The sequence below is a fragment of the Rhizobium sp. UFLA01-1127 genome (genome assembly GCF_059803845.1).
Window position 1 is genome coordinate 1 of the sequence record NZ_JAUQTZ010000012.1, and the last position, 56944, is coordinate 56944.

The following is a 56944-nucleotide window of genomic DNA, read 5'->3' on the forward strand; positions in this document are numbered from 1 at the left end:
GTGATGACCTCCTGCCGCGTGACCATCACGCTGTCGGCGCCATCGATGCGCCCCTTGACCTCGATGAAGCGCAGGTGTCCTGACTTCGGGTCATGCGAGGCGATGTCGTAGCCGATCTTCTGAGCAGAGACGTCGGCCGGCTCGTTGCCCAACGCCCGCTCTGCCGCCATGACGGCTTCCATCGCCGCAAGCTCGATCTCTCGGCGCGCAGCGGGATCTTCCGCGAAATGGTTCCGAATGCTTGGCGCCTGACGTGCTTCCAGCAGCCCCCGCGGGATGACGACCATGCCGCCCCGCACGCGCGGCGACTGCGATGAGATGAACCGCTCCCGCTCAAGCTGGTCCATGCGGCGCTTCTGCCGTTCCGCAAGGTCTTCGGCCCGGCGCTGGGCATTCTGCCAGTTCACCCGCGTCTTCTTGCCGGCCCGCTCCTCTTCCTTCAGCTCGAAGGCGCGCGAGTCCCAGTAATTGATCTCCTTCTTGAGGCGCGCGCGAACTTCCTGCTCGACCTTTTCGATCTCGGGCAGGCGCCGCGCCTTGACCTCAGCGACATGACCCTGGGCCAATTCGACCGTCGCAAACCGGATCGCGGCCTTCTCCAGATCGGTAGTCAGCCAACTCTCATCCAGAAGATCGCGCACGCTGGCGACCTCCTCCGCCTTGGCGGGGCGCAGATTCAAATGCGGTGCGATGCCCGCGTTGACAGTGTTCCCTGCCTTGTCGATGGCGGCGAATTGGAGCCGCTGCGAAATCACATGCGGCTTGCCCACGCTGGTGACGCGGCCGTCCTGGACGATGTGCTCCAGCAGGAAGATCGCCGACAGCGCGTCGCCAGCGTCGGTATCGTCCACCAGGATCGCGCCCTGCCGCATAATCTGCTCATACTGCTCGCGGATCAGGCTGATCACAGCTTCGAGCAGCGGATGGCCGGGGACGACGAAAGCCGCGACCGGCTGCTGATTGATCTTGTCCTTCTCGAAGCAGATCCGCTCATATTGCGTCTGGAGCGGCGCGCCGGTTCCGGTCTGGCGATCTCGTTCGCGGATACGCACCGGCACATGGGCGATCTCCCATCGCCCTTCCTCGCGGCGCTTGATCCGGCCACCCAGATGCTGGAATGCCTCGACGAAGAAGCTCTGGATGTGATGCGGCTGAAGGCGCAGCGCCTCGGCACGCTCCATTTCAAGGCGCAGTTCCTCGACCCTCGCCTCCGGCATGGTGTCGTTGGTCAACGCCCGGCGGCGCAGCAGTTCGAGCAAGTTAGCCTGGTCGACGGCACCATCGACCTGTTGAAACAGACGCGCCTTGACCTCTTCCTTCTCGCCATACTGGATCGCCTCGAACAGCAGATCCTTGAGCGCCACACCGTCGAACAATTCGCCAAGTACATCATAGACGCGGCCGCCCAGTGCCTCGCGCGCCGCTTCCAACTTTTCGAGCAGCCGCGCATAAACCTCGCCCTCGCGCGTATCGGCCGCGACAAGATTCCAGAGGTGGCAAACCTCCGTCTGGCCGATGCGGTGGATGCGGCCGAACCGCTGCTCGATCTTGTTCGGATTCCACGGCAGGTCGTAGTTGACCATGAGATGACCACGCTGAAGGTTAACGCCTTCGCCAGCCGCGTCGTTAGCGATCAGGACAAGCATGTCTTTGTCCTGCATGAAGCGCTCGACGACCTTGCGCCGTTCTTCGCGTGACACGCCGCCGTGGATCACTTCCACGGCCTCGGGATTGCCGAGCCGCGCCCGCACCTTGTCGAGCAGGTAGTGGAGCGTGTCCTTGGGCTCGGTGAAGATGATCAGCTTGCGGCGATTGCCGGCGGCATCGACCATGAGATCGTCGTCGAGGATACGATTAAGCTGGCTCCACTTCGTATCCACGCCGGAGCGCAGCACGCCTAGCGCCATGGATTCCAGGCCCTTCAGCGTCTCCACCTCGAGGGCGAGCTGCTCGACCGTTTCAGCCGTCGTCGCGCCTGTCGAGATCAGATCCTCAAGTTCGTCGATCTCCTCCTGACCATATTCCTCGATGTTGCGCAGCATATCGGCGTTGACCGCCGGTTCACCCATGCCGGCACGGCGCCCTTTGGCGGCAAGGCGCGCCTCGCCAAGCTCGTTCTCCAATCGCTCGCGACGACGCTTGAGGGACTGGTAGATGGCGGCCGGCGAAGACGCGAGGCGCCGCTGGAGAATCTGCAAGGCGAAGCCGACATTGTTGCGCTTCTTGCCGTCACCCTCCGCGAACCGCTGCACGCGGTTCATCTCAGTGCGCACATACTCAGTGACTGCGGTGTAGAGCGCAGCCTCCCCTTCCGAGAGCTGATATTTGACGGTGCGCGCCCGCCGCTCGGGGAAGAGCGGCCGGCCGTCAAACTTCAGCAATTCCTCCTTCGTCAGCCGCCGCATCATATCTTCGGTGTCGGCATAGTGGACGCCATCTCGGAACCGGCCCTCGAACCGATCGCCGTCGAGCAGGGCCATGAAGAGCTGGAAATCCTCCTCCTTGCCGTTGTGCGGCGTCGCCGACATCAGCAGCAGGTGCCGGCAGACCTGGCCGAGCTTTTGACCAACCTGATAGCGTCGCGTGTATTTGACTTCGCCGCCGAAATAGGTGGCCGACATGCGATGCGCTTCGTCGCAGATGATCAGGTCCCATTCGCGCGCGCTCATGAGCTTCTCTTGAAGCTCCTCGTTGCGCGCAAGCACGTCGAGACGGACGATCAACCGATCCCGGTCGCTGAATGGGTTGCCCGAACGCGAGTTCTCAATCATGTCGCGTGAGAGAATGTCGAATTCGAGATTGAATTTCTGGCCGAGTTCGTCCTGCCATTGTTCGACCAGGCTACCCGGTGCGACGACGAGACAACGCTCGAGATCGCTGCGGGCAATCAGCTCCTTCATCAACAGTCCGGCCATGATTGTTTTGCCGGCGCCGGGATCGTCTGCGAGGAGGAAGCGAAGCGGCTGCCGCGGCAGCATTTCGCCGTAGACCGCCGAAATCTGGTGCGGTAGCGGATCGACCAGGCTCGTATGGATCGCCAGATACGGGTCGAAATAATGTGCCAGCTTGATGCGGTTGGCTTCCGTCACTAGACGCAGCAGCGCGCCATCGGCGTCGAACGACCAAGGCCGACCGCTCTGCTCGACCTCAAGGCGATGTTCGTCGTCACGATAAAGAACAGCCTCGGCCACTGCGCCGTTGTGATCGCGGTAAACGACGCTGATCGCCTGATCGCCGATCCAGTCGACCGAAACGACATGCACAGCCTGCGCCGAGGAAACGCCCCGCACAGATGCGCCGTTCTTCACCTCCTCAAGTCTTGCCGCCATTAGTCAGCGCCCCCATTCATCATAGCTGAAGCTCCGCCTTCTCAAGCGCAGCCTCAGTTTCTTTGCGGTTTATTGTCACGATATGCTGCGTATGGGCGCTGTGTTTTGCGGCGTCACCAAGCAAACCAAGACGCTTCAAAACATAGAACAGCATTGCGTAACGAACTGTGAGCACGCCATTACCGTGATCGAGCCCATAGTCCTTGGCGACAACCTTCTTCTGACTCGCCGTGAGGGCGGGATGCGGGCCTATGATGACGTCAAAATAATTGTTCCAAAGCCAGTCCCGTTCACCGGTTTCCCCCGGCTCACCCTTCGCGCCAACATCCAGAATACGCGGCAGCAGGAAATCCTTGAACTTGTGCTCAAGGTGGCAATAGGCCCGGGCGTGCCAGCGGAAACCATCATAGCCGAATGCGTGGGGCGTGATCCGGCGCCAAATAGGGTCCGGTCGCACCTTATTCATCGACTGATAGAAGACCTCGACCGAGACTCCTTCACGGCTGGCGTCGAGGATCTTGCGCAAAACCTCAATGTCGATATCCCGCCTGGGGGTCAGCGCAACGTCGGCGCTGGGAAGTGCCGCAATCCAGGAATCATGTGACGGCACAGCGCCTTCGGCCACCGAGCGAAGCTGCGCGAGATAGACATAGGGGTCTGGGTCGAGAAAGCGCAGCACGAACTTATCGGCGGCGACATAGCGCTTGCCGCGCGTGTCGTATTCCATGTTTCCCGGCGCCCGCTCCTGATAGAGCGTCAGATCCTTCGACGCTTGGGGAACCGACACACCAAAGACTTCCACGAGGTCGGCGCGGTTGATGGAGCCCTCCCAGAACAACCGGAACTCAATAAATTCAAGCCGGCGCCCCACCCCCCATTTCAACGCCGTTGCGGCCTCTGCCATTGTTTCCGCCTCGCGCAAGTGGGAATAAAAACTATATGGACACGTCGCTATGGTCCGTGTAATTATTATTCCCATTACAGGCGTTCGTCAACGGGTGATGGGACGCGAAGTGGGGGCAAGTCATGCAGGGGCGCCGCTCGAAAAGCCAAATCGGCGGACGGCGGTTGCTTCCGGCGACTCACCGCCCCGGCAATAGGCAGCTCCCGGAAGGAGAGAGGTCGTGACGATTACGAGTCGATCCACCCTAGTCGTCCATGGCCGCCTCGCCATGCGGGAAAGCCGACTGGCGGCGGGCCGTGACAATCGTCACGGCCTCCAGGTCATGTCTTTTGAACAGGCGGCCGTCAGGTTGGCCGGCGGCTTCGCTAGGCCGATCGACGACGAGAGCCTGCGCGCGGCCATTCAGGCGGCCCTTCCGGTGACGCCGATGGGCGAACTGGAGAGCATCAAAGCTCTTCCTGGCATGATCGACGCGGCTGCCGACACGCTGCACAAGGCTTGGCGCGCAGGCATAAACCTCGCCGCTCAAGCGGGCGATCATCCGCGTCTCGGCGCCATCGCGCGCTTGGAAGCCGCCGTCCTCGACCTGCTTCCGTCTGGCATGATGCGCCCGGTCGACATCGTCGATGCCGCGACCGCGCGTATCGGTCATGCGCCGACGGTCATCGGACCGATGGAAATCACGGGCCTCACCGAACTCTCGCCCTGCTGGAGGCCGCTGCTCCAGGCCCTCACCGCCCTTACTCCAGTGCAGTGGACGGCCGGCCCGAGGAGTGTTCCCGCATGGCTGAACGACACGGGCGTCACTATCGCGCGCTCACCGGCGCAAATGCCGGAGATCAGCGCCGTGAGTGCGGCGACGGCCTATCACGAGGCCATTGAGGCGATGCGTTGGGCACGGAGCCTGCTCGTCTCCGGCGTGTCTCCTGCACAGATTGCCATCGCGACCGCGTCGCCCGCAGACTACGACGATCATTTCCTGGCCCTGCGCGCCGACGCCAATATCGATCTGCACTTCGTTCACGGCGTTCGCACGGTCGCCACCCGCGAGGGCCAGGCGGCCGCGGCGCTGGCCGACATCGTCGTTCGCGGCCCGTCTCAGTCGCGGTTGCGCCGCGTCGCGGCGCTGTGCCGGGACACAGGTCCTTTCGAAACTCTGCCTGAAGGCTGGCTGCGCGTCTTGCCGACTGACGCGCCTCTCTCCACGGCCAGTGCCTGGAACCGCCTGCTGATCAGGCTGAAGCCGGAGGACTGGCCCGACGGCGCGGACCACACTTCGGCGCTGCGCGCGGCGGTCGAGCTGCTTGCGAGAGGACCGGACGCTGCGACCGAGATCGGCGAAGCCTTCCTCAAGGGCCGGGCGCGTGCAATCTGGCGCAAAGCCCTGCTCGCCGGCCCCGCCGCGTCGATTGACGCCACATTGGAGTCCCTGAAGCAGGACGACGGACTGGAGGCGTGCGTCTGCGTCGCCTGGATGCCAGCCAGCGCGCTCGCGGCGTCGCCTCGCCGCTTCGTGCGGCTCCTGGGGCTCAATTCCTCGCGCTGGCCGCGCGGGATTGCCGAGGACCGGCTGATCCCCGACCACATCATCCCGACCCCGGTACTCGATCCGCTCCCGGTGAATCTCGCCGACCGCCGCGACTTCGAGACGATCCTCGCCACGACGGCCGACAACATTGTTCTCTCACGCGCACGGCGCGACAGCGATGGCCGTCTCTTGGGGCGCAGCCCTTTGCTCGCCGGCCATGGCGATGAAACCTACCTCCGCCGCAACGCGACGCCGGCGCATGCCTTCAGCGAGACCGACCGCCTCATGGCCCGGCCCCAGGAATTCGGCGCCGATTCGCAAGCCGTCGGCGCGCAAGGCTGCTGGCTCGACTGGCGGCGAGCGGAGATCACGGCCCATGACGGGCTCGTCCGGGCGGACCATCCGCTCGTTCTCGCCATCCTCGGCCGTACCCAATCGGCCAGTTCGCTTCGCCGCCTGCTGCGCAATCCGCTCAGCTTCGTGTGGGTCTATGCCTTCGGATGGCGCGAGCCACAGAGCAGCGCCGAACCGTTGGTGCTCGACGCGCTCGGTATTGGCGATCTTGTCCACATGGTTCTCGACCGCGCTTTGCGCGATCTCGAAGCCGACAGCGGACTGTCTTCCGCCGACACGGAGACCATTGATGCAGCGGTAGCAAGGGCCGCCGGAGCGGTCGCCGCCGATTGGGAAAGCGAGCGTCCGGTCCCGCCGGCCGTCATCTGGGGGCGCACCCTCGACGATGCCCGCATGTTGGCAGGCCGCGCCTTGTCCTATGGCGACGATGTCCTGCCAGGTGCGCGCGCCTACGGCGAGGTGCCGTTCGGCGGTTTGGAGCCGAAGTCCGATGCGGAGACGCCGTGGGATGCGACCACACCGGTCACGATTCCAGATACCGGCTTCAATATCGCCGGCTATATCGACCGGCTCGATATCTCCGGCGATGGCCGGCGCGCGCTCGTCCGCGACTACAAGACCGGCCGCCCCCCACGAGGCGACATCCGGCTGAATGGTGGACGAGAGCTTCAGCGCTGCCTCTATGCCTTCGCGGTGAAGGCGCTCCTCGGCGACGACGTCGCCATCAGCGCCTCGCTGCTCTACCCGCGCGAGCCGATCGATCTCCAGCTCGACGATCCCGAGGCCGTGCTCTCGGAGATCACGGGCTATCTCCGTGCTGCAGGGATAAGCCTCGCTGGCGGCGCGGCCCTGCCTGGCCCGGACACCGGTGGCGACTATGACGACCTCGCCTTCGCCCTGCCGGCCAACGCCGGCGCCACCTATTGCAAACGCAAAATGCCGGCCGCGACGGAGCGGTTGGGCGAAGTCGCTCAAATCTGGGAGGCGGAATGATGAGCAGCGTGTCCAAGGTGCTGAAGGACGACGGCGCGCGCCGCGATGCGATTAGCCTCCATGATCGCTCGATCCTGGTCGAAGCTGGCGCTGGTTCGGGCAAGACCGCCGTCATGGCCGGCCGCATCACCGCCATGCTGGCCGAAGGCGTCGCGCCACATTCCATCGCCGCCGTCACCTTCACCGAACTCGCCGCGAGCGAGCTGTTGTCGCGTGTCCGCGAGTTCGTCGCCGATCTCTCAGCTGGCACGATCGGGACCGAGCTGCGCGTGGCGCTGCCCGATGGGCTGTCCCAGGCCCATCGCGATAATCTTGCCGCCGCCAGCGCCGCGATCGACGAAATCACCTGCTCGACTATCCACGGCTTCTGCCAGCGCCTGATCAAGCCCTATCCGGCGGAGGCCGACATCGATCCGGGCGCCGGCGTCATGGATCGCAACCAGGCCGACCTCACCTTCCTCGAAATTGTCGATGGCTGGCTGCGCGAACGCCTGTCCGGCGGTCAGGGCGGCATCCTGGCCGAGATGGTGCTGCACAGCCCCGGCGAAACCGTGGCGTCCATCCATAAGATCGCCGAGAATCTGCGCCGCCGCCCTACGCTAACGGCCCCGCCCGTTTCTCCGCTTGGCGGCCATCTGACAGCGTTCCGACAGGCCACGGCGGATTTCGCGAGCTTCATGGATGGCACGGCGGCGGTCGAGCCGGAAACGGTGACGATCGTCGAGCGGCTGGCCGAAATGGCAACCGCCGTGGCGAACGGTCCCGATCCCGCGGCGCCCGCGGGCCTCGTTCGGCTCCTGACCTCGCGGCCGCACCCGGACCTTTGCACCAAGGCCGGTGCCTTCGCCTCCTACCGCAAGAAGGGCAAATGGGCCGCCGCGGCCAAACAGGCGGGTCTCTCAAAGGTCGACGGCGACCGGCTGAACGACGCCGCCGAGACCCACTACACCGCCTGCTGCGACGCCTGGGTCGCGTTGGTGCAGGCCGCCGCTGGCCAAACCCTGGCGGCGCTGATCGACGAAGCGCGTCCGATCCTGCAACGCTATCGCGACCACAAGCGCGCCAGCGCCCAGCTCGATTTCGACGATCTGATTTTCGCCGCGCGTGACTTGCTGCGTGACCACGATGCCGTGCGCCGGGCGCTGGGGCAGCGTTTCGCCCATGTCCTGGTCGATGAGTTCCAGGACACCGATCCCCTGCAAACCGAAATCTTCTGGCGTCTGTGCGGCGAGCCGGTCGATGGCGATGACGACTGGACCCGGTTCCAAATTCGGCCAGGTGCGCTCTTCCTGGTGGGCGACCCCAAGCAGGCGATCTATCGCTTCCGGGGCGCCGATGTCGGCGCCTATGTCCAGGCGCGCGACGCCTTCCGCGCCCAGGACGCCGACAGCCTTCTGTCGATCTCCACCAATTTCCGCTCCTGCGCCTCGATCCTTACCTTCGTCAACAAGCGCTTCGAGGCCGTGCTCTCGGCCGATGGACAGCCGGGCTTCACCGCACTCGACCCGTTCCATAACGACCGGAGCGGCGTTTGCGTAGCGGCCCTCGACATCGCTGTAGCCGACGAAAACGGCAAGGCCAGCGCCGAACAGCAGCGCGATGCCGAAGCCGACGCCATCGCCGAGCTGTGCGCCCGGCTGATCGAAAGCCACCCCATCATCGACCGTCGCAGTGGCGTGGAGCGCACCTGCCAGCCGGGCGACATCGCCTTGCTGGCGCCGACCGGCGCGGAGCTGTGGCGCTATGAGGAAGCCCTGGAGCGGCGCGGCATCCCCGTGGCAACCCAAGCCGGCAAGGGGCTGTTCCGCCGCCAGGAAATCCAGGACCTGATCGCGCTGACCCGTGTCCTGGCCGATCGCCGCGACACGCTCGCGCTTGGCGCGCTGCTGCGCGGGCCTCTGGTCGGCCTCACCGAGGAAGACCTGCTGGACATCATCTGGGGGCTTCCCCGCTCGGAGGAACAGCCCGATCGGATTCCGCGCCTGGATCTCGGCATCGACCCTGCCGTCATCACTCACTCGCTCGCACGCGAGGTCATCGAGCGGCTACAATCGCTCTCCCGGCGCGGCAACAGCACGACCCCGCACGAACTGCTTTCGCAGGCCGCGGACGTGATGCGCGTCCGCCCGCTTCTCCTCGAGCGCCATCGCGGTCAGGCCGAGCGCGCGCTTGCCAATGTCGATCTCTATCTCAGCCTGTCGACCGGCTACGCCGTGCGCGGCCTGCGCGCGTTTGCCGAGGCCATGACGGCGGCATGGTCCGACGAGGCCCGCGCCGTCGAGGGCCGGCCCGACGCGCAGGAGGAAGCGGTCGCGCTTTTCACCATGCACGCGGCCAAGGGGCTGGAATGGCCGATCGTCATTCCGGTCAACACCATGACCGGCGTCATGGCGCCGGAAAGCGCCGTCCTCGACCGCCAGACTGAGACCTTCTATTGCCCGGTCCTGGGCGTTCCGCCCGAGGGTTACGAGGTCGCGCGGCAGGCGGAAAAGGAGGAGCTGGACCGCGAACGCATTCGGCTCTGGTATGTCGCGGCCACCCGCGCCCGCGAACTTCTCGTTCTGCCCCGGCTCGACGCGACGCCCTCGAAATCTGCCTGGATCGGCCTCGTCGATCTGTCGCTCGCAGAGCTGCCCGGCCTTGATGTCTCTCACCTGCCTGCCGGCATCACGGCGATAGGCGCAGGAGCAAGCAACGCTCAGACGCGCGCGAGCTTCGCAGCCGAAGCCGAAACTATCGCCGCCGCGCAGACGCGATTGATCTGGCTTGCGCCCAGCCGGGATGAGAACGGCGCCGGGGCGGTCCTACAGGAGGAAGAAGCCGCTATTTGGACGGAATCGGCCGACGACCAGCCCCCCGAATTGGAGACATCTACCTCGGTTCAGGGCGGTCGCGAACGCGGCCTGATCCTGCATAAGCTCATGGAAGAGGTGCTGACCGGCGAAACCATGGATGCTGAGGTAGCCTTGGCCGAACGGGCCACGGACCTCATCCGCGCCCTCGGCCGATCTCCGGTCGCCGACCCGGCAAAGGGGCTGTCTGCTGAGGAAGTAGCGGCCTGTGTCGCCCGGACCCTGGCTCTGCCTGACATCGCGGCCCTGCGGCCGGGTCTTCTGGCCGAATTTCCCGTCTATGCCGCGCAGGTGACCGACGGCGTGGAAACCGCAACGGCCGGGATCGCCGACGCGCTGACAGTTGGCGGCGATGGCCGGCCGGTCGTGGTCATCGACTGGAAGAGCGACGTGAACCCCGACGCTCAGACACTCGACCACTATCGGGCTCAGGTCCGCGCCTATCTCGATATGACTGGCGCCGAGCGCGGACTCATCGTTCTGATGACGCGAGGAACGGTGATTGCCGTCTCGCCCTCGCCGCAGACTGTGGCGGCTTGAGGGAGAGAGACACGATGGCCTTCCGCAAGCGACCCACCGGCTCCAACCAGGACGACCTCTTCAACCCCGAGGTCGAATTTCTGCTGCCGGCTCGGCTTGCCATTGACGGCAAGGTGTTGGGAAGCCCTGTGCGCCAGTTGGCGGTTCCAGCGCGGCGTGCTCGTTGCCGGCTGCACCCCTTTGCCATCCGCCGCGTCAATGGTTACGAGACGACCTTGGAATCTGGCGAGATTCTGAAGATCATCAGTGCGAAGACGGCTACGCCATTGGAAGCCGATCTCATTCTCCTTGTGCCCGGCGCAACGGGGCCGGAACAGATCGCCGAAGCGCTCGAACTGGGTGAATACCGGTGGATGAATAAACTACCGACCAGCATCGACACGCTGGATCGTTCCGCGCGCACCGAGCGCCTGAAGGCTGTCTCCGCTTCCTGGATCGATGCGATTCATTTGCGCGAAGGACGAGCTGCGGCGGACGGTCAGCCAGCGCAGCCTGGCTTGCGGCGTCCACAGATCGGCGCGCTTCATGCCGCGCTTGCCCATGCGACGCGATCGACGGATCCCGCCACCATCGTCATGCCAACGGGTACGGGCAAGACCGAGACAATGCTGGCGCTCAATGCCAATCAGCGGTTCGAACGCCTGCTGGTGGTGGTGCCTACCGACGCGTTACGCGAGCAGATCGCGGGCAAATTCGAGACGTTCGGCGTCCTGAAACAGCAGACATGCCTCAATGAGACCGCAGCCTTCCCTTTGGTCATGCGGCTCTCCCATATTCCGACCAGTCAAGCCGAAGTCGATGAAATCTTCGACAGCGCCAATGTGGTCGTCACCACGATGCAGATCGCTGGCCGAGCGGAAGCCCCGGTTCAGGAACGAATGGCGGCCCGTGCATCGGCTTTGTTCATTGATGAGGCGCACCATATCGGCGCGCCGACCTGGTCGCGGTTCCGCGGCCTCTTCATCGACCGGGACCCGCCGCTTCCGATCGTCCAGTTCACCGCCACCCCCTTCCGTGAGGACGGCAGGCGTGTCGATGGCGAGTTCATCTATACCTACCCGCTCAAGAAGGCGCAGGCCGAGGGCTATTTCAAGCCTATCCGGTTCGAGGCTGTGTTCGGGCTCGATCAGCCCGATGCAGACCTTGCGATCGCCGAGAAGCTCGGCGAAGTGCTCCAGGCCGACCTAGAGACCGGCCTCAATCATCTCGCCATGGCGCGTTGCCAGACGATCGAGCGCGCCAAGGATCTCCACCAGATCTATAGCGCGATGTTCCCCGAGTTCCGCCCGGTCATCGTTCATAGCCAGCAGTCGATCCGCGAGCGCCGCGCGAACCTTGCCGCGCTGCGGCGTTTCGAGAGCCGGATCATCGTGTGCGTCGATATGCTGGGGGAAGGCTTCGATCTCCCGGAACTGAAGATCGCGGGCCTGCATGATCCGCACAAAAGCATCGCCGTCACTATCCAGTTCGTTGGCCGCTTCACCCGGCAGGATCCACGCTTGGGCGACGCGACGGTCATCGCCAACACCGGCGTGGACGACATCGATCGGTCGCTCGCCAAACTGTATGCCGAGGACGCCGACTGGAACGCCCTGGTCGAGGCTCTCAGCACAGCCAAAATCGACCGGCAGATTCGGCGCGCCGAGATGTTCAAGGGCTTTGTCGGCGATCTCAGCGACATTCCCTTGCAGACGCTCGAGCCGAAGATGAATGCCGTGGTCTATCGCACGTCTTGCGACGCCTGGGAGCCGCTGCGTGCCGAAGACCTGTATAATCCCGGCGTCTATCTTGGCATGAAGATCAACCCGCATCAGCGGGTGGCCATCTTCGTCACCCGCTCGGAGGAGCAGGCGGGCTGGACGACCGCTCAGCACGCCATCAACGTCGTCTGGGACCTGCATATGATGCACTGGGATCCCGACAAGAAGCTCCTCTATATCAGCAGCTCGGCCAAAGGCCCCTATGACCGTCTGGCCAAGGCTGTCTGCGGTGACACGACACGACGCGTCGAAGGTGAGGAAGTTTTTCGCAGCCTTCATGGTTTCAATCGCCTCATACTGCGGAACCTCGGGCTCACGCACCATCAGGGCCGTGGCGTGCGCTATTCGATGTATATGGGCGTGGACGTCGCCGACGGGTTGGACACCGCGAAATCGCAATCCCGTATCAAGAACAACGTCTTTGCGACCGGTTTCCTTGATGGCGTGCCGACCTCGCGCGGTTGCTCGGCCAAAGGAAAGTTCTGGTCAATCTCCCCGGTTCGAGACCTCACAGACTGGGTCGAGTGGTGCAGCGACATCGGCACGGCCGTCAACGATCCAGGCATCACCACCGATGGCGTCTTCAAAAGCGCCATGCGCCCCCGCCAGATCAACGAGCGGCCGAGCGTTCCACCCGTCGCGATCCACTGGCCGGAATCCCTGCTGACACAGATCGAAGACCGGATTGAGATCAGCTTCGACGACCTCCCCGCACCGTTCGTGGAATGCGACATCGAACTCGTCGGCCACGAAGCCACCGGGCCGCTGCGCTTCGCAGTGCGCAGCGACACGCAGATCGCCGAGTTCGAAATCGTGTTCGCGGAAGGCGGCGCCCGTTATCCGCAACGATCAGGGCCGAAGGCGACGATCAAGGTCGGCGGCAAGGTTAAGACGCTGTCGGAGTCTTTTGGCGAAGACTCCCCGCAGATTGATTTCGGGGACGGCTCTCTCCTGATCTACAGCCACCTCTATGCGCTGCCCGACGGTGTTCAGGTCGAGCCTTATCCTTCAGATCGAATTGAAGCGTGGAGCTGGTCCGGGACCGATATCCGAACAGAATCGCAAGGATTAGGAAAACTCACAGATTCCGTCCAGCGGCGCGTCATCGAGACCTTGCTCGCCGATGGAGATGGAGACGCATACGATCTGATTTTCGACGACGATGGAGCCGGAGAGATCGCCGATGTGGTGACGCTCCGCGTCACCGAAGGCCTTATCCAGGTCACGCTCCATCATTGCAAGTTTTCGAGCGCCGACACACCCGGTGCCCGCGTGAAAGATCTCTACGAAGTTTGCGGGCAAGCCCAGAAATCCGCCCGCTGGCGCGATCGACCCAGCCGCATGTTCACGCATATGCTTAGGCGTGAGAAGCTGCGCCTCGACAAGGGGCAAAGCTCTCGCTTCGAGCATGGGAATGCCGCATTCCTCAAAAGGTTGAAAGCGAGCTGGCAGGACTATCGCTACGAATATGACGTCCGCATCGTTCAGCCAGGCCTATCTCGGTCGGCGATCACCGAGGAAGGCCTGCATCTGCTGGCCGGGGTCGAGACCTATCTGCTGGAGACCCGTGCGATGAAACTAAGGGTCATTGGCAGCGCATAGCCGCCACAGCGCGCCTCATGCCCACACATCAGTCAGCCGCCGGTGCAGGTGCGACCACGCCCCGTCCGATTTGCACGCTAGAACACGACGCACTTCTACACCCACCGATTCTAGCTTCCATTCCACATCATCTATCGCCTTCTATCCCTCAAGGCAGATGGATGAAGGATTCTCAGATGAAGCACCAAGTCGAAACTGTCGTTAAGCGGACGATCCGGCGGCATCAACTCCGTGAAATGGTCCCGCTTGCCGACACGACGATCTATGACATGGAACAGCGCGGCGAATTTCCTCAGCGCTTCTACCTCACGTCACGCTGCGTGGTCTGGGATCTTTCCGAAGTCCAAGCCTGGCTGGAAGAACGGCGCCACGCCTCACGCGCCAAGGCTGTGAAGCGCGCCCCCATGCCCGACGTCCAACTCCGCAAAATCCGCCCCGTCAAACATCTGGCTCGGGCGTAAGCAGTTCCATTGTCGGCGGGTAAAGGGTCGGCGTGTATTTCTGGCCGGCAACCCAGGCGTCCACCAGGTTGGACCATTCCTGCATCATGTGCCGGCGTTGATGCTCGTATTCAGCCTTGTTGTAGATGCCCCGCGACGATCGCCCATCCTCGTGCGCCAGGCATTTCTCGATCCAGTCGCTGTTGAAGCCCAACTCGTTCAGCAGGGTTGAGCCCGTCCGGCGGAGATCGTGGACCGTAAACGACTCTAGCGGCAGCCCTTCTTTCTTGGCCCTTTCGACCACTGCCGTCGTGATCCGATTGAAGGTCGCGCGCGACATGGGGGCGTCGGCGTCATAGCGCGACGGAAGGACGTACTTCGAATTTCCGGCGCAGGTCTTGAGGGCGATGAAGATGTCGAGCATCTGCTGCGACAGATAGACATTGTGCGCCCTCGAGCGCTTCATCCGCTCCTTCGGGATCGACCAGACGGCGTTCTCGAAATCGACCTCATCCCAGACAGCATCCTGCAATTCGCTCTTCCGTACCATCGTCAGCAGGAACAGCTTCATCCCGAGCCGGATCGTCGGCAGCGTCGCCACATGCTCGAGTTGCCCGAGCATGATGCGGATCTCCGAGGGAGATAGCGACCGATCCCTCGGAACGAAGTGGGCGATCGAAGCCGGGCCAACGTCTTCGGCCGGATTAGCGACCTTCTCTCCGTGCAGGATGGCGAAGTCGAAGACCAGTTTCACGATGTCCCTGACATGGACCGCCGTTGCCGGCGCCCCACGCTCCTTCACCTTCGCGCACAGCCCTCGCAAATCCTCCGGCAAGATTTCCGGCAACAACCGACTGCGAAACGCCGGAAGGATGTCGCGCTCAAAGACCGATCGACGCATGGCCCGCGTACTATCGGCCATCCGTGCCTCCTGGAGCCATCGCTCGCCGAACTCGCCAAAGCTCTTTGCCTCCTGAATGCGACGTTTTTCGCGCTGCTTCTCTTGGGCCGGCGAGCGGCCTTCCGAGATGGCCCGCCTTGCATCGATCAGCTTTTCACGCGCCCGCGCCAGGGACAGGCCAGCGGGGCCATAGCGGCCGAGCGTCAACGTCTCACGGCGGCCGTTTAGCCGATAGTCCAAACGGAAAACGACCGCGCCCGAGGGCTGAACTACGACGTACATACCGTCACGATCCACGATCTTGTATAATTTGTCTTTTGGTTTCAGCGCTTTAATGGCTGCGTCAGTTAGCATCTGCGTCCTCCAAATCGGTCAAAAAATGCTGGAGAGCGCCCAATTATACCGTCAGACCAAAAATTGACTTCCTGATCTAATTTTTTCGTTATTTTTCAGCATATTATGCCAAAAAATATACCGTCATAAGCTCTCTTGCCTCTGACGGTATATGCGATTTTCGGCTGAGGCAAGATGCACCATACCGTCAGCCATACCGTCATTCCGGAGGCTAACCCGGCGATAGACGACGAAAGATGCCGAGATGTTTATTTATATATTTCAGTGCGTTATGTCGTGTTCCGGCGTATTTTCGGATACGCTAGGAGGGGCAAAAATCATTCCCACTCGATCGTGCCGGGCGGCTTCGAGGTGACATCGTAGACCACGCGGTTGATGCCGCGGACTTCGTTGATGATGCGGGTGGCGGCGCGGCCCAGGAATTCCATGTCGTAGTGATAGAAATCCGCGGTCATGCCGTCGACGGAGGTGACGGCGCGTAGCGCACAGACGAATTCGTAGGTGCGGCCGTCGCCCATGACGCCGACGGTCTGAACCGGAAGCAGCACGGCGAAGGCCTGCCAGATCGCGTCGTAGAGGCCTGCCTTGCGGATTTCGTCGAGATAGATGGCGTCGGCTTCGCGCAGGATTTCCAGCTTCTCGCGGGTGATGCCGCCGGGGCAGCGGATCGCGAGGCCGGGGCCGGGGAAGGGGTGGCGGCCGATGAAGCTGTCGGGCAGGCCGAGCTCCTTGCCGAGCACCCGCACTTCGTCCTTGAAGAGTTCGCGTAGCGGCTCGACGAGCTGCATCTTCATGCGCTCCGGCAGTCCGCCGACATTGTGATGCGACTTGATGGTGACCGAAGGCCCGCCGGTGAAGGAAACGCTCTCGATGACATCGGGATAGAGCGTGCCCTGGCCGAGGAAATCGGCGCCGCCGAGCTTCTTGGCTTCTTCCTCGAAAGTCTCGATGAAGAGCCGGCCGATGATCTTGCGCTTGGTCTCGGGGTCGGAAACCCCCTCGAGTTCGCCGATGAAGCGGTCGGAAGCATCGACATGCAGGAGATGCAGATTGTAGTGCTCGCGGAACATGGCGACGACATTGGCCGCCTCGTCCTTGCGCATCAGGCCATGGTCGACGAGGATGCAGGTCAGCTGGTCGCCGACGGCCTCGTGGATCAGCAGCGCGGCAACGGAGGAATCGACGCCGCCGGACAGAGCGCAGATGACGCGCTTGTCGCCGACCTGATCGCGGATCGCCTGAACCGCCTTGGCGCGGTAGGCCGACATCGACCAGTCGCCCTTGATGCCGGCGATGTTATGAATGAAGTTGCCGATCAGCTTGGCGCCGTCGGGCGTATGCACGACTTCCGGGTGGAACTGCACGCCGTAATATCTGCGCTTCTCGTCGGCGATGAAGGCGTAAGGCGCGTTCGAGGAGGTGGCGACCACTTCGAAACCTTCCGGCAGCGCCGTCACGCGATCGCCATGGCTCATCCAGACCTGATGGCGCGAGCCGTTCGACCACAGCCCTTCGAAGAGAGCACAATCCTTGTCGACTTCCAGGAAGGCACGGCCGAATTCGCGATGATGGCCGCTCTCGACCTTGCCGCCGAGCTGCATGCACATGGTCTGCTGGCCGTAGCAGATGCCGAAGACCGGGATGCCGCTGTCGAAGATGATCTGCGGCGCTCGCGGCGAGCCTTCGTCAACGGTCGAGGCCGGGCTGCCGGACAGGATCACGGCCTTCGGCTGCAGCCGCTTGAAGCCGGCTTCGGCGGATTGAAAGGGAACGATTTCGCAGTAGACGCCTGCTTCGCGCACACGCCGCGCGATGAGCTGCGTCACCTGGCTGCCAAAATCGACGATGAGAACGGTGTCTGGATGTGCTGTCTGGGTCATGGCGAGCCTTTAATGAAAAGCGCTTTCCCTGGCAATCGGGCAAATCACGCACGCGGTGATTTTATTGTCCCGATTGTCCTTACTTATGCTTGGCCTCCGGCCTCTCAGAACCAGAATACCCCGTCTTCCAGTGCCGTAAACAGTCCGTCGACGGCATAGGAGAGCTTGCGGTCGATCACATGCAGATATTCGGTCCAGTCGGAGATGTGCTGAAGTTCGACCTTCCCGTCGGAAATTCCGCGCAGGCCGATCAGCGGCAGGCTGTAGGTCTGGCAGGCGCGCAGCACGGCGAAAGTTTCCATATCGACCATGTCGGTGCCGATGCGTTCATAAGCTTCCAAGCCGGAGATGATGTTGGCGCCCGTCGAAAGGCTGCCCTCGGCAATGGTGGGGATGCGCAGCGGCAATTCGATCGTTGCCGGCAGATCGAGGAAGGGCGTGCGGCCCCTCTCGAAGCCGAGCGGCGAGGCATCCATGTCGCGGTAGGATACCGAGGTCACCTGGTAGACTTCCGTCTGCTCCAGCTTGGCGGAGCCGGCCGAGCCGAGCGAAACCACGAGATCTGGAAGATCGCCTTGGGCCTCCAGCTGGCCGATGGCGCGGGTGAGCGTGATCGCCGCTTCGACAGGGCCGACGCCCGTCATCAGCGGATCGATGCGCGAGCGCAGGAAGGGTCCGTACTCGGCTTCGGCCGCCATCACGAACAGGATCGATTTGCCCGACACCCGCTTCAATTCGAATTTCATCCGCTAATTCCCTCTCTGCCCCGGATGACCATCATCGTTCCCGTCATCGAGGCAATCAGTTTGGCCGGCCCGTCGCCGATGGCGTAGCCGCGGCCGTCGGCGACGATGATCGTCGTGCCGGGCTTGGTAACATCGCCACGAAACAGGAAGCGCTCGCCGCGCCCCGGCGACATCAGGTTGACCTTGAATTCGATCGTAAGGATCGATGCAGAGGGATCGATGACGCTGTAGGCGGCAAAGCCGCAGGCCGAATCCAGCGCGGCGGCAATGATGCCGGCGTGCAGAATGCCATGTTGCTGCGTCAGCTTGATATCGAAGGGCAGTTCTATCTCGACCGTACCGTGCTCGACACGCGTCAGCTCCGCGCCGATCGTCGCCATCGCTGCCTGCCGCGCGAAGCTCGTTCGGATACGGCTCCGAAAATCGCCGTTGGTCCCCGTCTCGTCTACCCCTGTCATGCAGTCCCCTTTCGCGGGTGCGAAATTGGCACGGAGAGGCCGTTTGGACAAGGGACATCTATCGCGAAAGAAAACCTTTTGAACGCCGCCACTGAGTCTCCTTGAGGCATCGATGGCGATCTGTCTAGGCTGGCCGCTTGATCCTGACGATATGCTGGTCCCAGGCGACATCGCTATGCGAGCCGAGGAAATCACCGTCATAGGAGGAAACGGCAAAGCCATGCTGGGCCGGTGCGATCCCGGCTGCATCGGCGACGCTTTCCACCTTCAGCACCTTGCCGGTCCTGGCATCCAGCGTCACCGAGGTCCCCTCGACCGGCGATGTCACGCCGACGAGGTTTTCGGCGCGATTGACGGCAATCGCGCCGACGTAATTGCCGAGCGCCCGCGTCGTATCGTCGGGCAGGGTGACGAAACGCAGGTCCTCGCCCGGCGCGAAGTGGCCGACGAGCGGCGGCAAGTCGTTGCGGTGGCCCTCATACTGGCAGGCGAACCAGACCCGGCCGCTGGCATCGATATCGACATGGCGCGTCGAGACGTGGGCATATTGCGCCGGCAGCGTGTGTTTCTCGATCAGCCGGCCGCTGGCGGCGTCGATCAGCGTCAGCGACGGTTCCATGTGGTCGAGGTTGAGCTTGGTGCGGCCGAAATCCGGATGGGTCTCGATGCCGCCATTGGCGACGATCAGATACCGGCCATCATCCGAAACCGTCATATCGTGCGGGCCGACGCCATAGGTCTCGTATTCGCCGATGCGGGCGAAGCGGTTGCCGCTGTCATAAAGCCCGATGATGCCGCGGTTGTTGTCGAAATCGTTCTCGCTGGCATAAAGCAGCCTGCCATCGGGCGAAAACGTGCCATGCCCGTAGAAATGCCGGCCCTCCTCGGCGGAAATGACGATGGGCTCGGCCTTGTTCCAGGGGTCGAAGATCATCGCATAGGTGCCGGGGCGGCGCGCAAAGGCGACGGTCTTGCCGGTCGCCTTCGAAAAGGCCATGCCATGCGCGCGGGCGGGCAGGGCGACCTGATCGACGATGCGCCCCTGTTCCGTCACCGTGGCGACGGCAAACGAACCGTCTGCTCTCCGGATGCCCGAGGCGTAGACAGCATCGGCCCGCTCCAGCGCCATCAAGGCACCGGGCTTCAGCGTCGCGAGGAAGGTCAGCCCCGCAGCTTTGACGAAGGCTCTCCGATCGATGAGGCCGCTGCGTATCACGCTCAGTCTCCGTCTGCGAAGGAGAAGCCGGCCGAGAGGCCGATGGCGCCGCCGTACGCGTCGCTGAAGCTGGTGGCGAGGTCGCGGCTGACGGAGAGCAGCTTGTCGATCTTGGTGCGCTCCGCATCGTTGCCGATGGCCGCCTCGATATCCGGATTGATTGATGGCGCCGTCGTTGCAAGCTCGTTCAGAAGGCTATCGATCTTCGTGGCGACCGCGTGCTTGTCCGATGGCAGCAGGCTTGCCATGTCGGCTTTTTCCCAGAGTGCCTTCAGGCCTTCGATATTGCCTGATAACGAGGTCCAGGTATTGGCCGAGCGCCAGTAGATCGCCATCTTTGGCCGTGCCGTTGCCTGATCGCCCTTGTAAAAGGTCTCCAGCCGCCGGTCGCGGACATTGGCCGCCCCATGCACCAGGATTCCGAGCAGTGCCGTCACGGCCTCCTTGTTGTCCATGAAATCATCGCTGGATTTGCCCGGAAACTTCCAGGATGTCTGCACCCCGCCGGGAGCATCCCATTCCTCGGCGATTTCCCTGGCGGTGTTTTCGATATTGCCGGCAACGGCCGCACCATAGCGGCAACGGAAACTCTGCTTCTCCTTGCCCAGAACGTCCGAACCGCTGCCGAAGAGCACATATTCCAGCGCCGTCATGCTCATCAGCGCCACGCTCTTGCCGGCGACGGCCTCGACCGTCGTGTCCTGCTCGTCCGCCTTGGCGATCAGCGCCTGCACCTGCTTGAGGCCGACGCCCTTGCGGTCGGGATAGAAGAGGATGTGCTCGAAGCGGTTCTTTTCGATGATCGGGCCGGTATCGACGATCTCGATGCGCGACCAGCTTTTCACCGTATCGCCGAAGGCTGATTTGGCGCCGGAAAGCGTTGCATCCGCGGGGTCGGCGCAAAGCGTCTTCATGGCGACAGTCAGTTTCGAGGCGGAGTCATGCATGGCACGGTAGCCGGGGCGGATTACGTCATCCACCGCCTTCTGCAGCACGGCTGGCGCGGCGGCCTCGTTCAGGCCGGCGCCAGTGGTCGTCGCATCCTCGGCATGAGCAGGCAGGGCCACGACGGTAAGCAGCAGGCTGGCGGCAAGAGCAATTCCAGCAAAAGTGCGCAGCGGTTTTGCGTCCGGAATTGCATGAAAACAATGGGAGGGAGCATTTGCGTGACTCCGTTTAGAGCGGAAATGCTCCGGGTGTTTCCAGTGGCGCATCAGAGGGACTCCAGAAAGTTGATGAGGGCTTGCCGGTCTTCCTTCGAAAGATCGGCGAATGCATTGCGGGCTTTTTCGGCCTCTCCTCCATGCCAGAGAATGGCTTCTGTCAGCGTGCGGCCGCGGCCGTCATGCAGATAGGCTTGCTGGCCGCTGACGGTCTGTGTCAGGCCTATACCCCAGAGCGGCGGCGTGCGCCAATCGCGGCCGGATGCCACGCCCACCTGCTGCCCGTCCGACAAGCCTTCACCCATGTCATGCAGCAGGAAATCGGAATAGGGCCAAATGAGTTGGAAGGCCTGCGGCGAATCCTTGCCGTCGCTGCCCTTGATACCGTCTCGCGTCACGAATTTCGGCGTATGGCAGGCCACACAGCCGGAGCGGTAGAACATCTCCTTGCCATGCAGCACATCGGAGGAGCCTGTCCCGCGTCGGGCCGGTACGGCGAGATTTTCGGAATAAAAGGTGACGAGAGGGAGCACCGGGTCCGGCGCTTCCGTATCGCCAAGGCGCTTCTGCACGCCGGTCGGCATGCTCAGGCAACGCGTTTCCTTAGGGGTGCAGTCGCCATGGGGATTGGGACGGTCCGGCGTCGAAATGCCGATGTCGATCGAGAAGGCGTCGGCCACCTGGTCGCGCACGGTTGCATTCTGCGCTTTCCAGCCGAAACGTCCGAGTGTGAGCTGGCCGGTGCGATGATCGCGAATGATGGCGGGACGGCCGCGTATGCCGATGCCCTTCTTATCGTCCGGGTCGGCATTGGCCAGAATATCGGCATCCGGAATGGCTTCGATCAGGCCAAGGCCGATCATCGGCGGCGCGATGCGCGCTGAAAGCGTGATGCTGGCGTCCATCGGCCCGTAGGCGAGATCGCTGACCCCGTATTGCGGTTTACGCAAGATCACGGTCTCCCCGCCGGCAAGCGTCACCGTCTCCTCGCTATAGCTGAGGGTTATCTTCCCTTCGGCGGCAAGACCGGGAACGGCAAGATCCTGCAGCTGAGCTCCATAGGTCGAATCCGGGAAATTCAGCGCGTGAAAATCCCTGACGGCGTGCTCTTCCTCCGGCGTTGCGGCGGTCCTTGCCAGGCGCAACACCATCGAGGTCGCGGCAGCTCCTGCTTCCTCAGGCGGATGGCCGCGCCCGTCGCGGACATGGCAGCTTTGGCAGGAGCGCGCGTTGAACAGCGGCCCGAGGCCATCGGAAGCCTGCGTGGAAGAGGGCGCCGAGACCCAAAGCTTGCGGAAGAGGGCATTGCCCAGATGAAAATCCTGGCCCTGTTCCTGGTTCAGACTGGCGGAAGGCTTGGAGAAGATATCGCGATTGACCTTGTCGATCGCGGTCAGGGCGCCGCCCTGCATCGCCTCATAGGGTTCGGCCTTGAGAAAATTGCCGGTTAGGCTGACAACATCGTGGACGCGCTTCAGTTCCTCGGGAGAAAGATCCGTGCGGCTGCTTGGAAAAGAGAGGATGTCGGCGGCGGCCAACGTGATCGAAAAAATCAAAAAAACCGCGGCGATAGCGGGCAAAAGGGCGCGATTGGCCGGTAAACCTGTCATGGGTAGCGGGGTGGCAGCGCCTTTACGCACTGCCACCTTCCCTCATTATTTCTTCTTGAAGACGGAGTTCGGGTTGTCCAGACTGTCCGAACCTTCGAGCTTGATCGCGCCGAGATCGAGAGCGGCGATCACGCGCTGGATGCTCTTCGTCTGGTCGAGCAGGCCGTCGATGGCCTTCTGGATGGTGGCATTGCCTTCCTTGTTGCCCTCGGCAATCATCTGGTCGTATTTCTCGACCGTCTCGCCGCGATGCACCAGCGCCTTCATGGCATCGAGCGTGGTGTCGAGCTTGCCTTCCATCTCCTTGTCGAGCGCCGGGTCCTTGGCCTTGACCAGATCATGCAGCGACGGACCCTTCATCCTGGTGCCGTCGATGCGGGTGTAGTTGCCGTTATAGGCAGACGCGATGCCGATGGCGTCGCCGTTATGCTCGTTATAGGTATTGTCGGAGAAGCAATCCTGCTCTTCTTCCGGATCGTGCAGCAGCAGGCCGAGCTTCATGCGTTCGCCGGCAACTTCGCCATAGGAGAGCGAGCCCATGCCGGTCAGGATGGCGGTGAGGCCAGCCTTCGGATCGGCTTCGACATGCTTGGTGGCTTCGCCTTCCGGCGCCCACTTGTCCGCCATGTCCTTCAGGTTGGCGACCAGCAGTGTCGAAGCGGACTTCAGATATTCGGCGCGGCGGTCGCAATTGCCATGCGTGCAATTCTTCGGATCGTAGTCGGTGGCCGCGCGTTCGCCGGCACCCGGTCCGGTGCCGTGCAGGTCCTGCCCCCAAAGCAGGAATTCGACGGCATGATAGCCGGTCGCGACATTGGCTTCGACACCGCCGGCCTTGTGTAGTGTACCCGACAGGAATTCCGGCGTCAGATGCGAGGCATCGACATCCTTGCCGTTGATCTTGATCGTCTTGTTGGCGATGACGTTCGCGACATAGAGTGCGTTTTCGTCGCTTTCCGTGCCGTAGGAGGCGTCCACATAGTCGATCAGGCCTTCGTCCAGCGGCCAGGAGTTCACCTGGCCTTCCCAGTCGTCGACGATCGGATTGCCGAAGCGATAGACTTCCGTCTGCGCGTAGGGAACGCGAGCCTTGATCCAGGCCGCGCGTGCCGCCTTCAGCGTCTTGTCGCTGGGCTCGGCGAGCAAAGCGTCGATCGCCTTGTCGAGTGACTGCGCCGCCGTCAGCGCGTCCTGATATTTGGCATGCGCCAGTTCGGTGTAATGCTTGAGGACGGCGGCCGGCTCCGGGGTGGCGGCAAAAGCAGGCAGGCCGGATGCGGCCGTCGCGGTAATGGCCACCGCAAGCGCGGCGCCGAAATTGATCTTCAGTTTCATGTTCCTCTCCTGTGACGGCGGGAGGCACCGTCAAAACTTGGTAATTTGTCTCATGTATGAAAAATAAACTTGTGTCAAATACTCTAGTTTAGAATGATTTTAAGACTGAAAGCCGCCGGGCTTTGCCGCCGCAAACGGAACGAATTTGCCCGCAAACATGCGGATACAGGTCTGATGGCAATTGTTGCTGGAGGCAGTCGAGGCTCTGTGACGGCAACGTAAGCGGGCTGGCGACAATCGGATGCCCGACCGCCGCCATACCCATCATGCCGCCAATGCGGCAATTCCGTCGTGGACAGGCTGAGTTCGGCTCACATCTTCCGTTGCAGGCGGCAGAAGAAGAATCCGTCCGTATCGGTGGTGGCCGGCGTCAATGTAATGGTCTTGCCGTCCGAGGAGCGGGGCTGCGGCGCGTCCTTGCCGAACAGCTTTTCCCAGGAGCTCAGGGTTTCCGTCACTTGGAAATCGGGATTCTGCGCCGCAAAGCGGTTCACCTGCACTTCGTTTTCTTCCGGCAGGACCGAACAGGTGACGTAAAGCAGCGATCCGCCTGGACGCACGAATTCGCCCGCCTGCGCCAGGGCTTCCTGCTGCTGGCTGGTGCGCTCGTCGAGGTTCTTCTGCGTCAGCCGCCATTTCGTATCGGGCCGGCGGCGCCACGTGCCCGTGCCGGTGCAGGGGGCATCGACCAGCACCTTATCGAACTTGCCGCGCAGATGGAGCAGGCCATTGCGCTCGTCATGGACCTGGACATTGCGGGTGCCGGCCCGCTTCAGGCGCTCGATGATCGGCGCCAGCCGTCGCCGGTCTGTATCATAGGCGTGGACCTGCCCCTTGTTGTGCATGGCAGCCGACATGGCAAGCGTCTTGCCGCCGCCGCCGGCGCAATAATCGAGCACCTGGTCGCCTTCATCAGGCAGGACCAGATCGGCGACGATCTGGGAGCCTTCGTCCTGTACTTCGAACCAGCCTTTTTGAAAGGAGAGCTCGGCGGTGACGTTCGGAAGGCGCGATGCACCTTCTCCGGCAGGAATGCGGATGCCGAAGCGGGCGACCTTCGATGCTTGGGCGCCTGCGCGTTCCAGCGCCTTCACGACTTTGGCGCGGTCGGCCTTCAGCGCGTTGGCGCGCAGGTCCAGCGTCGGGCGTTCGGAAAGAGCCTGCGCTTCGGAGAGCCAGCCGTCCCCGAAGGCTTGCTGGAAGGAGGGCTCGACCCATTCGGGAATATCGCCCTGGATATGGAGGGGAGCGTCTTCGAGCTTGCGGGCTGCAAAGGCAGCCAGTGCCTCGGCGCTCGGGGCTTCGGGCGCGAATTTATCGCCGTCGAGCTCGGCAGCCAGAGCCTCGGGCGTCAGGCTCCATTGGCGAAAGAGCACGGCATGGGCAAGCGCCGAAGGGCTGTCGTCTCCCATCAGCCAAGCGTGGGAAAGCCGCATGCGCAGGGCGTCGTAGACGATATTGCCGATCGCGGCCCTGTCTCCGGATCCGGCAAAGCGATGAGCAAGGCCCCAGTCCTTCAGGGCATCGGCTACCGGCCGCTTGCGCGTTTCGATATCGGCAAGAACTTCGATAGCCCCCTGTAATCGGCCACCCAGACGCATTCACACTCTCCTGCCTGCGCAGACCCGGAACCCGTTGGAGCTCATCTTGGGAATCTGCGCCCTACCAAAACCGCTGACGGCTCGCCAATCCGCGCAAATATGCCCATGGCGGCGGATTTTGAGACGTCTCAATCGCGTGGTAGCCGCGATTGGCCGAGAGAGCAAGCGTCATGCCGATTTGCCGTATTGTTCCGGCTGCCGGCGATTACTTCGAGGCGACGACCTCGTAGCAGATCTTAGCGGTACCCGAAGCGACCATGCCGATGTTCTGCGCGGCGGCACGGGAAAGGTCGAGAACGCGGCCCCGAATGAAAGGTCCACGGTCGTTGATGCGGACGACGACGCTGCGGCCATTGTGCCTGTTGGTGACCCGCAGACGTGTGCCGAAGGCAAGCGAGCGGTGGGCTGCAGTAAGATTTCTGGAACTCATGCGTTCCCCGGAAGCAGTTCGGGAGCTTCCCCCGTACCATGAAGCGCCACCGCAGCCAGCGGATGCAAATGCAGGAGTCGAAACGACAGCAAAGGAGGCGGATATAGTTGCGGCGATCGCCAAAGAACGTATGATTTTCTTCAAACCGATTTTTCCCTCAAGCTATTGAACTTGCGCCTGCGGTAGGCGGCGGGGCTTAAATCCGGCCAAAAGTGGCGAAAAAGTGCCATGTGAAATCACGGAATGTTACAGGCTGTAACATTTCTGGATGGCGGCAGATACTATGACTAATCGGTAAGTTTGCTGATTGTGGAAAAAACCTAATGAAATCAGTTAAAAATGAAATGATTTTTTCTCCCCCCATGCTGCAATGCGGGGCATCACAAAAAATAGAAAAATAATTTTCCAGATCCGCCATAATTGCTGCCGCATTTGTGCAATTTTAGAGGTCGTTAACCATAAATGCGGAGTAAATTGAACTAAGAGGGCCGGATAAGTAGGAATTTTCATGCGATTTTTCTCGATGTGAACGGCCGTTTCTCAGCCGCACCACCGCCCGGAGGACCAGAGTTCGGCAAGCGACATACGATACTCAGGGTAGCGGAAGGGGAAACCGAGCGCGCGTAATTTCGCATTCGAGACCCGCTTGTTCTCGCCGTAAAAAGAGCGCGCCATCGGCGTCAGCTCGGCTGTTTCGAAAGGCTGTTCCGGCGGTGGTTCGACACCCATCAGGCGGGCTGCCTCGACAATCACATCCTGCGGCGGCGCGGGTTCGTCGTCGGTGACATTATATATGCCGCCGAGCCTGCGCTCTGACAGGAAGCGGGCACAGAAACCGATATCCTCGACACGGATGCGGTTGAAGACCTGGTTCGACTTGATGAGCCGTCGCGCCGTGCCTTTTTCCAGATTGCAGAAGGCGTTTCTGCCCGGGCCGTAAATGCCGGAAAGCCGGAGCACGGCGACGGGAAGACCGAGCCTGATGCCGACGCGCATCCAGCCGTCCTCCGCCTCGACCCGCTCGACCGAGCGGTCCGCGACCGGATGCAGCGGCGTCTGCTCGCTGACCCAGGCGCCCTTGTGGTCGCCATAGACGCCGACGGTCGAGAGGTAGCAGATCCATTCCAGCTTCGGCATCAGCGCCTTGAGATTGAGCTGCGCCAGCCGCAGCAATGGATCGCCCGACTTGCCCGGCGCGATCGATTGCACCAGATGCGTCGCCGTTGTCATCGCCTCGGCCAGAGCCGGGTCGAGCGTCTCTCCATCGAAGACGAAGGCTTCGATGCCTTCCTTCGCCAGCAACGCCGCCTTGTCGCCGGAGCGGGTCGTGCCGGTGATGCGGATACCGGAACCCGCGAAAACCTTGGCGATGGCCGTTCCGGAATAGCCGCAGCCGAAAATCATCACATGCATCACCATACCCCCGCCAGTTTCCATTCGGCGCGAACCTCTTCGTCCGCTTCGTCATGCCTTTGTGCCGCAAATGCGGTGAACTCGCCAGCCGTCATCAGCCGCGATAGCGCCCAGACGGCCATCCCGCGCACCACGGGCGAGGGATCTGCGGCCAATTCGCGACACCTCTCTATGAGGGAGCGTTCGCCTGAATTGCCGGCTGCGATCAGCACATTGCGGATGAACCGGTCCCGGCCGATGCGCTTGATCGGCGAGCCGCTGAAGAAGGTACGGAAGGTCGCATCGTCCAGGCCAAGCAGGACGGCGATCGACGGTTCTCTCAGGTCGTCCCGCGCAACGAGCTTCATTTCCGATGCGTCGCTTGCGAACTTGTTCCAGGGGCATACGGCGAGGCAGTCGTCACAGCCATAGATGCGATTGCCGATCAACGGCCGAAGCTCAGGATCGATCGGCCCCTTGTGCTCGATGGTCAGATAGGAAATGCAGCGGCGCGCATCGAGCTGGTAGGGCGCAGGGAAGGCCGATGTCGGGCAGACGTCCAGACAGGCCCGGCAGGAGCCGCAATGGTCGATCTCAGGCTCATCCGGCTCCAGATCGGCCGTGGTGAACATAGAGCCTAGAAACAGCCAGGAGCCGAAAGCGCGGCTGACGAGATTGGTATGCTTGCCCTGCCAGCCGAGGCCGGCCGCGCCTGCCAGCGGCTTCTCCATGACGGGTGCCGTATCGACGAAGACCTTGACGTCCTCCTTTGACCGGGCCGCGAAGCGCGTCGCGATCTCCTTCAGCCGTCCCTTGATGATATCGTGATAATCGCGGTTTCGCGCATAAACAGAGATCGCCGCCGTGTCCCTCCTCTCCAGAATGCCGCGAGGATCTTCGTCGGGACCATAATTGAGGCCGAAGACGGCGATGGAGCGGGTTTCGTTCCAGAGCACGCGCGGATCGGCGCGCCGCTCGCGTGTCTCCTCCATCCAGCCCATGGTGCCGTGACGGCCCTTGTCGAGAAAGTGGCCAAGCCGGATCGCTGCCTCGGGAATGGCGTCCGGCCTGGTGATGCGGCAGAGATCGAAACCCTGCGCGAGCGCTTCCTGCCGCAGGAAGGCGGTCAATGCTTTCCGGCGCTTGTCGGCTTTTTCCGCTTCACGATCATCGGGCATAGCGAGCCCTCGTCAGAAATCCAGATCGGCGTAGTGCGAAACCGGGGTAACGCCGCGCACGCGCTCCGCCAGGATCGGCCGGAAGGATGGGCGCGACTTCAGCCGCTGATACCATTCCTTGGCCACCGGCGATTCCGTCCAGTCGATCTCGCCGAGATAGTCTAACACGGAAACCGATGCGGCGGCGGCAAGATCGGCATAGCTCAGCCGTTCGCCGGCCAGCCACTGCCGCGAGCCTGCCAGCCAGGACAGATATTTCATATGCTGACGGATATTGCCGCGCGCCATGCGCATGACCTTGGAATCGGGTGCGCCGCCGCCCTGTTCGGCGGTCATCTGCAGCTTGAAGACGCGCTCGCGCGTCAGCGGCCGCGTCACATCCTGCTCCATCTTCTGCATGAACCATTCCGTCAGCCGGCGGATTTCGGCGCGCTGGAACGGATCTTCGGCCAGAAGCCGGCGGTCGCGCTTCAGAACGCCGTGCGTCTCGTCGAGATATTCGGAAATGACGGACGCGCCGCAGAGCGCCCGCATGCTGTCGTCGACATAGACGGGCAGGGTGCCGGCCGGATTGAGCGCCAGGAAATCGCGTCGCTTTTCCCAGGTCTGCTCCTCTATCAGTTCCGTCTGATAGCCATATTCCGTCAGGATCAGACGAACGAACCGTGAGGAGGATGACATGGGGTGGTGATACAGCGTCGGCATTGGTACTCGGGTGTTTCTGATTGATGCTATGGAGCTTTTTGGTCGCGATACTGCGACCCTAGTCATTTGTCATCGGTTGAAGCTATAGGATCTTGGCCTAGTTTGCACAAGCGAATCGGGCCGCCCTGCCGTTTGACAAAGGACACGATATGGCTGAACAAATTATTATCGCGCTGGTTTTAGGCCTTGTGGAGGGGCTTACGGAGTTCATTCCGGTCTCTTCCACCGGCCATCTGATACTTCTCGGACATTTTCTCGGCTTCCAGTCGACCGGCACTTTTGAAGTTTTGATCCAGCTCGGCGCGATTCTCGCCATTCTGCTCGTCTATTTCAATCGGCTCATCCAGATCGCCAAGGCGCTGCCCGTCAGCGTCAAGGCCCGTCACTTCGTTCTGGCTGTTCTCTTCGGCTTTCTTCCGGCCGCCCTCATCGGCGCGCTCGCCCATGACTTCATCAAGAAAGTGCTGTTCAACTCACCGATGGTGATCTGCATCTCGCTGATCCTCGGCGGCATCGTCTTGCTTGTCGTCGATAGAGTCCGGTTCAAGCCGAAATATACCAGTGCCTATGAATTTTCCTGGCCGCTGGCGATCAAGATCGGCTTTTTCCAATGCCTGGCCATGATCCCCGGGACGTCGCGCTCCGGTTCCACCATTGTCGGCGCCCTGCTGCTCGGTGCCGACAAGCGTTCGGCCGCGGAATTTTCTTTCTTCCTGGCCATGCCGACCATGGTCGGTGCCTTCACGCTGGATTTGTGGAAGAGCCGCCACGACCTCAGCATGGCCGATGGCCAGTTGATCGCGATCGGCTTCGTCATGGCTTTTATTTCCGCGCTGTTCGTCGTACGCGCGCTGCTCGATTTCGTATCACGCCGCGGTTACGCCCCTTTCGCATGGTGGCGCATCGGCGTCGGCACGGTCGGCCTGATCGGGCTCTATTTCGGTTGAGCCGATCGTCCCTGCAGCAACCGCTAAGAAAATGAAGGCCGGTGAAAACCGGCCTTTTTCATGCTCGATCAGTTCGAGGAGGAAGAGGTGTCGATGGAGCCTGTCGTGCAAGGATCGACGCCATAGGTCGGCGCACATTCGCCCTTGATCGAGGCGATGCTGCCGCGGGCGACGAAAGAGCCAGCGAGAATCACCAGTGCCGCGCACGCAAACAAAAGCGCGATAGACTTGCCCATCGAAGAATGCCTTTCCGCAGAAGTGTGAAGCGCGCCACGGACCGGTTCATTGTCCAAGCCTGAGACGCGCGGCTGTGTTAGTCAGTGAGATGAGCAATAGCAATAAATCTTCATGTTAAATTTGACGTTAATGCTACTATTTCCGCACTGCGTCTTTTAGGCAACGCTAAGCTGTGAATCATCGCAGTGCCGTGCGCCATATATGGCGCGCAAAGGTCGCCGTAACGCATTTAATCTGCTGCATGATTTTGTCCTGAAATCGATCCCGATCCAGGAAATTATGCGGAAGGTCTTTTCGATCTTCCGAAACTCGATTCCGGCTTTGGCAGGCCCAAAAAAAACCGCCCGACGAGGCCGGGCGGCGCATAATTCTCATCGAATTGCCGAATCGTCAGGCAGCCTTGCCCGAACCTGTGAACTGACCCTGCGGCCGATAGCGCACCAGATAGGACGGCAGCACGGAAGCGAGCAGGGTCGGCAGCAGGCCGATACCCTTCAGCGTGCGTCCTTCCGCTTCCGCCTGCTTGGAAACGACATTGTCGCTCTTCAGCAGGGTCACCTGATCGGCCGTGATCGGTGGCTTGATAAGCGGCACCAGCGAAGCGATCGAGCCCGCCAGCGAGGCGAGGCTGAAGGGGATGGAGACGAGCGCCTTCTTCCGGCTGATGACGGAAAGGGTGGTCTCGAGACATTCGCGGAAGGACAGCACTTCCGGACCGCCGAGCTCATAGGTCGTGCCGGCCTTCAGCTTGCCGTCGACGGCGCGGGCAACGGTCTCGGCGATGTCCCCGACATAAACGGGCTGGAACTTCGTCTTACCGCCGCCGATCAACGGCAGGAACGGCGCCGTGCGCGACATGTCGGCAAACTTGTTGAAGAACTCATCTTCCGGTCCAAAGACGATCGAGGGCCGCAGGATGATTGCATCCGGCTTGATCGACAGGATCGCAGTTTCGGCGCGAGCCTTGGTGCGGGCATAGGCCGAAGCCGAATTGGCGTCGGCGCCGAGCGCCGAAATATGCGTCAGCGAAGCGCCGGCGCCACGTGCAGCTTCCGCAATGGCCTTGCCGCCGAATTCCTGCGCGGCTTCGAAGGTGTTGCGACCGCTCGGCGCCAATATGCCGACGCAGTTGACGACATGCTGAGCGCCTTCGACGGCGCGGTCGATGGAGTTGCGGTAGCGCACATTGGCCTGAATGATCGAAATCTGGCCGAGATTGCCGAGCGGCTGCAGGAATCCGGCAAGATCGGGACGGCGCACGGCGACACGGATGCGATAACCGCGCTTGGCAAGCGCACGCACGACGTGCCGCCCGATGAAGCCTGATCCTCCAAACACGGTCACGAGCGGCGGGAGGTTGGACAGGGTCATGGCAGGCTCCTCGAAAGGCTTTATTGGGCTGATCTGGTTTCGTCTTAGCCGATCCGCGCGCCGAGGTGAAGTGCTATCGCGCTGCATTGCACCTCGGCTTTTCGCTGGGTTCAGATGCCTTCGACGACCACCATTTCGGCGTCCGCCACCTGCTGGCGGATTTTGGCTGCGATCTGGTATTCCGGCGAGTTGTAGCAATCGACGGCATGCTGCAGCGAAGGAAATTCGATGACGACGTTGCGGCCGCGCGCCTGTCCTTCAAGCGGTGTAAACGCACCGCCGCGGGCAAGAAAGTTCGCGCCGTATTTCTCGAAGGCAGGCTTGGCGGCTGCGACGTAGTCCTTGTAGCGCTCGGGGTCGCGGACATCCACGCGCGCGATCCAATATCCCTTTGCCATATGTTCCTCCCTGCTTGCTTCTGTATCTTAGAGCGCGGCATCCATTTCGGCGAGGATGGCGTGGGCTGCCTCTTTCGGATCGGCCGCCTTGACGATCGGCCTTGCGACGACGAGATGGCTCGAGCCGGCCTTGATGGCATCCGCGGGAGTCATCACCCGCTTCTGGTCGCCCTTGTCGCTGCCTGCCGGTCGGATGCCCGGGGTTACCAGCGCCATATCCGGACCGATGATCCTGCGCACCGCGGATGCCTCTTCCGCCGAGCAGACGATGCCGCCCATGCCGGCCAGATGCGCCTGTTCGGCCCGGCGCAGCACCAGCGTATGCGGATCATATTCGTAGCCTGCGGCAATGAGATCCTGTTCGTCCATCGAGGTCAACACGGTCACGCCGAGCAGGCAGAGGTCGGAGCCCTTGGCGGCTTCGACGGCCGCTTTCATGGCTTTCGGATAGGCATGCAACGTCAGCATCGACATGCCCATCTTGACGATATTCTCTACGCCAGAGGCCACGGTGTTGTCGATGTCGAGCAGCTTCATGTCGAGGAAGATCTTCTTGCCGCTGGCGGCGAGATCGCGGGCGAATTCCAGCCCGCCGGCAAAGGCGAGCTGATAGCCTATCTTATAGTGGAGGATATCGCCGCCGAGGGCACCGACCACTTTTTCGGCCTCCTGAAGGTTTGGAACATCCAGTCCAACGATCAAGCGGTCGCGTGCGGTCATCTCAAGCCCATCCCATCCAGTCTTCCATGGGTGTCCAGTCGCATGAGACGGCGCGCTTCGCAAGATCGAAACAGAAAAGATTGCCGCCGCCCGGCGGCTGATCGCCCTGCCGCGCGATCGGTTTTCCTTGCAGATGACATTTCAGCAGCGTGCCGACGCCGCCGTGGCCGACGAAGGCGATCGGCATTTGCGGATCATGCCGCGCGAGCACGTCCTCGACGTTGGAGATGATCCTCGCCTGCGCATCGATGGCGCGCTCCCAGCCTTTGAAGCTTTCATGCGGATGGGCGAAGAACCAGTCGGCTGCTTTCTCGAATTCGGGAGGGGTCAGGAAACCCGTGGCGCTGCGGTCGTTTTCGTGCATGGCCTCGATGATTTCGACGGCCGCACCGTTTGCCGCCGCCAAAGCCTCGGCCGTTTCGATCGCCTTGCGTTCGCCGCTGGAGACGATGAGGCCGAGCTTGCTGGCCCAAGGCCGGCTCGCCGCCATCCGCGCTCGCTCAGCACCTGTTTCGGACAGCCCCCATTGCGGCACCGGCACATCCGGATCGATGCGCACCTGCGGGTGCGTAATATAAAGAGCGTACATGGATACCCTCGACGACCGTCTCAGCCGCGGCTGTAGACCCAGAGCTGGGCCGGTGGAATGTTGCGGACGATGAAATCGAAATGGCGGATATGATAGCGATCCGGCTTAGCGATGATCGGCGAAACCGGTCCATAGGAGATCTGTACCACCGGACGGCCGGGCGGCATGCGATCCAGCAGGCTTTCCAGCAACGCGACGCGCGCCTTCATCGGGAAATTGAGGAGGGGAATGCCCGAGACGACCGAATCGAAAACCTGCCCGCGCAGCACGCCAAGCGTCGTATCGAGATCGAAGGCATCGCCGTTGATGAAATTGACGCCGGGGTAGCGGCGCACGAGGTGATTGTAGAAGTCGGTGGAATATTCGATGGCGACAAGATTTTGCGGCTCGACGCCGCGTGCGAGGATCGCCTTCGTAATGGCACCCGTACCCGGCCCGAGTTCCAATACGGGCAGGCCGGATTGCGTGTTGATGACGCTCGCCATCTTGCGGGCGGTGATCGAGGAGGTCGGGACAATCGAGCCAACGGTTTTCGGCCCTTGCATCATGCCCTTGAAGAAGCGAATCTCCTCGTCGAATTTCTTGCCCAGCCGTTCTTTGAGACGCAGCGCCATGCTCTCCCCCCCCACCAAATGTTACGGTCGCGACTTACTACCGTTTCTCTCAATCTTGCAATGCGATGACGCAATAAAAAGAGAAAATGTCGCAATCCACAAAGGACCAAATAAAAACGCCCCTGCGTTGAATAAACGCATAAAAGGGCGTTTTTGTTTCGCCAGAGCCAGATGATTTCTGGTCCGTTCGGCCTGAAATCATCTGATCCTTGAGTCGAGAAAGTGGAGTATGGTGTCGTCCGAAAAACCGCTCACACTTTTCGGCATCATGCTCTAAACGCGCATCGGCATCAGCACATAAAGCGCGTCGTCGCCGGCCGTGTCGCGGATGAGCGTCGGCGAACCGGCATCGGCCAGCAGGAACACGGCAGAATCGCCTGAGAGCTGTGCGGTGATGTCGAGCAGATACTTGGCATTGAAGCCGATTTCCATCGGATCCATCTCGTAGCCGACGGCGACTTCTTCCGTTGCACTGCCCGAATCCGGGTTGTTGACCGTCAGCAGAAGCTGGCCGTCCGACAGCGCCAATTTCACGGCGCGGCCACGTTCCGACGAGATCGTCGAGACGCGGTCGACGGCCTGCGCGAAGGTCTGGCAATCGACGCGCATTTCCTTGTCGTTATTGGCCGGGATAACACGCTGATAATCCGGGAAAGTACCGTCGATCAGCTTCGAGGTCATGACGATGGAGCCGATGGTCAGACGGATCTTGGCGTCGGAGACTTCGACGGTCACGATCGTATCCGGTGCATCCACAAGCTTCTGCAGTTCGCCGACCGTCTTGCGCGGGATGATGATGCCGGGCATGCCCTCGGAGCCCGAGGGGGCGCTGACATCGGCACGCGCCAGGCGATGGCCGTCGGTGGCGACGGCTCTCAGCTTCAGGTCGCCGCCGCTTTCGATCGTGTGGAAGAAAATGCCGTTCAGATAGTAGCGCGTCTCTTCGGTGGAGATCGCAAACTGCGTGCGGTCGATCAGCATCTTCAGATCGGCGGCTTTCAGCTTGAAGGAATGGCTGAAGCTGCCGGCAGTGAGATCCGGAAAATCCGATTCCGGCAGGCACTGCAGCGAGAATTTCGAGCGGCCGGAGGCGACCGTCATCGAGCTGCCATCGGTGTTGGTGGCAAGAAGCACCTCCGAGCCGTCTGGCAGCTTGCGCACGATATCATAAAGCAGATGCGCGGGAACCGTGGTGGCGCCGGCCTGTTCGACATTGGCGGGCGTCGCCTCGGTGATTTCAAGATCGAGGTCTGTCGCCTTCATGTCGAGGCTGGTGCCTTCGGCCTTCAGCAGCACGTTGGACAGGATCGGGATCGTGTTGCGGCGCTCGACCACGCGATGGACGTGGTTCAGCGACTTCAGGAGGTTCGACCGCTCAATTGTTATACGCATGGATGCTACCGCTTTCGACCGTGACTTGCCGGGCGGCCCGAGGCGCCCGAGCGACATGTTTTCGGACGAGGCCCGAAAGATTGGACAGGCAACTTGGCAGACTTCTCCATCCGAATGCAAGAGGCATGGGCGATTTGCCGGGCGGCAATTCGACATTTCGTCGACAATGCTCCACAGGAATTGCGCCGCTCTTGCCGTCGGCACGCGCCTCGCCCATAAAGGCCGGGAATACGAAGTGAAGTCAGGACCGGCATGAACGAAGAGCAATCAGGCGGCGGAACGCGCAGTTTCCGCCTGCACAACAACCAGATTCCGGCCCGTCCCCTCGAACCGGCGCTCTATCTCGTCGCCACGCCGATCGGCAACCTCGGCGATATCACGCTGAGGGCGTTGGAAACGTTGGCCGGCGCAGACGTTCTGGCCTGCGAGGACACGCGTGTTACCCGCGTCCTGCTCGACCGCTACGGCATCCAGAACAAGCCCTATGCCTATCACGAGCACAATGCCGATGAGGCAGGCCCGCGGCTGCTGCAGGCGCTGGAGGCCGGCCGTTCCGTCGCACTGGTGTCGGATGCAGGCACGCCGCTCGTCTCCGATCCCGGCTACCGGCTGGCAACGCAGGCGATCGAGGCTGGCTGCAAGGTTGTTCCCATTCCCGGTGCTTCGGCGCCGCTGGCGGCCCTCGTCGGCTCCGGCCTGCCGAACGATGCTTTCTTCTTTGCCGGTTTTCTGCCGGCAAAGGACAAGGGCCGGCGCGATCGGCTGGCGGAACTTGCGGGCGTTCCCGCAACCCTCATCTTCTTTGAATCGCCGCATCGCATCGCCGCCACGCTTGCCGCCGCCGCCGATGTGCTCGGCGGCGAGCGCAGGGGCGCGGTCTGCCGCGAACTGACGAAGACCTTCGAGGAATTCCGCCGCGGGTCGCTGTCCGAACTCGCCGCGTTCTATGACGCCGTCGAGAATGTGAAGGGCGAGATCGTCTGGCTCGTCGGCCCGCCGGCGGAACGCGTTGCGGCGGAGGCCGATGTCGAGGCCATTCTGGCCGATCTTGCCGGAACGATGCCGACAGCCAAGGCGGCAACGGAGGCCGCGCATCTTACCGGTCTGCCGCGAAAGGAGCTTTACCAGCGCCTGCTCGACATGAAGGAGCGTCATGAGTGAGACAGGCGAACGGCTGAAACGGCAAAAGGCCTGGCGGCGTGGTCACATTGCCGAATATCTTGCCGCCGTCTTTCTTATGCTCAAGGGCTATCGGATCGTGGCGATCCGCCATCGCACCAGGCTCGGCGAAATCGATATCATTGCGCGCAAGGGCGATCTCGCCGTCTTCGCCGAGGTCAAATCGAGACGCGATGAGCAGGAGGCGATCGACGCCGTTTCCTTCTCTTCACAGAGACGCATCCGTGCGGCCAGCGACCTTTGGCTCGCCCGGCAGCCGGATTTTGCCCGCCTGTCGCAGCGCTATGATATCGTCGCCATATTGCCCGGCCGATGGCCGCGGCATTTTCCGGACGCCTTTTGAGCGCGGCGTTACAGCAACGTCACAAAATCAGCCTATTGCCGGGCCGATAAGCGCTTGCGACTTCCGCCGCGCTCGCAATCCTATTTCGACAGGTCTCAATATGATCCGCAACACCGTTTCCGCTTTCGCCGTTCCCTCGCAGGAGGAGCGCAACAGCTTTGCTGCGCTTGAAAAGACCCCTGCCGTTCATGCCGGGAAGCTTTCGTCGCTCCCCTGTCTGAATGCGGTGCGCGTCGGCGGGACGGGTGCCAAGATCGAGGCCCTGTCCTTCCCGTTCACGGCTGCCGCCTGGAATCTCGAGCGCTGCCTGTTTCCGGAGGAAAGTGCTGCCAAGCTTCGGGGAACTGGAGCGTCGCTCATCCTGTTGTCCGAGATGGACCAGGGCATGGCCCGGACCAAGCAACGCGATCCGACCGCCGTCATCGCCGACGAACTCGGCATGAACCATGCCTATGGCGTCGAGTTTCTCGAACTCAGCCTCGGTTCGGAAATCGAGCGTTCCTACTGCCGCGACGATTTCAACGAGAAGGGCTTTCATGGCAATGCGCTGATGGCCTCCGTCGCCCTGAAGGATGCTTTCATGATCCGTCTACCGGGCGAGGCTGTATGGTTCAACGACAGCAACGAGCAGCCGCGCATCGGCGATCGCTGTGCCGTCGGCGCTGTCGTTAAGACCGCAGCCGGCCCTATGGTCGCCGTTTCAGTTCATCTTGAAAGTGTCGCGACCGCTGCCTATCGCGAGCGGCAGATGGCGGCGTTGATCGACGAGGTTGAAGGTTTCGCACCCGGCCTCCCGATCCTGATCGGCGGTGATCTCAACACCGGCAATCACACCGGCGGCGATTACTCGACCGATACCTTGTTCGCCATGGCCGAAGGCCGCGGCTTCGAATGCCACGGCGGCCCGCTGGATCAGACGAGCACGCGCCCGAGCCTGATCACGCGCTTTCCCGATCGCACCATGAAGCTCGACTGGTTCCTCACCCGTGGTTTGAAGATCGGCGAAAGCCACCTCGTTTCCTCTCTGAACGAAGAGGGCAAGCCGCTCTCCGATCACGACATGATCCTCTGCACAATCGAAGGTTTTTCCGCCTGATCGCTACAATCGTTAAAATGCGCTGGGTTTGATGAACCCTGCCGTTACCCCTTCCATGCGATGGATCTTAGATACGCATGGAATTTTGGGGGATTGCATGGTTCTGAAAATGATATTGGCGAGCATGGCGGCCTTTGCCGCGCGTGCCGCGCCGGACGTCGTCACAATGCCGCGGTCGAAAAGCTTCATCGCCGGCGCCAGCGGCGAAATGGAAATGAAACCGTCGCCGATCGAGCCGTCCTGGATCCTGGCGGGCAATCCCGTTGCCCGCATCGCCGAGCATTCGCGCGGGCAGGACGATGCCGCGTTGACGGCGCTGTGGGATTGTACGGCAGGCGAATTTCGCTGGTATTTCGGCTGGGACGAAACAGTGATGATCCTTGAAGGCGAAGTGCATATCACCACGGAAGACGGTGTCGAGCGCATGCTGAGCGCCGGCGATGTCGCCTATTTCGCCGGCGGCACTTGGGCGACATGGCGCATCGACAGCTATCTGCGCAAGGTCGCCTTCTTACGCAAGCCGTTCCCGAAGCCATTGAGCATGGCCTATCGCCTGCGCAACTTCGTCCGGCAGGGCGGCGCACAGGGACTGGCCGCCTAAGCGCGGCCGGCCCTGGCAAAAGACGTTCCGCACGAAGGCATACCTGACGGAAGTCCTTGAATGGCCGTTGCGTTTGGAGGCGGGCCGACCTACATCTGTCCGCAAATTCGAGCGAGGGCTGACTATGGCTGGTATCAAGAATGTTGCGGTCCAGATGGACCATGTCCGGAGCATCAATATTGCGGGCGACTCGACCTTCGCCATGAGCCTCGAAGCCCAGAACCGCGGCTACAAGCTCTTCCACTACACGCCCGAGCGGCTGAGCATGCGAGACGGCAAGATCTATGCATCCGTCGAGCCGATGATCCTGCGCGACGTCAAGGGCGATCACTTCGAGCTCGGCGAGCCGGAGCGCGTCGATCTCTCGACCATGGATGTCGTTCTGCTTCGGCAGGACCCGCCCTTCGACATGGCCTATATCACCTCGACGCATCTGCTGGAGCGCATCCACCCGAAGACGCTCGTCGTCAACGACCCGGCCTGGGTGCGCAACTCGCCCGAAAAAATCTTCGTCACCGAATTCGCCGATCTGATGCCGGAGACGCTCATTACGCGCGATGCCGGCGAAATCCGCCGCTTCCGCGAGGAGATGGGCGACATCATCCTGAAGCCGCTTTACGGAAATGGCGGCGCTGGCGTCTTCCACTCGACGCGCGACGACCGCAATCTCTCGTCCCTGCTCGAAATGTTCGGCCAGCTCTTCCGTGAGCCCTTCATCGCCCAGCAATATCTGCCTGATGTCCGCAAGGGAGACAAGCGCATCATTCTCGTCGATGGCGAGGCTGTCGGCGCGATCAACCGTGTGCCGGCCGAGCATGATGCCCGCTCCAACATGCATGTCGGCGGCCGCGCCGAGGCGACCGAGCTGACGGCGCGCGAGAAGGAAATCTGCGCCCGCATCGGACCGGCGCTGAGAGAGCGCGGCTTCCTGCTCGTCGGCATCGATGTCATCGGAGATTACATGACCGAGATCAACGTGACGTCGCCAACGGGTCTTCGCGAAGTGAAGCGCTTCGGCGGCGCCGATATTGCCAGTCTGCTGTGGGACGCGATCGAATCCAAGCGGGCCTGATCGGCACCTCCCTTCCACATTTTCCAGCTGAATAGTCGCATTCCCCCAGGGACGTAGACGCTTCGGCGTGCCAAGGTGGAGTTTTTGTTCGTTTATTGTTCTTGTTTCATTCCTTATCTTGTGCCAGATTGCAACTCGAAGTTTGTCGATCGGAGTAAGTAACGGCAAACGGGTTGGGCGACAGGGGGCAGGGAATGGTAGCGCGTGTCAGTACGGTCGCGTTTCAGGGCATTGAAGGCGTACCCGTCGAGGTGCAGGTGATGATCGCGCCCGGCAAGGTGCTGATGCACATCGTTGGCCTGCCCGATAAAGCCGTGGCAGAAAGCCGGGAGCGGGTGCAGGCGGCATTGCACGCATCCGGCCTCGCGCTGCCGCCGAAAAAGGTCACGGTCAATCTCGCGCCGGCGGACTTGCCGAAGGAGGGCAGCCACTTCGACCTTGCCATCGCGCTCGGTCTGATGGCGGCGCTTGGCGCGATCCCCGCCGATGCCCTGTCGTCCTACACGGTCATCGGCGAACTCAATCTCGATGGCACCATCGCGCCTGTTGCCGGCGCGCTTCCCGCGGCGATCGCCGCCAATGCCATGGGCAAAGGACTGATATGCCCGGCCGAAAGCGGCCCGGAAGCCGCCTGGGCCGGCAAGGAGATCGATATTCTGGCGCCGCGCAGTCTGATTGCGCTCGCCAACCATTTCCGCGGCACGCAGGTTCTATCGCGGCCAGAACCCTCCATTCGTGCCAGTGCCGCCAATCTGCCCGACCTTGCCGATATCAAGGGCCAGGAAAGCGCCAAGCGCGCCTTGGAAGTGGCGGCGGCCGGCGGGCACAATCTGCTTTTTGTCGGGCCGCCCGGTTCCGGCAAGTCGATGCTCGCCTCACGCCTGCCGTCCATCCTGCCGCCCTTGTCGACAAACGAGCTGCTGGAGGTGTCGATGATCCATTCGATCGCCGGCCAGCTTTCCGGCGGCAAGCTCTCGGATCGGCGGCCCTATCGCGCGCCTCATCACTCCGCCACCATGGCGGCGCTCGTCGGCGGCGGTATTCGCGCCCGGCCGGGCGAGGTCTCGCTCGCCCATCACGGCATTCTTTTCCTCGATGAGTTGCCGGAGTTTTCGCCGCAGGCGCTCGATGCGCTGCGCCAGCCGCTTGAAACCGGCGAATGCGTCATTGCGAGAGCAAACCACCGCGTCTCCTATCCGGCCGGCATCCAGCTCGTCGCGGCAATGAACCCGTGCCGCTGCGGCATGGCTGGCGAGCCGGGCCATACCTGCGCCCGCGGACCACGTTGCGCTTCCGATTATCAAGGCCGGATTTCCGGTCCACTGCTCGATCGCATCGACATCCGCATCGACGTGCCTGCGGTCTCGGCCGCCGATCTCATCCGGCCGACGGTGGCCGAAAAGAGCGCCGATGTCGCGCTGCGCGTCGCCCGTGCCCGTGAACGGCAAAGGGAGCGTTTCGAGCGGGCCGGCATGAAGGATGTCAGCACCAATGCCCGCTGCTCCACCGCGATGATCGAAACCATCGCCGAGCCCGATGCTGCCGGCCTGCAATTGCTGCGGGATGCGGCCGAAAAGATGAAATTCTCGGCCCGCGGCTACCATCGCATTCTCAAAGTTGCACGCACCCTTGCCGATCTGGACGATAAACCGACCGTCGGGCGCATCCATCTCGCGGAAGCCATCTCCTACCGCATTGCCGGCGAGCGGCTGACTGCGGCGGCATGAGCTTGAAGCACGTCGCGCAAAAACGCGACGCGATTTTTTCTGGTAGGCAGCTTCAGCCGCCAAGTCCCTCGAACAGCGCCGTCGAGAGATAGCGTTCAGCGAAGGAGGGGATGATGACGACGATGGTTTTGCCTTCGCTTTCCGGGCGTTGGCCGATCTTGATTGCCGCCGCCAGCGCCGCGCCGGAGGAGATGCCGACCGGCACGCCTTCGAGCTTGGCCACCAGCCGCGCCAGCTGGAAGGCCTCGTCATTGCTGACGGTGACCACCTCGTCGTAAACATGGGTGTCGAGGATCTTCGGCGCGAAGCCGGCGCCGATGCCCTGGATTTTGTGCGGGCCGGGATTGCCGCCGGAGAGAACCGGCGAATCCGTCGGCTCGACGGCGATGACCTTGATATCGGCTCTGCGGGCCTTCAGCACCTGGCCGACGCCGGTGATCGTGCCGCCGGTGCCGATGCCGGCAACGAAAATATCGACCTTGCCGTCGGTGTCGTTCCAGATTTCCTCGGCCGTCGTCTTGCGGTGGATTTCCGGATTGGCCGGATTTTCGAACTGCTGCGGAATGATCGCGTCCGGCAGCGACGCGGCGAGCTCTTCCGCCTTGGCAATCGCCCCCTTCATGCCCTTCGGTCCCTCCGTCAGCACCAGTTCCGCACCGAGCAGCGCCAGCATCTTGCGGCGCTCGACCGACATGGTCTCCGGCATGGTGAGGATCAGCCGGTAGCCCTTGGCGGCGGCGGCAAAAGCAAGCGCAATGCCGGTGTTGCCCGAGGTCGGCTCGATCAGGACGGTCCGGCCGGGAGCGATCTTGCCCTGCGATTCCAGGCTCTCTATCATTGCGACGCCGATGCGGTCCTTCACGGAGGCGATCGGATTGAAGAATTCGAGCTTTGCCAAGAGGTTGGCCTTGACGCCCTTCTCCTTCGCCAGCTTGTCCAGACGGACAATCGGCGTGTCGCCGATGGTCTCGGTGATCGAGGCATAGACGCGGCCGCGGCCAGGTTTACGGGTGTCGGACATGGGTAGCTCTCCCTATATTGGAATTATGAAACGACAATAGGAGCAAACGCCCGCGGAAACCAGAGTACGCACACGCCACTCGCGCGAGGCGCGTGAGAAAAGAATCTCCCAACAGCCTTCTTTGAGGATGTTTTTTTCAGGCAGCACGCGCTGCAATGAAGGCGGCCGTGGCGGCGAGGATGCTGGCGGCGGCCCGGTTCAGAACCTGCAGCGCCCGCGGCTTCTTGAGAAGGGTTCGCGCCCGCGAGGCAAGCAGCATATAGGGCACGAGAACGATCAGAAGAATGGTGAAAGTCGCCGCCACAAGGATCGCATATTCGCGCAGGCCGATACTGCCGATATCGATCAATGTCGGCACCAGCGCGACATAGAAGAGCATGGTCTTGGGGTTGCCGAGCGTGACAAGCAGTCCGGAGAGGAAGGACATGCCGGCGCTGTTGGATTTTTTGGCCGCGATATCGGCGGCGAGCAGGCCGGCGGTCCAGAGCTTCCAGGCGATATAGCCGAGATAGAGCGCGCCGGCGATCTTGATGACGACGAAGACCTCGGTAAAGGCCTGCGCCACGAAGGCGAGGCCGAGAATGACCGCCGTCAGATAGATCGTATCGCCGAGCACAAGGCCAAGGCCCATGAAGAAGGTCTCGCGAAAACCGGAGCCGAGTGCGCGCGCCACGATCGCCGTGATGCCCGGGCCGGGAATGGCGGCGGCAATGAAAAGCGCGCCGCAATAGGCAAGCAAAGCCGCGAGCGTCATGAAGATCTTCCTCCTGAGATGGTATTCGGCTCTATCGCACCACTTCTGCGTTTTCAAGCGATTGCGCCGGCGCTGCGAACATATTACCAAGGCATTATTGGCACGTCGAAACTGCTTTGCCCAAGGATATCATGTCTCTCGCATTGCTCCTGATCGATCTTCAGAATTCCATCCTGACCGGCCTTGGCGCACCGAATCGTCAGCCGGCTATCGATGCCGCGCTGGAAACGGTCGTCGCCAAGCTCGCGGCATTGAAACACAGCGCCCGCGCTGCCGGCGTTCCGGCTTTCATCGTCCAGCATGACGGCGCTCCGGGACATCGCCTGGTCAAGCGCAGTGAAGGCTGGCAGCTGCGCCGCGAAATCGCACCGGAGGCAGGCGATGTCGTGGTGCACAAGACGAGCTGCGATTCCTTCTTCGAGACGGATCTGGAGGCGCGGCTGAGGGCACGGGGCGTTGCCCATCTCATTGTCGGCGGCTGCATGACGCAGTTTTGCGTGGATACGACTGTGCGGCGTGCCGTTTCGCTCGGTTTCGACGTGACGCTGATTTCCGACGGGCACACCACTGCCGATATGGGCAAACTGAGCTTTGAAGACATTGTCACCCATCACAATATGCTGCTTGACGGTTTCGATGCCGGACCGCATGAAATCAAACTGGTCCCATCCACGGAAATTTCCTTCTGAAGCCCTTTCCCCGCCGGAGGCTCTATGCCGCATCTGACCAGTATGATCGCCTTTGCCCTGATCGCTCTCGGCATGGTGCTGACGCCTGGGCCGAACATGATCTATCTGGTCTCGCGATCGATCTCGCAGGGGCCAGCTGCAGGATTGATTTCGCTCGGCGGTGTCGCCTGCGGCTTCCTTTTCTACATGTTCTCGGCTGCACTTGGCATCACCGCGTTCGTCCTTGCCGTACCCTTTGCCTATGATGCGCTGCGGCTGGCGGGCGCGGTCTATCTTGGATGGCTCGCCTGGAATGCGCTGAAGCCCGGCGGCCGCTCGGCCTTTCAGGTGCGCGCGCTTCCCAAAGATAGCACACGCCGGCTCTTCACGATGGGACTGGTGACGAGCCTGCTCAATCCGAAGGTCGCGATCCTCTATTTGTCGCTGCTGCCGCAATTCATTGATCCTGGCACCGGCAGCGTCTTTACTCAATCCATTGTTCTCGGCTTCGCGCAGATCATCATCAGCGTAACATTCAACGCCATCTTCGCGCTGAGTGCCGGCTGGATCGCGATGTTCCTCACCCGCCGCCCGTCCTTCGCGCTGGTGCAGCGCTGGCTGATGGGCACGGTGCTGGCCGGTCTCGCCCTGCGCATGGCTTTCGAGGCGCAGCGCTGATGAGGCGCCTTTCGCAGAGACTGGCGACCTGCCTTCTGGCGCTCTCATCGCTCTGCGTCTCCGCGTCAATCGCCTCGGCAGCCGAGACGGGTACGCAGACGATCGTCTTCATGCGCCATGGGGAAAAGCCTGAGGCGGGTCTTGGACAATTGAGCTGCCAGGGTCTTAACAGGGCTCTGGCGCTGCCGCCGGTGCTGGCAAAGCTCTTCGGCAAGCCCGCAGCGCTCTTTGCGCCGGATCCGTCGAAGCGCAAGAAAGATTCCGGTACCTCCTACGATTACATCCGCCCGCTCGCGACCATCGAACCCACAGCAATCGCCCTCGGCATGCCTGTCGATACCAGCTTCGGTTACGATGATATCGAGGGTCTGAAAGCCGAGCTGAAGAAGCAGGATTATGCCGGCAAGCTGATCTTCGTTGCCTGGGAGCACAAGCAGATCGTCGATCTTGCCCGTCAGCTGACGAGCGAGAATGGCGGCGACGCCAAGGCCGTGCCGAAATGGCATGGCGCGGATTTCGACAGCCTCTATGTGCTGCGCATCGGCGGCGGCAAGGCCGGACCGGGAGCGACCTTCGAGAAGATGGCCGAGGGCCTCGACGGCCGCCCTGAAGTCTGTCCGAATCCGGCTAAGTAGGCTCTAGAAGACTGGTCGCATGAAGCTACGTTCGTAGCTGACGATGCAGCGCGTTTCCTCGCCATAGGCAAGAGCGGCCTGGCATTCTGCATCCTCGGGTATTTTCAGCCGATATTCCTCATAGGCAGCAAGGCTTGGGAAGCTGAAAAGCGCCAATGCGATATTGCTTGCGCCCTCATGCGGCATGAAATAGCCATGATGCGTGCCGCCCAGCCGGTTGACCAGCGGAATCCAGAGCTTGGCATAGTGCTCGAACTGAGCAAGCTTGTAAGGATCGATGACATAGCGCAGGTAGCAGGTGATCATTCGGCCGTCCTCTTGGAAAGATGACCGCTTCTATGCCAGGGCAGCGGGATCGTCCAGCCGAGATTCATACCCGCGGCAGCGCCCAGAATGATGATCGCGCCGACGATCTGTCCGGCGCCGAGCACATGGCCGAAGGCAAAGCGATCGACCACGATGGCCGCGATCGGATAGATGAAGGATAGCGCGCCGGTCAGGTGTGTCGGCAGCTTCTGGATGGCGCCGTAAAGCAGCACATACATCACGCCGGTATGGACGACACCCATGGTGACGAGGATCGACCATCCGCCGATATCCTGGGGCGCGGCCGAAAAATTGGTAAAAGGCGCCAGCATCAGTATGCCTGTCGAAACCTGGATCAGCGCGATAAGATGCGGCGGCGTGCCTCTCAGCCATTTGGCGGCGATCGCCGCCAGCGCATAGAAGAAGGCGGCACCCAGCGACAGCAGGATGCCGATTGCATAGCTTCCCGAGCCCACTGCCTCTGCCGGCTTGCCCTCGACGATGATCGCCATGCCGGCAAAGGCAAGTGCCAGCCAGAAGAGCTTGGTGAAGGTGATCCGCTCATTCAGAAACAGTGCGCCGAGCCCAAGTAGCATGAAGGGCTGCGTGTTGTAGACGGTCGTGGCGATGGAAATGGAAGCGTGGGAATAGGCGGCGAAAAGCAGCAGCCAGTTGAGGACAATGGCGATCCCACCGCCGACAGCGATGGAAAAGGTTTTGAGATTAAGAATGCCGGGGCGCAGCAGGCCCATGGTCCCACAGATGACGAGCAGCGTCAGTGCGCCGAAGAAGCAGCGCCAGAAGACGACCCCGGTCACGGCCTGCCCCGACATCAGCACGAACCAGCCGATCGTGCCTGAAATCAGCATCGCCGCCGTCATTTCCCCTGTGCCGCGTTTTATCTCGTTCATCACCTTGGCTCCGGTCTATCTACGCCAATCATATTGCGGGCCAGCGGCAGGTGATATATATTTAATGAGGGGATATCGCGCATTTGCCTAATTAAACGAGGTTTTTATATGGGTTTTCCTAATGCGGCTTTGAATCTCGACGATACCGATCAGCGGATGCTCGAGGCGCTGGCGCGCAATGCCCGGATCTCTCTGAAAGAGCTGGCTGAGGTGGCTGCTCTGTCGTCACCGAGTGCAGCGGAACGGCTGCGGCGGCTGGAAGAGCGCGGCATCGTCTCAGCCTTCACCATCGATATAGCGCCCGAAGCGATCGGGTATCCGCTGCAGGCGATCGTTCGCATCCGGCCGCTGCCCGGTCAGCTCCATGTGGTCGAACGGATCATTCAGGAGACGCCGGAATTCATCGAGTGCGACAAGGTCACCGGCGACGATTGCTTTATCGGTCGCCTGGTGGTGCGCTCTATGGGTGAACTCGACGGCATATTGGACAAGATCACCGAGCGGGCCGAAACCAATACGTCGATGGTCAAGGCGACCCCGGTCAAGCGCCGCCTGCCGCCGCTTTCACGCTAGAATTCCGCCATCGGCGACAGGATGAACGGTCCAGCAATATCGTCTGCCGCTTTGCCGCGTGCCATAAGCATCGTGTAACCCTCATAAGGTTCCGGCGACGCCTCGCAATCCAGCCGATCTGGCGAAAAGCAGATTTCGATACGCTCAGGTTCGACATCAAGCATAGACAGAATCGTCGCCAGGGATGGAATGGTCGTTCCCGCTATGTCGAGAAGCCAGAACGTCGCGCCGTCAAATGTCCATGCAATGATGGCGTTATCCGCGAGTGCTGTCAGGCGGATGGCGGAATTGAAGCAGGCATTCAGCAGAAACATCTCCTTCTGCCTGACGACGGCAAATTGAGCAGAAACCGGTTGGCGGTTCTGCAGAAGCGTCTTGATCAGGCGTAGATCGTCAGGCGAGTCCAAGGAGAGCTGCCGGGCAGGTGGGCCGGGTTTCCGGGGTTCGGGCGTCTTCGCAATGAAGATATGCTGCGGCAAGATTCGAAAGCCGTACCGCTCATACAACGCAGGCTTGTCGGTGAGCAGCAGATCGAGTTCGTAGCCTTCGGCGGCGGTTCGGGCAAAGGCGCGCTGCATGAGATCGCGATAGAGGCCTCGTTCGCGCCATTCCGGCCGCACCGCGCCTGATTGATAGCCTGCTGCCTTGACGGCCGTGCCATTGATCATCATCGGCATGGAGAAGGCAGTGAAATTGGCGACGCAGCGGCCTTCGCTATCGAAATAGCCGAACGGCATGCTTGTCGGGTCCGGGCCTCCGAACGAAGCCTGCATATCGACATCGATCGAGAATGTATCCTGCAGCAACTCGGCGAGCGCTTTCCAGGCACAGGGATCGCCGAAATAATCCTGCCGGAACGTCAGTCCAGGTTCAGACATCACACACCGGTCGAGCCGAAGCCGCCTGCACCGCGCTTGGTCCCGGTCGCTTCCGTTGTCTCGACGATACGCGCCTGGATCGCCGGCGCGATCACCATCTGGGCGATGCGCATGCCGCGGATGATCTCGAAGGGCTCGTCACCGAGATTGATGAGCAGCACCTTCACTTCGCCGCGGTAGTCGCTGTCGATCGTGCCGGGGGCGTTCAGGCAGGTAATGCCGTTCTTGAAGGCAAGGCCGGAGCGCGGGCGGATCTGCGCCTCGAAGCCTTCCGGAATTTCGAAGATGAAGCCGGTCGGGACGAGAGCCCGTTTGCCGGGCGCGATCGTCAGCGTAGCACCTTCTTCAACGGCCGCGCGCAGGTCCATGCCGGCGGCCCCCTTGGTCTCATAGGCGGGCAGCTCAAGGCCTTCGCCGTGCGGCAGGCGGATGAGGTTCAGCGTCGGGCCGATATCGGTGTGAATGGTCATGCGGCATTAGTTTGCGCGCGAACGCCCGAGGTCAATTGCATTTAGGCCTTTGAGTCGCTAGATACGGCGCCAATTCACAGGATTCACACGCATGGCCGAAAGTCTCGCCGAGGCGGTCTCCCGCCGCCGCACATTCGCTATTATCGCTCACCCGGACGCGGGCAAGACGACGCTCACCGAAAAGCTGCTGCTGTTCGGCGGCGCCATTCAGCTTGCCGGCGAGGTCAAGGCGAAGAAGGATCGCATGCAGACGCGCTCCGACTGGATGAAGATCGAGCGCGAGCGCGGCATCTCGGTCGTGACATCAGTCATGACCTTCGAATATGAAGGCAATGTCTTCAACATTCTCGATACGCCCGGCCACGAAGACTTCGCCGACGACACGTATCGCACGCTGACGGCCGTCGATGCCGCCGTCATGGTCATCGACGCCGCCAAGGGTATCGAGCCGCGAACGCTGAAGCTCTTCGAAGTCTGCCGCATGCGCGACATCCCGATCATCACCTTCATCAACAAGATGGACCGCGAAAGCCGCGATCCCTTCGAAATTCTCGATGAAGTCGAAGAGAAGCTTGCGCTGGATACGGCCCCGGTCACCTGGCCGATCGGCCGCTCCAAGACCTTCTGCGGCTCCTATCATCTGGCCGACAACACGGTGCGCGGCTCCGATACCGAGGTCGAGGCGACCAAGGTGAACGGCCCGCAGGCTGTTGCCGACAGGCTGCCGGAAAACGAGCGCCAGGCCTTCATCGACGAAACGGAACTGGCGATCGAGGCCTGCCGTCCCTTCGATCGGGAATCTTTCCTTGAAGGCCACATGACACCGGTCTTCTTCGGCTCGGCGCTACGCAATTTCGGCGTTCGCGACCTCATCAACGCGCTCGGCGCATTCGCGCCGCCGCCGCGTGACCAGGTCGCCGATATCAGGACGGTTCACGCCACTGACGACAAGATGACGGCCTTCGTCTTCAAGATCCAGGCCAACATGGACCCAAACCATCGCGACCGCATCGCTTTCGCCCGCATCTGCTCCGGCAAGCTGGAGCGCGGCATGAAGGCGCGGCTGTCGCGCACCGGCAAGCAACTCGGTCTCACCGCGCCGCAGTTCTTCTTCGCCTCGCAGCGCCAGCTTGCCGATACCGCCTATGCCGGCGATGTCGTCGGCATCCCGAACCACGGAACGCTGCGCATCGGCGACACGCTGACGGAAGGCGAATCCCTCGTCTTCCAGGGCGTGCCGAACTTCTCGCCGGAAATTCTGCGCCGCGTTCGTCTTGAAGACGCGATGAAGGCGAAGAAGCTTAAGGAAGCCTTGCAGCAGATGGCCGAAGAGGGCGTCGTGCAGCTCTTCTCGCCGGAAGACGGCTCTCCCGCCATCGTCGGCGTCGTCGGCGCCCTGCAGCTCGACGTGCTGAAGGAACGGCTGATGGCCGAATACGGCCTGCCGGTGTCGTTCGAAATGTCGCGCTTCTCCGTCTGCCGCTGGATCTCGGCCGACCAATCCGCCGATCTTGAGAAATTCGTCACCGCGCGCCGCGGCGATATCGCCCGCGATCTTGACGGCGACCCGGTCTTCCTCGCTCAGGACGGCTTCTCGCTGCGCTACGAGGCGGAACGTTACCCGGCTATCAAGATGGCCGCGATCAAGGAATATCACGCCGTCAAGGCGGCTTGACAGCGGGACATCTAGCCACAGGCGATCGGCCTGTGGCTCATGCCGCTACTCCTCTGCAGTATTGATCAGCTCCGCGTAGCGAGCCTCCGTGGCGTCATCCAGCGGAAACATGCATTCGACCCGCAGCTCCTGGGTCGTGATCATTTGCGGCGTTCCGACCGTCGTCACCAGCGAGAAGAATTGCAGGACATGCCTGTCCTTCACGAAGGAGAGGGGAATGATCGGCGCATTCTCGATCGCCGGCGATGCCGGCCATTCGGCGTTCACATCGGGATAGGCGAGCAGACCGTCGATAAGCTCCTTCGTCCGCGTATCGATAACGCGGCCGACAGACTCGCGGAAGACGCGCCCCAAAAGGCTTTCCGCCGTCTTCTCCCAGTCCGCAATGAAGGGCCGCATGCCCGATGGATCGAACATCAGATGCAGGAGATTACGCGGTTTCGGTCGTGTGGCCATATCGGTGAACCGGCCGAAAAAGCGAAGCGTTGCATCATTGGTCAGCAGGACATTCCAGTAACGGTCCATCACGATGGCCGGGAATGGCTCGTGCTGACGCAGCATGCGCTCGAGCGCCTTGGTAACGCCCTGCAATTCCTCATCGTCAAAACTGCCTTCGGAATAGATCGGTGCATAGCCGGCGGCAAGCAACAGGGTGTTGCGCTCGCGGAATGGCACCTCCAGCGCGTCGGCGAGACGCAATACGTTCTGGCGGCCGGGCGTGCTCCTGCCGCTTTCGATGAAACTGATCTGCCGCTGCGAAATGCCGGTGTCGAGAGAAAGTTCGAGCTGGCTCTTTCCCCGTGTGTCGCGCCATGCACGCAGCTGCGGGCCGAGTTCGTTCGGCAATCTCAGTTCTGCGGGGAAAGAACTCATCCTGCAAAGCCTCGCTTCGTTCGTTCGTTTGGCGTGGCGGGGCCGTATTGGGTAGCCCCGCCACCCTCATTTCTTATGAGAAGGCAATCGGTCCGACCGAGCCGTACCAGTGGCGCACTTTCGTCGGATCGGTTTCATCCATGTAGAAGAAATGCGTCATGACCGGTTTGACCACCGCCCGCGTGCGGTCATCGGGCGTCATGATCACAGTCCCGCGGAACACTTTCAGCGATCCGCCGTCCCAATATTCGGTGACGTCATGCAATGCGGTGAAACCGGTGTCGATGAAGGCGCGCAGGTTTTCGCGAATGGCTTCGCGCCCCTTCCAGTCGGCAACGCCGAGATTGCATGTGGCGTCTTCCGCGAGGCAATCGAAGCCGTCCCCGAAGGTCTTGTCGTCGATTTCCCGCCAGAAGGCGAGCAGCCATTGCGGGGCTTCTTTCTTGGTAAATGACATCATTGTCATGGATTTCTCCCGAGCCTGCCGTTGGAATGATGTCGTGGCCATCGACGTCATGCCGGGCGAAGGCTCTCTTTCGTTGAAGGGCTGAAAAAGCTCTTCCTGCAAGAAGATGATCTTTAGATACCCCGGGACGAATGCTGCTCTCAATTACATGCGATGTAATGAAGACCCAGCCAGTCACGCTCCAAATCGGTGAGGTCGATACGGATGCGTTTCATTTTGGAATAGTGCCCTCGCGATGTTCCATCCGATATAGCGCTATGCCATAGTGCCGGCCCGGAGGATCTCTTCGATCAGGACGGGCAGTTTTCATGATGAAATTCCTTGCGGTTCTTGCTCTGGCCCTTGCCGGCCTAATGCCGGTCGCGGCCGAGGCGCGAATCATCACCGATGCAGCAGGGCGTACGGTGTCGGTGCCGGACAAGATCAACCGCATTTTGGTGGCCGGACCGCCCGCCGTCGTGCTGGTCTATGTGCTGTCGCCGGAGAAGCTGGTGGGCTGGGTTCACGCGCCCGATGATGCCGCTAAGGCCTATCTGATGCCGTCCGTGCGGGCACTTCCCACGATCGGCCGGCTGGCGGGCAAGGACGGCGCAATCGGCGCGCAGGCAATCAAGGATGCCAAGCCCGACATTATTCTCGATGTCGGCACGGTCGATTCCACCTATAAGGCTCTGGCCGACAAGGTGCAGTCCGAAACGCAGATCCCCTATGTGCTCGTGGATGGCAGCTTTGCCCGCACCGCCGCTACACTGCGCGATGTCGGCGCGTTGATCGGCGTCGAAGACCGCGCCGACAAGCTTGCCGATTACGCCGATTCGGCAATCAAGGATTTGAACGACAAGCTGGCCACGCTGCCGAACGATCCGCGCCCGCGTGTCTATTATGGCCGTGGTGCCGATGGCCTGGAGACGGGGCTTTCCGGTTCGATCAATCTTGAAATACTCGACGCCGTCGGCACGATGAACGTTGCCGCCGCCGCCGGCAAGGGCGGCCTTGCCAGGGTAACGCCTCAGCAGGTCGTCGGCTGGAACCCGGATATCATCATCGCCGAGACCCCTGCTTTCGCCGCCTCGGTGAAGAGCGATCCGCAATGGGCCGGCATCAAGGCCGTCAAGGACGGCAAGATCTTCGTACCGCCCTCGTTGCCCTTCGGCTGGTTCGATTCGCCACCCGGCGTCAACCGGCTTCTCGGCGTGCGCTGGGTGGAGAAGCTGCTCTATCCAAAACTCTTCCGCAGCGATTTTTCCGACGATGTGAAGGAGTTCTATAAGCTTTTCTACCAGGTCGATCTGACCGACGATCAGCTGGCGGCATTGCTGAAGGGCATGAAATAACCGCTCTATAAGGAAGGCACCCATGGTCCGGGAAAACGAAATTCGCGAAAACGAGGTGGCCGTCGATCCGCCTGCAGCCTCGGATGCGGGTCTCACCTTCATCGGCCGCATCTCCACGCCCTGGACATCGCGCATGGAAACGCCGCGGCAGGGCCGTCATGACGGCCCTGCCGGATCGAGATCTTCGAGCCCTGGGTGGCGGCGCTGCAGGGCGTAGAAGCCTTCGAGCGGCTGGAAGTCCTCTACTGGCTGGATCGCTCCCGCCGGGATCTCGTGCTACAGAGCCCGGCCAACAGCGGCAAGGTGCACGGCACCTTCTCGCTGCGCTCACCGGTTCGGCCCAATCCTATCGGCACATCCATCGTCAAGCTCGAAGCCGTCGAAGGAAACGTCCTGCTGGTGCGCGGCCTTGATTGCCTTGACGGCACTCCCCTGCTGGATCTGAAGCCGGACCGCACCCTGTTCAAGCCGATTGCGCCGCCGCAGCCCGGAGATTTCCAGACCGGCGACGGCGAGACGGCGCATTACTGCCAGAAGCGCGATGCACCTTCCCCTTGAGGCGGTTTCTCGCGCTGATTTTCACGGATAGTCTCCATTGTGACCGGCGCGACCATATCGCTCAACCGATGATGGGCTACCGAAATCCTATTCGCCGCGCGGATAGCGCTGGTTCTCTTCCAGCACGTTGAGGTCCATGTGATTGCGCATGTAGCGCTCCGATGCCTTCTGCAGCGGCTGATAGTCCCAAGGGTAGTAGGCGCCGTTGCGCAGCGCCGTGTACACCACCCATCGCCGTGCCTGGCTTTCGCGCACGGCAGCGTCGAAACTTGCGGGGTTCCAGCGTTCCATGGCCTGCGCTGTCAGTCGCTTCAACGTTTCGGCATAGGCCGGATCGTAAGCGAGGTTGCTCAACTCCTTCGGGTCCGCGTCGATGTCGAAGAGCATCGGCGGGTCCTTCTCGCAAAGGGTCAGCTTGTAGCGGCCGTCCCGCAGGCCCACGAGCGGCGCTTCGGAACCTTCTGCCGCATATTCCATCGGTACGGGGCTGCGGCTTCCTGCGCCGAGGGCGAGCGGCGTCAGGTCTTCGCCATCGGTCCAGCGGCGGAGCGAGGCGATGTCGATGCCGGCAAGGGCGGCGAGGGTCGGCGTCACGTCGAGCGTCGAAACCGGCTGATCGATGCGCTTCGGTTGCCAGCCTGGCGCCGATATCATCAGCGGCACGCGGGCCGAGCCCTCAAAGAAGTTCATCTTGAACCAGAGGCCGCGCTCGCCGAGCATGTCACCGTGGTCAGAGACGAAGAGGATGATCGTGTTGTCGGCCATGCGGCCGCGCTCAAGCGTTTCGAGGATCTCGCCGATCTTCTCGTCGACATAGGAGATATTGGCGAAATAGCCGCGCCGTGCCTGGCGGATCTGCTCCGGGGTGATATCGAAGGCGGTGTGGTCGCACGCCTTCATCAGCCGCTGCGAATGCGGGTCCTGCTGGTCGAAGGGGATTTCGCCGACTTCCGGGTCGAGCGCCGGGCAATCCTCATAGAGATCCCAGAAGCGCCGGCGTGCGACGTAAGGGTCGTGCGGATGCGTGAAGCTGACGGTCAGGCACCAGGGCCGCTCGTCATGCCGGCGCGAGAGATCGTAGAGCTTGCGGGTCGCGTGATAGGCAACCTCGTCGTCATATTCCATCTGGTTGGTGATTTCGGCCGTGCCGGCTCCGGTGACAGAACCGAGATTGTGATACCACCAGTCGATGCGCTCGCCGGGTTTGGTGTAGTCCGGCGTCCAGCCGAAATCGGCCGGGTAGATGTCGGTCGTCAGCCGCTCCTCGAAGCCGTGCATCTGGTCCGGGCCGACGAAATGCATCTTGCCCGACAGCGCCGTCTGATAGCCGGCGGCGCGCAGGTGGTGGGCAAAGGTCGGGATGTCGGAGCAGAATTCGGCGGCGTTGTCGTAGACGCGTGTGCGGCTCGGCAGCTGCCCGGACATGAAGGAGGCTCGGGCGGGCGCGCAGAGCGGGCTTGCCGTATAGCTGTTGGCAAAGCGCACGGAGCGCTTTGCCAGGGCCTTCAGGACCGGCGCATGCAGGAACTCGGCCGGGCCGTCGGGAAAGAATGTCCCGTTGAACTGATCGACCATGAGGATGAGGATATTCGGACGGGACATGTGAAGCTGTTTCCTTAGGATCAGAGGCCGATGGCAGCTTTGACGGCGCCGAGGCCGGGCTTGCCGTCCATAGTGGTGACGCCGGCAAGCCAGGGCGTCAAGGCATCTGGATGCGCCTTCAGCCAGGCGGTCGCCGCGTCCTTGGCGCTCTCGCCGCCGAGGATCGAGCCCATCAGCGAATTCTCCATTCCGATGTCGAAGGTCAGGTTATGGAAGAGCTTGGCGGCATTCGGGCATTGGGCGGCCCAGCCGGTGCGTGCCAGCGTATAAACCTCGGCGCCACCGTAATTCGCGCCGAAATAGGTATCGCCGCCGGAGAGATAGGCGATCTTGAAGCGCTCGTTCATCGGATGCGGCGCCCAGGCAAGGAAGACGATTGCCTGCTTCTCCTTCGAGGCGCGCTCCACTTGCGACAGCATCGCCTGCTCGCTCGATTCCACCAGTTCCCAGCCTTTCAGGCCGAAATCGTTGGCGTCGATCATCTTCTGGATATTGGCATTGGCCGGCGCGCCGGGCTCGATGCCGTAGATCTTGCGGCCGAAATCCTCGGCATGTTTCTGCAGGTCGGAAAAATCCTTGATGCCCTTCTCGGCAGCATAGGCCGGGACCGCGAGCGTGAACTTGGCGCTCTGGAGATTGCGGTTCAGCACTTCGGCCGCCTTCGCCTTGATGAGATCGTCGATGAAAGCCTTCTGCGCCGGCATCCAGTTGCCGAGGAAAACATCGATCTCGCCTGTCTTCATCGCCTGGTAACCGATCGGCACGGAAAGCGTCTTGATGTCGGGCTCGTAACCGAGGGCGGTGAGCAGCACGCCGGTCACCCCGTTGGTCGAGGTGATGTCCGTCCAGCCGGGGTCCGAAAGGTGGATCGTCTTGCAGCTATCGCCATCGGCGCGGGCGATACCGGCAGAGGAAAGGACGGAAAGAAGAGCGCCGGCGGTCAGCCGACCCATTGCAGACATGCGCATGACGATGGTTCCCTCTTGTTATTGGATTATTTTATTGAACATCACTAGAGTTCCCGCTGTGAAGCGGGCATTTTTCGATAGCTGGTAAAAGGAAATTTTATGGCTGAACGTTTGGTGGATCTCGGCTGGCTGCGGATATTTCTGGAGGTCGGGCGCTCCGGCAGTCTCTCCGCCGCCGCTTCGGCGCTCGGCCTGACGCAGCCGGCCGTCAGCTACCAAATCCGCCGCATCGAAGAGCAGATGGGTGTCTCCCTATTTCGCCGCCAGCATCGCGGCGTCGAGCTTTCGCCGGAAGGGCAGCGCCTGTTCGAGATCGTCGAAAAGGCGGTCGGCGGCGTCGACAATCTGGTGCGCAGCTTCCGCGTCGAGGCGGAGCGTCCATCCGTCCGTCTGCGCACGGACTATGCCTTTTCCGCTCTCTGGCTGATACCCCGTATGCATGCGTTCCGGCTTCTCCACTCGGAAGTGGATATCCAGATCGTCGCCACGCAGCGGCTCGATCGCGGTGCGCCGGAGAGTGGCGATATCGCCGTCTTCTTCGGCACGCGCAGCGAATTCGGTCCGGCGGCGACGCTGCTTTTGCCGGAAAAGGTCGTGCCGATCTGCACCAGGGGTTTTGCCGATCGCCATGGCCCGTTCACCGATCCCTCGCAGCTTGCAGGCACCACGCTCGTCCATCTCGATTCGGAGATACCGTCGGCCTGGTTCGATTGGGAAAGCTATCTTGCCGCCTTCGGCATTGCCCGGGATGCCTATGCCGGTCGTGGCGACCTGCGCTTCAATACTTATTCGCTGGTCGTGCAGGCCGCTCTCAGCGAACAGGGCGTTGCCATCGGCTGGATAGGGCTTGTCGATTCCCTGCTCGCCGCGAGGACGTTGGTAACGGCGGGTCCTATGCTGGAGGCGCCGGAGCGCGGCTACTGGCTGCTGCCGCCGGCCGCCGCAAACCCAGAGGCGGAACAACTGGTGCAATGGCTGCTCGCCGAAGCAGCCGCCGGATAATCATCAATCATGCTC

The 56944-nt window shown here is 61.9% G+C and carries 51 protein-coding genes and 1 pseudogene (1 of these 52 cut by a window edge); 19 read left to right on the plus strand and 33 right to left on the minus strand.

The features are described 5' to 3' along the window. Both Q4Q11_RS04720 and Q4Q11_RS04725 read right to left on the minus strand, forming a co-directional pair. The coding region (locus Q4Q11_RS04720; protein ID WP_498568795.1) for a DUF8742 domain-containing protein at positions 1-3329 on the minus strand (3329 nt) is incomplete at its 3' end. A gap of 19 nt (positions 3330-3348) precedes the next feature. Next, positions 3349-4233 carry a WYL domain-containing protein gene (locus Q4Q11_RS04725; RefSeq protein ID WP_498568796.1) on the minus strand — a complete coding sequence of 295 codons (885 nt, stop codon included), beginning with the start codon at positions 4231-4233 and terminating at the stop codon, positions 3349-3351. A 220-nt stretch (positions 4234-4453) separates the two neighbouring features. Here Q4Q11_RS04725 and Q4Q11_RS04730 point away from each other — a divergent pair, with 220 nt between their 5' ends. The 4 genes from Q4Q11_RS04730 (at position 4454) to Q4Q11_RS04745 (ending at position 14323) form a co-directional block, all read left to right on the plus strand. Beyond that, positions 4454-7108, plus strand: a complete 2655-nt coding sequence (locus Q4Q11_RS04730) for a PD-(D/E)XK nuclease family protein (RefSeq protein WP_498568797.1) — start codon at positions 4454-4456, stop codon at positions 7106-7108. Next, positions 7108-10500: a UvrD-helicase domain-containing protein gene (locus Q4Q11_RS04735; protein WP_498568798.1), complete on the plus strand. Its 3393-nt coding sequence runs from the start codon at positions 7108-7110 to the stop codon at positions 10498-10500. Before Q4Q11_RS04730 ends, Q4Q11_RS04735 begins: the two co-directional genes overlap by 1 nt. A gap of 14 nt (positions 10501-10514) precedes the next feature. Continuing rightward, positions 10515-13862, plus strand: coding sequence for a DEAD/DEAH box helicase (locus Q4Q11_RS04740; protein WP_498568799.1), 3348 nt, complete (start codon positions 10515-10517; stop codon positions 13860-13862). Between the two features lie 176 nt (positions 13863-14038). After that, a complete protein-coding gene (locus tag Q4Q11_RS04745; protein ID WP_498568800.1) occupies positions 14039-14323 on the plus strand; it encodes a helix-turn-helix transcriptional regulator in 285 nt (94 codons plus the stop codon). On the opposite strand, the gene Q4Q11_RS04750 is transcribed toward Q4Q11_RS04745, so the two are convergent. The 13 genes from Q4Q11_RS04750 to Q4Q11_RS04810 form a co-directional block, all read right to left on the minus strand. Continuing rightward, the gene (locus Q4Q11_RS04750) at positions 14301-15557 is read right to left on the minus strand and encodes a tyrosine-type recombinase/integrase (RefSeq protein ID WP_498568801.1); all 1257 of its coding nucleotides are present in this window, start codon (positions 15555-15557) and stop codon (positions 14301-14303) included. The two genes, Q4Q11_RS04745 and Q4Q11_RS04750, sit on opposite strands and share 23 nt — an antisense overlap. A 317-nt stretch (positions 15558-15874) precedes the next feature. Beyond that, complete coding sequence (gene guaA, locus Q4Q11_RS04755) at positions 15875-17437, minus strand: glutamine-hydrolyzing GMP synthase (protein WP_113215230.1); 1563 nt, start codon at positions 17435-17437, stop codon at positions 15875-15877. 104 nt (positions 17438-17541) lie between these two features. Then, entirely contained in the window at positions 17542-18183 is a 642-nt protein-coding gene (locus Q4Q11_RS04760; protein WP_112508308.1) for a 5'-methylthioadenosine/S-adenosylhomocysteine nucleosidase, read from the minus strand. Next, on the minus strand, positions 18180-18641 hold the full coding sequence (locus Q4Q11_RS04765; RefSeq protein WP_498568802.1) for a PaaI family thioesterase: 462 nt from the start codon (positions 18639-18641) through the stop codon (positions 18180-18182). Before Q4Q11_RS04765 ends, Q4Q11_RS04760 begins: the two co-directional genes overlap by 4 nt. A gap of 124 nt (positions 18642-18765) precedes the next feature. Then, positions 18766-19857, minus strand: coding sequence for a DUF1513 domain-containing protein (locus Q4Q11_RS04770; RefSeq protein WP_498568803.1), 1092 nt, complete (start codon positions 19855-19857; stop codon positions 18766-18768). A gap of 2 nt (positions 19858-19859) precedes the next feature. Further along, entirely contained in the window at positions 19860-21071 is a 1212-nt protein-coding gene (locus Q4Q11_RS04775) for an imelysin family protein (protein ID WP_498568804.1), read from the minus strand. Beyond that, positions 21071-22630, minus strand: a complete 1560-nt coding sequence (locus Q4Q11_RS04780; protein WP_498568828.1) for a di-heme oxidoreductase family protein — start codon at positions 22628-22630, stop codon at positions 21071-21073. Before Q4Q11_RS04780 ends, Q4Q11_RS04775 begins: the two co-directional genes overlap by 1 nt. 45 nt (positions 22631-22675) lie before the next feature. Beyond that, positions 22676-23965 carry an imelysin family protein gene (locus Q4Q11_RS04785; RefSeq protein WP_498568805.1) on the minus strand — a complete coding sequence of 430 codons (1290 nt, stop codon included), beginning with the start codon at positions 23963-23965 and terminating at the stop codon, positions 22676-22678. Between the two features lie 311 nt (positions 23966-24276). Beyond that, complete coding sequence (locus tag Q4Q11_RS04790; RefSeq protein ID WP_498568806.1) at positions 24277-25566, minus strand: RsmB/NOP family class I SAM-dependent RNA methyltransferase; 1290 nt, start codon at positions 25564-25566, stop codon at positions 24277-24279. A gap of 205 nt (positions 25567-25771) precedes the next feature. After that, complete coding sequence (locus Q4Q11_RS04795) at positions 25772-26140, minus strand: septal ring lytic transglycosylase RlpA family protein (protein WP_498568807.1); 369 nt, start codon at positions 26138-26140, stop codon at positions 25772-25774. A 396-nt stretch (positions 26141-26536) separates the two neighbouring features. After that, complete coding sequence (locus tag Q4Q11_RS04800) at positions 26537-27409, minus strand: SDR family oxidoreductase (protein WP_498568829.1); 873 nt, start codon at positions 27407-27409, stop codon at positions 26537-26539. Next, a complete protein-coding gene (gene queG, locus Q4Q11_RS04805; protein ID WP_498568808.1) occupies positions 27409-28566 on the minus strand; it encodes a tRNA epoxyqueuosine(34) reductase QueG in 1158 nt (385 codons plus the stop codon). Before queG ends, Q4Q11_RS04800 begins: the two co-directional genes overlap by 1 nt. 12 nt (positions 28567-28578) lie before the next feature. Continuing rightward, a complete protein-coding gene (locus Q4Q11_RS04810) occupies positions 28579-29271 on the minus strand; it encodes a glutathione S-transferase family protein (protein WP_015338534.1) in 693 nt (230 codons plus the stop codon). Between the two features lie 149 nt (positions 29272-29420). On the opposite strand from Q4Q11_RS04810, the gene Q4Q11_RS04815 reads away from it, so the two are divergent. Then, positions 29421-30218 (plus strand): undecaprenyl-diphosphate phosphatase, encoded by a 798-nt coding sequence (locus Q4Q11_RS04815; RefSeq protein WP_498568809.1) that lies wholly within the window; start codon positions 29421-29423, stop codon positions 30216-30218. A gap of 68 nt (positions 30219-30286) precedes the next feature. On the opposite strand, the gene Q4Q11_RS04820 is transcribed toward Q4Q11_RS04815, so the two are convergent. From Q4Q11_RS04820 to dnaN, 7 genes are all read right to left on the minus strand, one after another. Beyond that, the gene (locus Q4Q11_RS04820) at positions 30287-30454 is read right to left on the minus strand and encodes a hypothetical protein (RefSeq protein ID WP_498568810.1); all 168 of its coding nucleotides are present in this window, start codon (positions 30452-30454) and stop codon (positions 30287-30289) included. A 391-nt stretch (positions 30455-30845) separates the two neighbouring features. Next, positions 30846-31826, minus strand: coding sequence for a complex I NDUFA9 subunit family protein (locus tag Q4Q11_RS04825; protein WP_113223096.1), 981 nt, complete (start codon positions 31824-31826; stop codon positions 30846-30848). A gap of 110 nt (positions 31827-31936) precedes the next feature. Next, positions 31937-32224, minus strand: coding sequence for a DUF1330 domain-containing protein (locus Q4Q11_RS04830; protein WP_112508333.1), 288 nt, complete (start codon positions 32222-32224; stop codon positions 31937-31939). Positions 32225-32251: 27 nt separating this feature from the next. Beyond that, the gene (gene pyrF / locus Q4Q11_RS04835) at positions 32252-32944 is read right to left on the minus strand and encodes an orotidine-5'-phosphate decarboxylase (protein ID WP_498568811.1); all 693 of its coding nucleotides are present in this window, start codon (positions 32942-32944) and stop codon (positions 32252-32254) included. 1 nt (position 32945) lies between these two features. Continuing rightward, complete coding sequence (locus tag Q4Q11_RS04840; protein WP_498568812.1) at positions 32946-33533, minus strand: histidine phosphatase family protein; 588 nt, start codon at positions 33531-33533, stop codon at positions 32946-32948. Positions 33534-33553: 20 nt separating this feature from the next. Then, positions 33554-34147, minus strand: a complete 594-nt coding sequence (gene pmtA / locus Q4Q11_RS04845) for a phospholipid N-methyltransferase PmtA (protein WP_112508341.1) — start codon at positions 34145-34147, stop codon at positions 33554-33556. 273 nt (positions 34148-34420) lie between these two features. After that, complete coding sequence (dnaN, locus tag Q4Q11_RS04850) at positions 34421-35539, minus strand: DNA polymerase III subunit beta (RefSeq protein ID WP_112508344.1); 1119 nt, start codon at positions 35537-35539, stop codon at positions 34421-34423. A gap of 252 nt (positions 35540-35791) precedes the next feature. Here dnaN and rsmI point away from each other — a divergent pair, with 252 nt between their 5' ends. The 6 genes from rsmI (at position 35792) to Q4Q11_RS04880 (ending at position 41557) form a co-directional block, all read left to right on the plus strand. Further along, a complete protein-coding gene (rsmI, locus tag Q4Q11_RS04855; protein WP_112508349.1) occupies positions 35792-36700 on the plus strand; it encodes a 16S rRNA (cytidine(1402)-2'-O)-methyltransferase in 909 nt (302 codons plus the stop codon). Beyond that, positions 36693-37061 carry a YraN family protein gene (locus Q4Q11_RS04860; protein ID WP_112508351.1) on the plus strand — a complete coding sequence of 123 codons (369 nt, stop codon included), beginning with the start codon at positions 36693-36695 and terminating at the stop codon, positions 37059-37061. The genes rsmI and Q4Q11_RS04860 overlap by 8 nt, the downstream gene beginning before the upstream one ends. Before the next feature lie 100 nt (positions 37062-37161). Then, positions 37162-38157 carry an endonuclease/exonuclease/phosphatase family protein gene (locus tag Q4Q11_RS04865; protein WP_498568813.1) on the plus strand — a complete coding sequence of 332 codons (996 nt, stop codon included), beginning with the start codon at positions 37162-37164 and terminating at the stop codon, positions 38155-38157. A 97-nt stretch (positions 38158-38254) separates the two neighbouring features. Continuing rightward, complete coding sequence (locus Q4Q11_RS04870) at positions 38255-38758, plus strand: cupin domain-containing protein (RefSeq protein ID WP_498568814.1); 504 nt, start codon at positions 38255-38257, stop codon at positions 38756-38758. A gap of 124 nt (positions 38759-38882) precedes the next feature. Continuing rightward, positions 38883-39830 carry a glutathione synthase gene (gene gshB, locus Q4Q11_RS04875; protein WP_112508358.1) on the plus strand — a complete coding sequence of 316 codons (948 nt, stop codon included), beginning with the start codon at positions 38883-38885 and terminating at the stop codon, positions 39828-39830. A gap of 194 nt (positions 39831-40024) precedes the next feature. Beyond that, positions 40025-41557, plus strand: coding sequence for a YifB family Mg chelatase-like AAA ATPase (locus tag Q4Q11_RS04880; RefSeq protein ID WP_498568815.1), 1533 nt, complete (start codon positions 40025-40027; stop codon positions 41555-41557). Between the two features lie 52 nt (positions 41558-41609). Here the strand turns inward: Q4Q11_RS04880 and cysK are convergent, their stop codons facing one another. Together cysK and Q4Q11_RS04890 are read right to left on the minus strand one after the other, a co-directional pair. Next, positions 41610-42578 (minus strand): cysteine synthase A, encoded by a 969-nt coding sequence (gene cysK / locus Q4Q11_RS04885; protein WP_113215244.1) that lies wholly within the window; start codon positions 42576-42578, stop codon positions 41610-41612. Positions 42579-42714: 136 nt separating this feature from the next. Beyond that, the gene (locus Q4Q11_RS04890) at positions 42715-43332 is read right to left on the minus strand and encodes a LysE family translocator (RefSeq protein WP_498568816.1); all 618 of its coding nucleotides are present in this window, start codon (positions 43330-43332) and stop codon (positions 42715-42717) included. A 131-nt stretch (positions 43333-43463) separates the two neighbouring features. On the opposite strand from Q4Q11_RS04890, the gene Q4Q11_RS04895 reads away from it, so the two are divergent. The 3 genes from Q4Q11_RS04895 to Q4Q11_RS04905 are packed head-to-tail and all read left to right on the plus strand — an operon-like array spanning position 43464 to position 45313. Beyond that, positions 43464-44021, plus strand: a complete 558-nt coding sequence (locus Q4Q11_RS04895; protein ID WP_498568817.1) for a cysteine hydrolase family protein — start codon at positions 43464-43466, stop codon at positions 44019-44021. Positions 44022-44045: 24 nt separating this feature from the next. Beyond that, on the plus strand, positions 44046-44678 hold the full coding sequence (locus Q4Q11_RS04900) for a LysE family translocator (RefSeq protein WP_112508369.1): 633 nt from the start codon (positions 44046-44048) through the stop codon (positions 44676-44678). After that, complete coding sequence (locus Q4Q11_RS04905; protein WP_498568818.1) at positions 44678-45313, plus strand: hypothetical protein; 636 nt, start codon at positions 44678-44680, stop codon at positions 45311-45313. Before Q4Q11_RS04900 ends, Q4Q11_RS04905 begins: the two co-directional genes overlap by 1 nt. A gap of 3 nt (positions 45314-45316) precedes the next feature. Here the strand turns inward: Q4Q11_RS04905 and Q4Q11_RS04910 are convergent, their stop codons facing one another. Continuing rightward, positions 45317-45619 (minus strand): NIPSNAP family protein, encoded by a 303-nt coding sequence (locus Q4Q11_RS04910; RefSeq protein ID WP_077468494.1) that lies wholly within the window; start codon positions 45617-45619, stop codon positions 45317-45319. Continuing rightward, positions 45616-46530 (minus strand): DMT family transporter, encoded by a 915-nt coding sequence (locus tag Q4Q11_RS04915; protein WP_498568819.1) that lies wholly within the window; start codon positions 46528-46530, stop codon positions 45616-45618. Before Q4Q11_RS04915 ends, Q4Q11_RS04910 begins: the two co-directional genes overlap by 4 nt. A 108-nt stretch (positions 46531-46638) precedes the next feature. On the opposite strand from Q4Q11_RS04915, the gene Q4Q11_RS04920 reads away from it, so the two are divergent. Next, positions 46639-47103: an Lrp/AsnC family transcriptional regulator gene (locus tag Q4Q11_RS04920; RefSeq protein ID WP_112508376.1), complete on the plus strand. Its 465-nt coding sequence runs from the start codon at positions 46639-46641 to the stop codon at positions 47101-47103. Here Q4Q11_RS04920 and Q4Q11_RS04925 read toward each other — a convergent pair. Both Q4Q11_RS04925 and dut read right to left on the minus strand, forming a co-directional pair. Further along, positions 47100-47981 carry a GNAT family N-acetyltransferase gene (locus tag Q4Q11_RS04925; RefSeq protein ID WP_112508378.1) on the minus strand — a complete coding sequence of 294 codons (882 nt, stop codon included), beginning with the start codon at positions 47979-47981 and terminating at the stop codon, positions 47100-47102. The genes Q4Q11_RS04920 and Q4Q11_RS04925 overlap by 4 nt on opposite strands. Next, positions 47981-48451, minus strand: a complete 471-nt coding sequence (gene dut / locus Q4Q11_RS04930; RefSeq protein WP_112508380.1) for a dUTP diphosphatase — start codon at positions 48449-48451, stop codon at positions 47981-47983. The genes Q4Q11_RS04925 and dut overlap by 1 nt, the downstream gene beginning before the upstream one ends. Positions 48452-48542: 91 nt before the next feature. Between dut and Q4Q11_RS04935 the strand changes: the two genes are divergently transcribed. Continuing rightward, entirely contained in the window at positions 48543-50126 is a 1584-nt protein-coding gene (locus tag Q4Q11_RS04935; RefSeq protein ID WP_112508382.1) for a peptide chain release factor 3, read from the plus strand. Positions 50127-50171: 45 nt separating this feature from the next. Here Q4Q11_RS04935 and Q4Q11_RS04940 read toward each other — a convergent pair whose 3' ends face one another. Both Q4Q11_RS04940 and Q4Q11_RS04945 read right to left on the minus strand, forming a co-directional pair. Continuing rightward, entirely contained in the window at positions 50172-50999 is an 828-nt protein-coding gene (locus tag Q4Q11_RS04940; protein ID WP_113223085.1) for a helix-turn-helix transcriptional regulator, read from the minus strand. Positions 51000-51072: 73 nt separating this feature from the next. Then, positions 51073-51465 carry a nuclear transport factor 2 family protein gene (locus Q4Q11_RS04945; protein WP_498568820.1) on the minus strand — a complete coding sequence of 131 codons (393 nt, stop codon included), beginning with the start codon at positions 51463-51465 and terminating at the stop codon, positions 51073-51075. Between the two features lie 308 nt (positions 51466-51773). Here Q4Q11_RS04945 and Q4Q11_RS04950 point away from each other — a divergent pair, with 308 nt between their 5' ends. Both Q4Q11_RS04950 and tsaA read left to right on the plus strand, forming a co-directional pair. Next, positions 51774-52799 carry an iron ABC transporter substrate-binding protein gene (locus tag Q4Q11_RS04950; RefSeq protein ID WP_498568821.1) on the plus strand — a complete coding sequence of 342 codons (1026 nt, stop codon included), beginning with the start codon at positions 51774-51776 and terminating at the stop codon, positions 52797-52799. A 22-nt stretch (positions 52800-52821) separates the two neighbouring features. Further along, positions 52822-53357: pseudogene (gene tsaA, locus Q4Q11_RS04955) on the plus strand (tRNA (N6-threonylcarbamoyladenosine(37)-N6)-methyltransferase TrmO). An 87-nt stretch (positions 53358-53444) separates the two neighbouring features. Here the strand turns inward: tsaA and betC are convergent. Next, entirely contained in the window at positions 53445-54959 is a 1515-nt protein-coding gene (gene betC / locus Q4Q11_RS04960; RefSeq protein ID WP_498568822.1) for a choline-sulfatase, read from the minus strand. 20 nt (positions 54960-54979) lie between these two features. Beyond that, positions 54980-55927, minus strand: coding sequence for a choline ABC transporter substrate-binding protein (locus Q4Q11_RS04965; protein WP_498568823.1), 948 nt, complete (start codon positions 55925-55927; stop codon positions 54980-54982). A gap of 99 nt (positions 55928-56026) precedes the next feature. On the opposite strand from Q4Q11_RS04965, the gene Q4Q11_RS04970 reads away from it, so the two are divergent. Continuing rightward, positions 56027-56929 (plus strand): choline sulfate utilization transcriptional regulator, encoded by a 903-nt coding sequence (locus Q4Q11_RS04970; RefSeq protein ID WP_498568824.1) that lies wholly within the window; start codon positions 56027-56029, stop codon positions 56927-56929. Positions 56930-56943: 14 nt separating this feature from the next. Here the strand turns inward: Q4Q11_RS04970 and otsA are convergent, their stop codons facing one another. After that, position 56944, minus strand: a 1-nt sliver of a protein-coding gene (gene otsA / locus Q4Q11_RS04975) for an alpha,alpha-trehalose-phosphate synthase (UDP-forming) (RefSeq protein ID WP_113215255.1). 1376 nt of this gene lie beyond the right edge of the window; a 1-nt sliver of its 1377-nt coding sequence is all that appears in the window; its start codon lies beyond the right edge, outside the window — the gene reads right to left on this strand; the stop codon is cut by the window's right edge — 1 of its three bases falls inside, at position 56944.

Bases quoted from the DNA above. Each gene is read 5' to 3' on its own strand.
- Q4Q11_RS04745 (WP_498568800.1), top strand. From the start codon at position 14,039: ATGAAGCACCAAGTCGAAACTGTCGTTAAGCGGACGATCCGGCGGCAT.
- Q4Q11_RS04870 (WP_498568814.1), top strand. From the start codon at position 38,255: ATGGTTCTGAAAATGATATTGGCGAGCATGGCGGCCTTTGCCGCGCGT.
- Q4Q11_RS04970 (WP_498568824.1), top strand. From the start codon at position 56,027: ATGGCTGAACGTTTGGTGGATCTCGGCTGGCTGCGGATATTTCTGGAG.
- Q4Q11_RS04825 (WP_113223096.1), bottom strand. From the start codon at position 31,826: ATGACCCTGTCCAACCTCCCGCCGCTCGTGACCGTGTTTGGAGGATCA.
- Q4Q11_RS04890 (WP_498568816.1), bottom strand. From the start codon at position 43,332: ATGACGCTCGCGGCTTTGCTTGCCTATTGCGGCGCGCTTTTCATTGCC.
- Q4Q11_RS04840 (WP_498568812.1), bottom strand. From the start codon at position 33,533: ATGTACGCTCTTTATATTACGCACCCGCAGGTGCGCATCGATCCGGAT.
- gshB (WP_112508358.1), top strand. From the start codon at position 38,883: ATGGCTGGTATCAAGAATGTTGCGGTCCAGATGGACCATGTCCGGAGC.
- Q4Q11_RS04775 (WP_498568804.1), bottom strand. From the start codon at position 21,071: ATGCGCCACTGGAAACACCCGGAGCATTTCCGCTCTAAACGGAGTCAC.
- Q4Q11_RS04725 (WP_498568796.1), bottom strand. From the start codon at position 4,233: ATGGCAGAGGCCGCAACGGCGTTGAAATGGGGGGTGGGGCGCCGGCTT.
- pyrF (WP_498568811.1), bottom strand. From the start codon at position 32,944: ATGACCGCACGCGACCGCTTGATCGTTGGACTGGATGTTCCAAACCTT.
- Q4Q11_RS04860 (WP_112508351.1), top strand. From the start codon at position 36,693: ATGAGTGAGACAGGCGAACGGCTGAAACGGCAAAAGGCCTGGCGGCGT.
- Q4Q11_RS04935 (WP_112508382.1), top strand. From the start codon at position 48,543: ATGGCCGAAAGTCTCGCCGAGGCGGTCTCCCGCCGCCGCACATTCGCT.
- Q4Q11_RS04810 (WP_015338534.1), bottom strand. From the start codon at position 29,271: ATGCCGACGCTGTATCACCACCCCATGTCATCCTCCTCACGGTTCGTT.
- Q4Q11_RS04815 (WP_498568809.1), top strand. From the start codon at position 29,421: ATGGCTGAACAAATTATTATCGCGCTGGTTTTAGGCCTTGTGGAGGGG.
- Q4Q11_RS04820 (WP_498568810.1), bottom strand. From the start codon at position 30,454: ATGGGCAAGTCTATCGCGCTTTTGTTTGCGTGCGCGGCACTGGTGATT.
- Q4Q11_RS04920 (WP_112508376.1), top strand. From the start codon at position 46,639: ATGGGTTTTCCTAATGCGGCTTTGAATCTCGACGATACCGATCAGCGG.
- dut (WP_112508380.1), bottom strand. From the start codon at position 48,451: ATGACCATTCACACCGATATCGGCCCGACGCTGAACCTCATCCGCCTG.
- Q4Q11_RS04940 (WP_113223085.1), bottom strand. From the start codon at position 50,999: ATGAGTTCTTTCCCCGCAGAACTGAGATTGCCGAACGAACTCGGCCCG.
- Q4Q11_RS04785 (WP_498568805.1), bottom strand. From the start codon at position 23,965: ATGAAACTGAAGATCAATTTCGGCGCCGCGCTTGCGGTGGCCATTACC.
- dnaN (WP_112508344.1), bottom strand. From the start codon at position 35,539: ATGCGTATAACAATTGAGCGGTCGAACCTCCTGAAGTCGCTGAACCAC.
- Q4Q11_RS04880 (WP_498568815.1), top strand. From the start codon at position 40,025: ATGGTAGCGCGTGTCAGTACGGTCGCGTTTCAGGGCATTGAAGGCGTA.
- Q4Q11_RS04945 (WP_498568820.1), bottom strand. From the start codon at position 51,465: ATGACAATGATGTCATTTACCAAGAAAGAAGCCCCGCAATGGCTGCTC.
- Q4Q11_RS04765 (WP_498568802.1), bottom strand. From the start codon at position 18,641: ATGACAGGGGTAGACGAGACGGGGACCAACGGCGATTTTCGGAGCCGT.
- Q4Q11_RS04900 (WP_112508369.1), top strand. From the start codon at position 44,046: ATGCCGCATCTGACCAGTATGATCGCCTTTGCCCTGATCGCTCTCGGC.
- cysK (WP_113215244.1), bottom strand. From the start codon at position 42,578: ATGTCCGACACCCGTAAACCTGGCCGCGGCCGCGTCTATGCCTCGATC.
- Q4Q11_RS04905 (WP_498568818.1), top strand. From the start codon at position 44,678: ATGAGGCGCCTTTCGCAGAGACTGGCGACCTGCCTTCTGGCGCTCTCA.
- Q4Q11_RS04895 (WP_498568817.1), top strand. From the start codon at position 43,464: ATGTCTCTCGCATTGCTCCTGATCGATCTTCAGAATTCCATCCTGACC.
- Q4Q11_RS04760 (WP_112508308.1), bottom strand. From the start codon at position 18,183: ATGAAATTCGAATTGAAGCGGGTGTCGGGCAAATCGATCCTGTTCGTG.
- Q4Q11_RS04780 (WP_498568828.1), bottom strand. From the start codon at position 22,630: ATGACAGGTTTACCGGCCAATCGCGCCCTTTTGCCCGCTATCGCCGCG.
- Q4Q11_RS04965 (WP_498568823.1), bottom strand. From the start codon at position 55,927: ATGCGCATGTCTGCAATGGGTCGGCTGACCGCCGGCGCTCTTCTTTCC.
- pmtA (WP_112508341.1), bottom strand. From the start codon at position 34,147: ATGGCGCTGCGTCTCAAAGAACGGCTGGGCAAGAAATTCGACGAGGAG.
- Q4Q11_RS04800 (WP_498568829.1), bottom strand. From the start codon at position 27,409: ATGCATGTGATGATTTTCGGCTGCGGCTATTCCGGAACGGCCATCGCC.
- Q4Q11_RS04790 (WP_498568806.1), bottom strand. From the start codon at position 25,566: ATGCGTCTGGGTGGCCGATTACAGGGGGCTATCGAAGTTCTTGCCGAT.
- Q4Q11_RS04950 (WP_498568821.1), top strand. From the start codon at position 51,774: ATGATGAAATTCCTTGCGGTTCTTGCTCTGGCCCTTGCCGGCCTAATG.
- Q4Q11_RS04915 (WP_498568819.1), bottom strand. From the start codon at position 46,530: ATGAACGAGATAAAACGCGGCACAGGGGAAATGACGGCGGCGATGCTG.
- queG (WP_498568808.1), bottom strand. From the start codon at position 28,566: ATGCCCGATGATCGTGAAGCGGAAAAAGCCGACAAGCGCCGGAAAGCA.
- Q4Q11_RS04925 (WP_112508378.1), bottom strand. From the start codon at position 47,981: ATGTCTGAACCTGGACTGACGTTCCGGCAGGATTATTTCGGCGATCCC.
- Q4Q11_RS04865 (WP_498568813.1), top strand. From the start codon at position 37,162: ATGATCCGCAACACCGTTTCCGCTTTCGCCGTTCCCTCGCAGGAGGAG.
- Q4Q11_RS04740 (WP_498568799.1), top strand. From the start codon at position 10,515: ATGGCCTTCCGCAAGCGACCCACCGGCTCCAACCAGGACGACCTCTTC.
- betC (WP_498568822.1), bottom strand. From the start codon at position 54,959: ATGTCCCGTCCGAATATCCTCATCCTCATGGTCGATCAGTTCAACGGG.
- Q4Q11_RS04830 (WP_112508333.1), bottom strand. From the start codon at position 32,224: ATGGCAAAGGGATATTGGATCGCGCGCGTGGATGTCCGCGACCCCGAG.
- Q4Q11_RS04910 (WP_077468494.1), bottom strand. From the start codon at position 45,619: ATGATCACCTGCTACCTGCGCTATGTCATCGATCCTTACAAGCTTGCT.
- Q4Q11_RS04735 (WP_498568798.1), top strand. From the start codon at position 7,108: ATGAGCAGCGTGTCCAAGGTGCTGAAGGACGACGGCGCGCGCCGCGAT.
- guaA (WP_113215230.1), bottom strand. From the start codon at position 17,437: ATGACCCAGACAGCACATCCAGACACCGTTCTCATCGTCGATTTTGGC.
- rsmI (WP_112508349.1), top strand. From the start codon at position 35,792: ATGAACGAAGAGCAATCAGGCGGCGGAACGCGCAGTTTCCGCCTGCAC.
- Q4Q11_RS04750 (WP_498568801.1), bottom strand. From the start codon at position 15,557: ATGCTAACTGACGCAGCCATTAAAGCGCTGAAACCAAAAGACAAATTA.